This window comes from Synechococcus sp. WH 5701, assembly GCF_000153045.1.
Classification (GTDB): domain Bacteria; phylum Cyanobacteriota; class Cyanobacteriia; order PCC-6307; family Cyanobiaceae; genus Regnicoccus_A; species Regnicoccus_A antarcticus.
This window is the reverse complement of sequence record NZ_CH724159.1, coordinates 1,413,513-1,468,432: the sequence shown is the minus strand read 5'-3', so window position 1 is coordinate 1,468,432 and position 54,920 is coordinate 1,413,513. Positions and strand designations below refer to the sequence as shown.

Annotated in this window: 64 protein-coding genes and 1 pseudogene; 45 read left to right on the top strand and 20 right to left on the bottom strand. The window is 58.9% G+C overall.

Annotated elements, in window-relative coordinates:
- Window positions 1-196 precede the first annotated feature (196 nt).
- Both WH5701_RS08350 and WH5701_RS08345 read right to left on the bottom strand, forming a co-directional pair.
- Entirely contained in the window at window positions 197-409 is a 213-nt protein-coding gene (locus WH5701_RS08350) for a hypothetical protein (RefSeq protein WP_006171762.1), read from the bottom strand.
- A gap of 132 nt (window positions 410-541) precedes the next feature.
- On the bottom strand, window positions 542-2,011 hold the full coding sequence (locus WH5701_RS08345) for a DEAD/DEAH box helicase (protein WP_006171761.1): 1,470 nt from the start codon (window positions 2,009-2,011) through the stop codon (window positions 542-544).
- A 180-nt stretch (window positions 2,012-2,191) separates the two neighbouring features.
- Between WH5701_RS08345 and WH5701_RS18035 the strand changes: the two genes are divergently transcribed.
- From WH5701_RS18035 to WH5701_RS08335, 3 genes are read left to right on the top strand one after another with little or no spacing between them, the layout of a single operon-like run.
- Entirely contained in the window at window positions 2,192-2,368 is a 177-nt protein-coding gene (locus WH5701_RS18035; RefSeq protein WP_006171760.1) for a hypothetical protein, read from the top strand.
- A 5-nt stretch (window positions 2,369-2,373) separates the two neighbouring features.
- Window positions 2,374-3,066 carry an SDR family oxidoreductase gene (locus WH5701_RS08340; RefSeq protein ID WP_198005159.1) on the top strand — a complete coding sequence of 231 codons (693 nt, stop codon included), beginning with the start codon at window positions 2,374-2,376 and terminating at the stop codon, window positions 3,064-3,066.
- Entirely contained in the window at window positions 3,063-4,082 is a 1,020-nt protein-coding gene (locus WH5701_RS08335) for a YheT family hydrolase (RefSeq protein WP_006171758.1), read from the top strand. The genes WH5701_RS08340 and WH5701_RS08335 overlap by 4 nt, the downstream gene beginning before the upstream one ends.
- Here WH5701_RS08335 and WH5701_RS08330 read toward each other — a convergent pair.
- Together WH5701_RS08330 and WH5701_RS08325 are read right to left on the bottom strand one after the other, a co-directional pair.
- The gene (locus WH5701_RS08330) at window positions 4,066-4,398 is read right to left on the bottom strand and encodes a ferredoxin (RefSeq protein WP_006171757.1); all 333 of its coding nucleotides are present in this window, start codon (window positions 4,396-4,398) and stop codon (window positions 4,066-4,068) included. The genes WH5701_RS08335 and WH5701_RS08330 overlap by 17 nt on opposite strands.
- 10 nt (window positions 4,399-4,408) lie before the next feature.
- Window positions 4,409-5,650, bottom strand: coding sequence for a 1-deoxy-D-xylulose-5-phosphate reductoisomerase (locus WH5701_RS08325; protein WP_037979835.1), 1,242 nt, complete (start codon window positions 5,648-5,650; stop codon window positions 4,409-4,411).
- A gap of 93 nt (window positions 5,651-5,743) precedes the next feature.
- Between WH5701_RS08325 and WH5701_RS08320 the strand changes: the two genes are divergently transcribed.
- Window positions 5,744-6,013, top strand: coding sequence for a hypothetical protein (locus tag WH5701_RS08320; RefSeq protein ID WP_006171755.1), 270 nt, complete (start codon window positions 5,744-5,746; stop codon window positions 6,011-6,013).
- 2 nt (window positions 6,014-6,015) lie between these two features.
- Here WH5701_RS08320 and cysS read toward each other — a convergent pair whose 3' ends face one another.
- The 5 genes from cysS to WH5701_RS08295 all read right to left on the bottom strand — a co-directional run bounded on the left by cysS (window position 6,016) and on the right by WH5701_RS08295 (window position 11,022).
- Complete coding sequence (cysS, locus tag WH5701_RS08315; protein WP_006171754.1) at window positions 6,016-7,497, bottom strand: cysteine--tRNA ligase; 1,482 nt, start codon at window positions 7,495-7,497, stop codon at window positions 6,016-6,018.
- Between the two features lie 63 nt (window positions 7,498-7,560).
- The gene (locus WH5701_RS08310) at window positions 7,561-7,818 is read right to left on the bottom strand and encodes a hypothetical protein (protein ID WP_006171753.1); all 258 of its coding nucleotides are present in this window, start codon (window positions 7,816-7,818) and stop codon (window positions 7,561-7,563) included.
- A gap of 90 nt (window positions 7,819-7,908) precedes the next feature.
- Window positions 7,909-8,631 carry a hypothetical protein gene (locus WH5701_RS08305; protein ID WP_037979834.1) on the bottom strand — a complete coding sequence of 241 codons (723 nt, stop codon included), beginning with the start codon at window positions 8,629-8,631 and terminating at the stop codon, window positions 7,909-7,911.
- A 210-nt stretch (window positions 8,632-8,841) separates the two neighbouring features.
- Window positions 8,842-9,513 (bottom strand): hypothetical protein, encoded by a 672-nt coding sequence (locus WH5701_RS08300; protein ID WP_006171751.1) that lies wholly within the window; start codon window positions 9,511-9,513, stop codon window positions 8,842-8,844.
- Window positions 9,514-9,642: 129 nt separating this feature from the next.
- The gene (locus tag WH5701_RS08295) at window positions 9,643-11,022 is read right to left on the bottom strand and encodes a hypothetical protein (protein ID WP_156776611.1); all 1,380 of its coding nucleotides are present in this window, start codon (window positions 11,020-11,022) and stop codon (window positions 9,643-9,645) included.
- A 123-nt stretch (window positions 11,023-11,145) separates the two neighbouring features.
- Here WH5701_RS08295 and WH5701_RS08290 point away from each other — a divergent pair, with 123 nt between their 5' ends.
- The 11 genes from WH5701_RS08290 to WH5701_RS08245 all read left to right on the top strand — a co-directional run bounded on the left by WH5701_RS08290 (window position 11,146) and on the right by WH5701_RS08245 (window position 17,803).
- Window positions 11,146-12,267, top strand: coding sequence for an SLBB domain-containing protein (locus WH5701_RS08290; RefSeq protein WP_006171749.1), 1,122 nt, complete (start codon window positions 11,146-11,148; stop codon window positions 12,265-12,267).
- A 6-nt stretch (window positions 12,268-12,273) separates the two neighbouring features.
- Entirely contained in the window at window positions 12,274-12,753 is a 480-nt protein-coding gene (locus WH5701_RS08285; RefSeq protein WP_006171748.1) for a dual specificity protein phosphatase family protein, read from the top strand.
- Between the two features lie 100 nt (window positions 12,754-12,853).
- The gene (gene gmd, locus WH5701_RS08280) at window positions 12,854-13,948 is read left to right on the top strand and encodes a GDP-mannose 4,6-dehydratase (RefSeq protein ID WP_006171747.1); all 1,095 of its coding nucleotides are present in this window, start codon (window positions 12,854-12,856) and stop codon (window positions 13,946-13,948) included.
- Between the two features lie 10 nt (window positions 13,949-13,958).
- On the top strand, window positions 13,959-14,918 hold the full coding sequence (locus tag WH5701_RS08275) for a GDP-L-fucose synthase (protein WP_006171746.1): 960 nt from the start codon (window positions 13,959-13,961) through the stop codon (window positions 14,916-14,918).
- A 9-nt stretch (window positions 14,919-14,927) separates the two neighbouring features.
- Complete coding sequence (locus WH5701_RS08270) at window positions 14,928-15,299, top strand: nucleotidyltransferase domain-containing protein (protein ID WP_037979827.1); 372 nt, start codon at window positions 14,928-14,930, stop codon at window positions 15,297-15,299.
- A complete protein-coding gene (locus WH5701_RS08265) occupies window positions 15,296-15,694 on the top strand; it encodes a HEPN domain-containing protein (protein WP_006171744.1) in 399 nt (132 codons plus the stop codon). The genes WH5701_RS08270 and WH5701_RS08265 overlap by 4 nt, the downstream gene beginning before the upstream one ends.
- 135 nt (window positions 15,695-15,829) lie before the next feature.
- The gene (locus WH5701_RS17185) at window positions 15,830-15,988 is read left to right on the top strand and encodes a hypothetical protein (protein ID WP_156776610.1); all 159 of its coding nucleotides are present in this window, start codon (window positions 15,830-15,832) and stop codon (window positions 15,986-15,988) included.
- Window positions 15,989-16,043: 55 nt separating this feature from the next.
- Window positions 16,044-16,463: a type II toxin-antitoxin system VapC family toxin gene (locus WH5701_RS08260; RefSeq protein ID WP_037979825.1), complete on the top strand. Its 420-nt coding sequence runs from the start codon at window positions 16,044-16,046 to the stop codon at window positions 16,461-16,463.
- Between the two features lie 178 nt (window positions 16,464-16,641).
- On the top strand, window positions 16,642-16,863 hold the full coding sequence (locus WH5701_RS08255; protein WP_006171741.1) for a ribbon-helix-helix domain-containing protein: 222 nt from the start codon (window positions 16,642-16,644) through the stop codon (window positions 16,861-16,863).
- Complete coding sequence (locus WH5701_RS08250) at window positions 16,863-17,048, top strand: PIN domain-containing protein (protein ID WP_006171740.1); 186 nt, start codon at window positions 16,863-16,865, stop codon at window positions 17,046-17,048. Before WH5701_RS08255 ends, WH5701_RS08250 begins: the two co-directional genes overlap by 1 nt.
- 110 nt (window positions 17,049-17,158) lie before the next feature.
- The gene (locus WH5701_RS08245; RefSeq protein WP_006171739.1) at window positions 17,159-17,803 is read left to right on the top strand and encodes a Uma2 family endonuclease; all 645 of its coding nucleotides are present in this window, start codon (window positions 17,159-17,161) and stop codon (window positions 17,801-17,803) included.
- Window positions 17,804-17,820: 17 nt separating this feature from the next.
- On the opposite strand, the gene WH5701_RS08240 is transcribed toward WH5701_RS08245, so the two are convergent.
- Window positions 17,821-18,165 (bottom strand): nucleotidyltransferase domain-containing protein, encoded by a 345-nt coding sequence (locus WH5701_RS08240; RefSeq protein WP_006171738.1) that lies wholly within the window; start codon window positions 18,163-18,165, stop codon window positions 17,821-17,823.
- Window positions 18,162-18,587: a nucleotidyltransferase substrate binding protein gene (locus WH5701_RS08235; RefSeq protein ID WP_006171737.1), complete on the bottom strand. Its 426-nt coding sequence runs from the start codon at window positions 18,585-18,587 to the stop codon at window positions 18,162-18,164. Before WH5701_RS08235 ends, WH5701_RS08240 begins: the two co-directional genes overlap by 4 nt.
- Before the next feature lie 71 nt (window positions 18,588-18,658).
- Here WH5701_RS08235 and WH5701_RS17670 point away from each other — a divergent pair, with 71 nt between their 5' ends.
- The 21 genes from WH5701_RS17670 (at window position 18,659) to WH5701_RS08160 (ending at window position 35,934) form a co-directional block, all read left to right on the top strand.
- Window positions 18,659-18,820, top strand: a complete 162-nt coding sequence (locus WH5701_RS17670; protein ID WP_156776609.1) for a hypothetical protein — start codon at window positions 18,659-18,661, stop codon at window positions 18,818-18,820.
- Complete coding sequence (locus WH5701_RS08230; protein WP_006171735.1) at window positions 18,817-19,218, top strand: HEPN domain-containing protein; 402 nt, start codon at window positions 18,817-18,819, stop codon at window positions 19,216-19,218. Before WH5701_RS17670 ends, WH5701_RS08230 begins: the two co-directional genes overlap by 4 nt.
- On the top strand, window positions 19,181-19,534 hold the full coding sequence (locus WH5701_RS08225; RefSeq protein WP_232201856.1) for a nucleotidyltransferase domain-containing protein: 354 nt from the start codon (window positions 19,181-19,183) through the stop codon (window positions 19,532-19,534). Before WH5701_RS08230 ends, WH5701_RS08225 begins: the two co-directional genes overlap by 38 nt.
- The gene (locus tag WH5701_RS08220; RefSeq protein ID WP_006171733.1) at window positions 19,512-19,865 is read left to right on the top strand and encodes a hypothetical protein; all 354 of its coding nucleotides are present in this window, start codon (window positions 19,512-19,514) and stop codon (window positions 19,863-19,865) included. The genes WH5701_RS08225 and WH5701_RS08220 overlap by 23 nt, the downstream gene beginning before the upstream one ends.
- Window positions 19,866-19,869: 4 nt before the next feature.
- Complete coding sequence (locus tag WH5701_RS15750; RefSeq protein ID WP_232201809.1) at window positions 19,870-20,124, top strand: type II toxin-antitoxin system Phd/YefM family antitoxin; 255 nt, start codon at window positions 19,870-19,872, stop codon at window positions 20,122-20,124.
- Window positions 20,125-20,144: 20 nt separating this feature from the next.
- The gene (locus WH5701_RS08210) at window positions 20,145-20,585 is read left to right on the top strand and encodes a type II toxin-antitoxin system VapC family toxin (protein ID WP_006171731.1); all 441 of its coding nucleotides are present in this window, start codon (window positions 20,145-20,147) and stop codon (window positions 20,583-20,585) included.
- A 690-nt stretch (window positions 20,586-21,275) separates the two neighbouring features.
- The gene (locus WH5701_RS08205) at window positions 21,276-23,144 is read left to right on the top strand and encodes an ABC transporter ATP-binding protein (RefSeq protein WP_006171729.1); all 1,869 of its coding nucleotides are present in this window, start codon (window positions 21,276-21,278) and stop codon (window positions 23,142-23,144) included.
- Window positions 23,145-23,190: 46 nt separating this feature from the next.
- A complete protein-coding gene (locus WH5701_RS08200; protein ID WP_006171728.1) occupies window positions 23,191-23,427 on the top strand; it encodes a type II toxin-antitoxin system Phd/YefM family antitoxin in 237 nt (78 codons plus the stop codon).
- Window positions 23,427-23,801 (top strand): type II toxin-antitoxin system VapC family toxin, encoded by a 375-nt coding sequence (locus WH5701_RS08195; protein WP_006171727.1) that lies wholly within the window; start codon window positions 23,427-23,429, stop codon window positions 23,799-23,801. The genes WH5701_RS08200 and WH5701_RS08195 overlap by 1 nt, the downstream gene beginning before the upstream one ends.
- On the top strand, window positions 23,768-24,208 hold the full coding sequence (locus tag WH5701_RS08190; protein ID WP_006171726.1) for an ATP-binding cassette domain-containing protein: 441 nt from the start codon (window positions 23,768-23,770) through the stop codon (window positions 24,206-24,208). The genes WH5701_RS08195 and WH5701_RS08190 overlap by 34 nt, the downstream gene beginning before the upstream one ends.
- Before the next feature lie 272 nt (window positions 24,209-24,480).
- Complete coding sequence (locus WH5701_RS17665) at window positions 24,481-25,101, top strand: hypothetical protein (protein ID WP_156776607.1); 621 nt, start codon at window positions 24,481-24,483, stop codon at window positions 25,099-25,101.
- Window positions 25,102-26,136, top strand: a complete 1,035-nt coding sequence (locus tag WH5701_RS08185; protein ID WP_006170455.1) for an IS5 family transposase — start codon at window positions 25,102-25,104, stop codon at window positions 26,134-26,136.
- 76 nt (window positions 26,137-26,212) lie between these two features.
- Window positions 26,213-26,725 (top strand): hypothetical protein, encoded by a 513-nt coding sequence (locus WH5701_RS17660; protein WP_156776606.1) that lies wholly within the window; start codon window positions 26,213-26,215, stop codon window positions 26,723-26,725.
- A gap of 346 nt (window positions 26,726-27,071) precedes the next feature.
- Entirely contained in the window at window positions 27,072-27,503 is a 432-nt protein-coding gene (locus tag WH5701_RS08180; protein WP_006171725.1) for a hypothetical protein, read from the top strand.
- A complete protein-coding gene (locus WH5701_RS08175; protein WP_037979821.1) occupies window positions 27,500-28,246 on the top strand; it encodes a class I SAM-dependent methyltransferase in 747 nt (248 codons plus the stop codon). Before WH5701_RS08180 ends, WH5701_RS08175 begins: the two co-directional genes overlap by 4 nt.
- Window positions 28,243-29,370: a DegT/DnrJ/EryC1/StrS aminotransferase family protein gene (locus WH5701_RS08170; RefSeq protein WP_037979819.1), complete on the top strand. Its 1,128-nt coding sequence runs from the start codon at window positions 28,243-28,245 to the stop codon at window positions 29,368-29,370. Before WH5701_RS08175 ends, WH5701_RS08170 begins: the two co-directional genes overlap by 4 nt.
- Window positions 29,371-29,842: 472 nt before the next feature.
- Entirely contained in the window at window positions 29,843-30,679 is an 837-nt protein-coding gene (locus tag WH5701_RS17655) for a hypothetical protein (protein ID WP_156776605.1), read from the top strand.
- Window positions 30,680-31,207: 528 nt separating this feature from the next.
- Window positions 31,208-32,071 carry a methyltransferase, TIGR04325 family gene (locus WH5701_RS16810; RefSeq protein ID WP_156776604.1) on the top strand — a complete coding sequence of 288 codons (864 nt, stop codon included), beginning with the start codon at window positions 31,208-31,210 and terminating at the stop codon, window positions 32,069-32,071.
- 170 nt (window positions 32,072-32,241) lie between these two features.
- Window positions 32,242-33,369 (top strand): glycosyltransferase, encoded by a 1,128-nt coding sequence (locus WH5701_RS15745; RefSeq protein WP_006171723.1) that lies wholly within the window; start codon window positions 32,242-32,244, stop codon window positions 33,367-33,369.
- A gap of 813 nt (window positions 33,370-34,182) precedes the next feature.
- Window positions 34,183-34,860 (top strand): glycosyltransferase, encoded by a 678-nt coding sequence (locus tag WH5701_RS18030; RefSeq protein WP_232201808.1) that lies wholly within the window; start codon window positions 34,183-34,185, stop codon window positions 34,858-34,860.
- 135 nt (window positions 34,861-34,995) lie between these two features.
- Entirely contained in the window at window positions 34,996-35,934 is a 939-nt protein-coding gene (locus tag WH5701_RS08160) for an IS481 family transposase (RefSeq protein ID WP_006171719.1), read from the top strand.
- A 74-nt stretch (window positions 35,935-36,008) separates the two neighbouring features.
- Here WH5701_RS08160 and WH5701_RS08155 read toward each other — a convergent pair whose 3' ends face one another.
- A complete protein-coding gene (locus tag WH5701_RS08155; RefSeq protein WP_006171718.1) occupies window positions 36,009-36,350 on the bottom strand; it encodes a hypothetical protein in 342 nt (113 codons plus the stop codon).
- A gap of 116 nt (window positions 36,351-36,466) precedes the next feature.
- Here WH5701_RS08155 and WH5701_RS17650 point away from each other — a divergent pair, with 116 nt between their 5' ends.
- From WH5701_RS17650 to WH5701_RS08140, 4 genes are all read left to right on the top strand, one after another.
- Window positions 36,467-36,604, top strand: coding sequence for a hypothetical protein (locus WH5701_RS17650; protein ID WP_006171717.1), 138 nt, complete (start codon window positions 36,467-36,469; stop codon window positions 36,602-36,604).
- A 314-nt stretch (window positions 36,605-36,918) separates the two neighbouring features.
- A complete protein-coding gene (locus tag WH5701_RS08150) occupies window positions 36,919-37,554 on the top strand; it encodes a Uma2 family endonuclease (protein ID WP_037979813.1) in 636 nt (211 codons plus the stop codon).
- A gap of 165 nt (window positions 37,555-37,719) precedes the next feature.
- Window positions 37,720-37,848 (top strand): hypothetical protein, encoded by a 129-nt coding sequence (locus WH5701_RS18610; RefSeq protein WP_255346384.1) that lies wholly within the window; start codon window positions 37,720-37,722, stop codon window positions 37,846-37,848.
- Between the two features lie 82 nt (window positions 37,849-37,930).
- The gene (locus WH5701_RS08140) at window positions 37,931-38,287 is read left to right on the top strand and encodes a type II toxin-antitoxin system VapC family toxin (protein WP_006171713.1); all 357 of its coding nucleotides are present in this window, start codon (window positions 37,931-37,933) and stop codon (window positions 38,285-38,287) included.
- 46 nt (window positions 38,288-38,333) lie between these two features.
- Here the strand turns inward: WH5701_RS08140 and WH5701_RS08135 are convergent, their stop codons facing one another.
- The 4 genes from WH5701_RS08135 to WH5701_RS08125 form a co-directional block, all read right to left on the bottom strand.
- Window positions 38,334-38,882, bottom strand: coding sequence for a nucleotidyl transferase AbiEii/AbiGii toxin family protein (locus WH5701_RS08135; protein ID WP_198005155.1), 549 nt, complete (start codon window positions 38,880-38,882; stop codon window positions 38,334-38,336).
- Window positions 38,825-39,193, bottom strand: a complete 369-nt coding sequence (locus WH5701_RS18605; RefSeq protein WP_006171711.1) for a nucleotidyl transferase AbiEii/AbiGii toxin family protein — start codon at window positions 39,191-39,193, stop codon at window positions 38,825-38,827. The genes WH5701_RS08135 and WH5701_RS18605 overlap by 58 nt, the downstream gene beginning before the upstream one ends.
- Entirely contained in the window at window positions 39,190-39,873 is a 684-nt protein-coding gene (locus tag WH5701_RS08130) for a hypothetical protein (RefSeq protein ID WP_006171710.1), read from the bottom strand. The genes WH5701_RS18605 and WH5701_RS08130 overlap by 4 nt, the downstream gene beginning before the upstream one ends.
- A gap of 180 nt (window positions 39,874-40,053) precedes the next feature.
- Window positions 40,054-40,869 (bottom strand): N-acetylmuramoyl-L-alanine amidase, encoded by an 816-nt coding sequence (locus tag WH5701_RS08125; protein WP_006171708.1) that lies wholly within the window; start codon window positions 40,867-40,869, stop codon window positions 40,054-40,056.
- 551 nt (window positions 40,870-41,420) lie between these two features.
- Here WH5701_RS08125 and WH5701_RS08115 point away from each other — a divergent pair.
- Both WH5701_RS08115 and WH5701_RS17645 read left to right on the top strand, forming a co-directional pair.
- Entirely contained in the window at window positions 41,421-41,675 is a 255-nt protein-coding gene (locus WH5701_RS08115) for a hypothetical protein (protein ID WP_006171706.1), read from the top strand.
- Between the two features lie 314 nt (window positions 41,676-41,989).
- Window positions 41,990-42,427, top strand: a complete 438-nt coding sequence (locus tag WH5701_RS17645) for a hypothetical protein (RefSeq protein ID WP_156776602.1) — start codon at window positions 41,990-41,992, stop codon at window positions 42,425-42,427.
- A gap of 71 nt (window positions 42,428-42,498) precedes the next feature.
- On the opposite strand, the gene WH5701_RS17180 is transcribed toward WH5701_RS17645, so the two are convergent.
- Both WH5701_RS17180 and WH5701_RS08110 read right to left on the bottom strand, forming a co-directional pair.
- Window positions 42,499-43,671, bottom strand: a complete 1,173-nt coding sequence (locus WH5701_RS17180) for a glycosyltransferase family 10 domain-containing protein (protein ID WP_083781849.1) — start codon at window positions 43,669-43,671, stop codon at window positions 42,499-42,501.
- A gap of 761 nt (window positions 43,672-44,432) precedes the next feature.
- Window positions 44,433-46,048, bottom strand: a pseudogene (locus WH5701_RS08110) (IS3 family transposase).
- Between the two features lie 282 nt (window positions 46,049-46,330).
- Here WH5701_RS08110 and WH5701_RS08100 point away from each other — a divergent pair.
- Both WH5701_RS08100 and WH5701_RS17640 read left to right on the top strand, forming a co-directional pair.
- Entirely contained in the window at window positions 46,331-47,338 is a 1,008-nt protein-coding gene (locus WH5701_RS08100) for a glycosyltransferase (protein ID WP_232201807.1), read from the top strand.
- Window positions 47,339-48,164: 826 nt separating this feature from the next.
- A complete protein-coding gene (locus WH5701_RS17640; protein WP_156776601.1) occupies window positions 48,165-50,411 on the top strand; it encodes a polysaccharide biosynthesis tyrosine autokinase in 2,247 nt (748 codons plus the stop codon).
- Window positions 50,412-51,049: 638 nt separating this feature from the next.
- On the opposite strand, the gene WH5701_RS16790 is transcribed toward WH5701_RS17640, so the two are convergent.
- Window positions 51,050-52,150: a glycosyltransferase gene (locus WH5701_RS16790; protein WP_071934234.1), complete on the bottom strand. Its 1,101-nt coding sequence runs from the start codon at window positions 52,148-52,150 to the stop codon at window positions 51,050-51,052.
- A gap of 571 nt (window positions 52,151-52,721) precedes the next feature.
- Here WH5701_RS16790 and WH5701_RS08090 point away from each other — a divergent pair.
- Window positions 52,722-53,657, top strand: coding sequence for a glycosyltransferase family 2 protein (locus tag WH5701_RS08090; protein WP_037980765.1), 936 nt, complete (start codon window positions 52,722-52,724; stop codon window positions 53,655-53,657).
- A gap of 427 nt (window positions 53,658-54,084) precedes the next feature.
- On the opposite strand, the gene WH5701_RS08085 is transcribed toward WH5701_RS08090, so the two are convergent.
- A partial coding sequence (locus WH5701_RS08085) for a glycosyltransferase family 4 protein (RefSeq protein WP_006171695.1) occupies window positions 54,085-54,920 on the bottom strand: 836 nt, incomplete at its 5' end.

Sequence of the window (54,920 nt, the reverse complement as noted above, 5' to 3'; positions counted from 1 at the left end):
AGCTTAGGCCACGGTGCGCGGGCCTGTGGACAGCGCCCCGGCTCTGGCGGCGTCGAGAGCCAGGGACGAAGCCGTACGGACGGGGCTGGCCCGCTCTGCAATGTTGAAGAAAAGAAAAGAGGGTCGACTGAGGCGGCTGACTTCTTAAGGATTCCCTTAGATTTGCCTTCAGCTTCCTCGGCTGCCGTGGCTTCGCTTATTCCGCCATGTCCAGGGTCCCAAGCCCCTGGGGTATCAGAAGGGTCTCGAGCCGCTCAGGTTGGTGGTCGAGGCCGAGGATCCAGTCACGGAACTCTTCGGTGAGCGCAAAGCTCTCCTCGTAGCGCTCCAGATGGTCGAGTTCGGCGATGCGGGCCACAGCCCAGCTGACCAGAGCGGTGAGCTGACGGTGGGGAGAGGCCTTGGTCATGATCCATCTCCAGGTGGGCACCAGGTTGGATGGCCATTAGGCCATCCGTGATGTTGGTTTGCAGATGTTCGTAGTCTCTTCGTTTTTGTGCTGTAACCAGCGCCACTGGATCGGTGGCTGTGGCTCGGGCGTTCAGGAGCTTCGTCTGTCAAGAAACCCTGGCAATTGGGGACCGCGCAGGTGGATCACCTCTCCGGCTCCATCGCGCAGGGCCTCCAGCGGCAGCTGCTGACCCCCCGCTCCAGCTCCTGTTGCTCCCAGCGCCTCCTCCGGCAGGGATCTGGGCCGGATCACGTAGGCCTCCGCCACGGACCAGCTGCGGGCGTAGCCCATCAGCAGTGGATCGGCCGGTGCATACACGTAGGAGGGATGGCGGGGTACGGGCTCAAGGGCCGCCCGGCCGGGATCGACCCGTACGGCCCTGGTGATGGCCTGCAGGAAGCGGCTGCGGGTCACCACGGTGCTCAGGTAGGCCACCACCCGCAGCCGTGGGGCATCGAATCCTTCGGCGCACATGTCGATGCTCACCAGCCAGTCGGCTTCCCCGGTGCGGAAGGCCTGGAGATGGGCGGCCGCCTCGGGATCCTGGGAGTGCACCAGCCGCACCCGGTCCCCCTCCTCCTCCAGCAGGCCACTGAGTCCGCGTGCATGGGCGATGTCGCGGGCAATCACCAGCCCGCCCGCCTGGGGATGGTCGGCGAGGCGCAGCTTGGCGAGGCGCTGGCGGGCATTGAGCAGCACCCGCAGGGCAATGCTGCTGTGGTCGCCCGGACGGATGGCGCGGCGCAGATTGCGGGCCCGCCAGCTCTCGCGGGTTTCCAGCGACAGGGGTGATCGCTCTGCCTCGCTCTCCCGCTCCCCCTCGCTATGGCCATGGTCCACCCAGCCGTCCTGGAAGCGAAACTCCAGCGGCCTGACATCGCCAGCCACGATCAGCTGGCGGGGCTCCACGCTCAGGTCGGGCTCGATCTGCTCCACCAGCACCCCCTCCTGGCGCCGGGGTACGCGCCTGGCGGCACAGAAGGCCAGGTTGTCGGCGCGGAAGGGGGTGCCGCTCAGGCCCAGGCGCAGAGCATGGTCCCGGCTCAGCTCGCTGAAGGCATGGCCCCAGGCCGTGGCTTCCGGTTCCTCCGGATCAAGACCAAGGTGATGCACCTCATCGGCCACCGTGAGGGTGGGCCCGGGCAGGAGGCACGTCAGCTCCTGCTGCAGCCGGTGTCGGTGCCGTGCGGCGCTCTGATAGCTGAGCAGCAGCCCCTGGTCGCGCTCGGGGGCCTGAGCCGGATCCCACTCGCGCAGCTGCAGCCCCAGCTGGCGGGCCGAGTCGCGCCATTGGGCGGCGATCGAACTGCGGTGGCAGAACACCAGCAGATGGGCGAGCCGACCCTCCCGCAGCAGCGACTGGAAGCCCAGCAGGGCCCCGAAGGTCTTGCCGGCGCCGGGTCCGGCGTGGACCAGCACGTCGTTGCCCAGGCTGCCGGGCACCTCCAGGCGCCGGCGCAGCAGGTTGATCAGCTGCGACTGCCACTGGCGCGGGCGCAGCTGCAGGCCAGGGGCGCTGCCAAGGTCAAAGGACGGCCTGCCGCGGGCGTCGGTGTCCATGGCAGCGGCGCCGGCAGGGGTGGCGCCATTGTGCGTGCTGCGGCCTGGAAATGAGTGTTTGTCACCAGGGCAGACGCCGGCAGCCTCCCTAACTTCCAGGCATCGCTCCGAACCTTCCCTGGTCAGACCGCTTCTCCGGTCAAATCGCTTTGCCTGCCTCTGGCCCCGCCTCGATCACCGTTGGACAACCCCCATCCCATCAGCCGCTCCCAGCCTGGTTCCCATGACCACCTGGAGGTCTGCTACAGCCAGCTGTGCGACATCGACCCCATGATCCTGCGGGTGCGTCAGTTGCGCCGTCAGGGGGACTTCCCCCGGGCCCGGTGCCTAGAACAGGAGCTGATGCCGCTCTGCTGAGAACCGTGCCTTCCGAGTCCTCGTCCACGCTGGCTGTGAGCGGAGCCTCCGGCAAGACCGGTTGGCGTGTCGTCCAGGAGGCCCTGGCCCGGGGCTACCGGGTCAAGGCTCTGCTGCGCCCTGGATCTGAGGTTCCCGAGGGGCTGCAGGGGGCCGAGCTGATCCGACTGGAGCTCGGTGATCAAGCCGCCCTGGAGCAGGCCCTGGCGGGGGTCCAGGCCCTGGTGATCGCCACCGGCGCCCGCCCCTCGGTGGATCTGGCGGGCCCCTTGAAGGTGGATGCCCTGGCGATCCGTCAGCAGTGCGCCGCCTGCGCGGCGGCCGGGGTGAAGCGGGTGGTGCTGGTGAGCTCGCTCTGCAGCGGCCGCTGGTTGCATCCCCTCAACCTCTTCGGCCTGATCCTGGTCTGGAAGCGGCTGGGGGAGCGCTGGCTGGAGGCCAGTGGCCTGGATTGGACCGTGGTGCGCCCCGGTGGACTCAAGGAGACGGAGGAGAACCTCGACGCCCAGGGCATCCGCTTCAGCGGGCCTGACCAGCAGGAGAGCAACAGCATTCCCCGCCGGCTGGTCGCCCGGGTGTGCCTGGATGCCCTGGACTCGCCGGCTTCGATCGGGCGGATCATCGAGGTCACCAGCGATGCCGGGGTGGAGCCCCGCTCCCTGGCCGAGTGGCTTGCCGTTCAGCCCCAGCCGGTGTGAGCTCCCAGGCCCTGCTGGAGCGGTTGGGGCTGCAGCCGTTCCGGCCCCGGCCGCCCTGGTGGGGCCCCGACCTGCAGACCCTGCGCGACACGCTCCGGCCGGATGTGCTGCCGCAGCGCGAGAGCACCCCCATTGAATTTCCCCTTGGGCCTTCCAGCCAGGGTGAGGGCGGTTCCCTGCTCGCCTGGCTCGATCCGCCGGCTCCAGAGGCACCAGGTGGCCGACCCAGGGCGCTGGTGCTGCTGTTGCACGGCCTGGGCGGCTCCAGTCAGGCCGAGGGCGTGCGGCGGCTGGGCTGGTGCCTGAACCGGGCCGGCTTCGCGGTGCTGCGCCTGAACATGCGTGGCGCCGGTGAAGGGCGGGCCCTGGCCAGCGGCACCTATGCCGCCCGCTGCAGCACTGATCTGGCGCCGGCCCTGGGGCGGGCCCGGGAGCTGGCGGTTGATGGGCCCCTGCTGGCGGTGGGGCTCTCTCTGGGGGGCACGGTGTTGCTCAATGCCGTGCTGGATGGGGTGGCGCAGCTGGAGGGGCTGGCGCTGGTGAGCAGCCCCCTCGATCTGGCCCACTGCTCCGCCACCATCTCCAGCCCGCGCAACCGCCTCTACGAGCGCTGGCTGCTGGAGCGCCTGCGCCAGCAGACCCTCAATGACGGTCCCAGGCCTGATGAGGTGCTGGTTGAACGCCTGCGGCGGTTGAACAGCATCCGCGGCTTCGATTCCCTGATCACGGCACCGCGCTGGGGCTACGCCAGTGTCGACGCCTATTACCGCCAGGCCAGCCCCCTGCCGCGGCTGCTGCAGCCGGAGCCCGGACAGCCCCCGCTGCCGCCCACTCTGGTCGTGCAGGCCCTCGATGATCCCTGGGTTCCAGCCGCTGGCGCCCTGGCCCTGGGGCCGCCCCTGGAGGTGGTGCTCAGCCCCGGCGGCGGGCACAACGGCTTTCACGCCCCCGGGGGGTGCTGGTCGGATCAGCTGGTGCTGCGCTGGCTGGGCGAGCGGCTCAGCGCCGCAGGCTGAGGCGCCGCACGATCCACTCCTCGATGGGCCGGCCGCCGATCAGGTGCTCCTCCACGATCCGCTCGATCCGCTTGGGGCTGACCCCGCCGTAGGCGATTCCCTCCGGCCAGATCAGCAGGATCGGTCCACCGGCGCAGATGCGCAGGCAGTCGGCCTTGGTGCGCAGCACCACCCCCTCAGGGCGTTCGGGCTGCTCCAGGCCGCGCTCCTTGACCAGCTGCTTGAGCCGGCCCCAGCTGGCGGCCCCAATCTGCGGGTCGCCGCAGAGGGCTTTGGTGGGAGTGGCGCAGAGCAGCAGGTGGTGCTGAACCTTCACGGCAGGATCTTCATGCCGTGAGCAGAGCAGGCGAGGCGGTGGAGGCCAGCTCGCTGGTGGCCAGGCGGGCCCAGGCGTCGATGGCCAGCACGTCATCGAGGCTGGGGTCCTGGCGCAGGTCGGCGCTGTGGCGCTCGCAGACCGCCTCGATCAGGAGGGGAATGTCGAGGAAGGCGATCCTTTCTTCGAGGAACAGGGCCACGGCCTGTTCGTTGGCGGCGTTGAGCACCGCGGGCATGGTGCCGCCGGCGCGGCCGGCGGCGTAGGCCAGGCCCATGCAGGGGTATTTCTGCTCGTCGGGGGCGCGGAAGGTGAGCTGGCCCACCTCGGTGAGATCGAGGCGCCGCCAGGGGGTCTCGAGCCGCTCGGGCCAGCTGAGGCAGTAGAGCAGCGGCAGGCGCATGTCGGGCCAGCCCAGCTGGGCGAGCACCGAGCTGTCGGCCAGCTCCACCATCGAGTGGATGATGCTCTGGGGGTGGATGACGATCTCGATGTGGTCGTAGTCGAGCCCGAAGAGGTAATGGGCTTCGATCACCTCCAGGCCCTTGTTCATCAAGGTGGCGGAATCCACCGTGATCTTGCGGCCCATGCTCCAGTTGGGATGGCTGGTGGCATCGGCCACGGTGGCCTTGGCGAGATCAGAAGCGGGCCAGTCGCGGAAGGCACCGCCGGAGGCGGTGAGCTGGATGCGGCGCAGGCCGGGGGTGGGAACGCCGGTGGAGAGACGGGCGGTGTCGGCCCAGGGGGTCCCCTGCAGGCACTGGAACAGGGCGGAGTGCTCGGAGTCGGCGGGCAGCAGGCGGCTGCCGCTGGCCTTCAGGGCCGGCAGCACCACCGGCCCGGCGGCGATCAGGGTTTCCTTGTTGGCCAGGGCCAGATCCTTGCCGGCCTTGATTGCCGCGAGGGTGGGCAGCAGGCCGGCGCAGCCCACGATGCCCGTCACCACCAACTCGGCGCTGGGCCAGGCGGCGGCGGCGCAGAGCCCTTCGCTTCCCCCCACCAGCTCAGGCTGGCGTGCCGGCTGCTGGGAGGGCTCCAGCGCCTCCAGGCGGCGGCGCAGCTCAGGCAGGGCCTCGGGCTCAGCCAGGGCCACCACCTCGGGGGCATGGCGCCGGATCTGATCGATCAGCAGATCGAGATTGCGGCCCGCCGTGAGCGCCACCACCCGGAAGCGCTCGGGGAACTCCTCCACGATCGCCAGGGTCTGGGTGCCGATCGACCCTGTGGAGCCGAGCACGCTGATCGCTTTCACCAGGCCATCCCTGCGACGGGCGCCAGTCTCCCACCGATCCCAGCGGCTCGTGCACACTGGCTGGGCTGGTGCTCTTCACCCCTGGCGGCCGCGATGCTCTGGCTCAAGCGTTGGAATTTCATCGAGCGGGCGCGGCTGGAGCGGGAGCTCTGGGATGCCTTCGAGGCTGGTGACGACATCGAGGCGATGGTGGAGCAGCTGCGCGGCTCCCTGGCGGAGGCCCCACCAGGCACCCCGGCGGCGGCCGACGGTACCTTCAGGCTGGAGGTGTGGGAGACGACCCGGCTGCGCATCCGCCGGATCGAAACGCTGATGCGCGGTCAGGCGCCGGGGGCTTCAGCGCCGGCCGAGGACTCTCGCTGACGTCAGCGACGGATCCACTCGGTGGTTCCGTCGGGCCGATCGATCAGCTCGATGCCTTCGGAGCGCAGCCGGTCGCGGATGGCATCGGCTTCGGGATAGCGCTTCTGCTGGCGGGCAGCCAGGCGCTCGCTGATCAGGGCCAGGATCTGGGCGGGGGCCGGACCAGCGCCCGCTTCGGCTTCGCTTCTGGAGCTGATCTCAGGCTCCAGGCCCAGGACGCCGCTGAGCTCCTGCAGCAGCAGCCAACGGGCGTGCAAAGCACGATCCTCGCCACTGGCCTCTGCTCCACGCTCGAGCCGCCGGGCCAGGGCCCGCAGAGGACGGGCGAGCTCGAACAGCACCGCCAGCGCGGCGGAGGTGTTGAGATCGTCGTCGAGGGCGTCGATGAATCCCTGACGACTGGTCTCCAGACCCGCGTCGTGGCCAGGGGCGGGTTGGGTCGCAGCGGCCACGTCTGCCCATCCCAGTGCCGCGCTGAAGGTGGTGTTCAGGCCCAGCCCGAGGGCTTCGTTGAGCCCATGCCAGCCAGTGGCGGCTGCGTCGAGGGCTTCACGGCTGAAATCGAGCGGTTTGCGGTAGTGGGCCTGGAGCACGAACAGGCGCAGGGTCATCGCTGAGACACCACTGGCCAGCAAGGCACGGATCGTGGTGAAGTTGCCGAGGGATTTCGACATCTTCTCCCCATCAACATTGACCATGCCGTTATGCAGCCAGTAGCGGGCTAGGGGTTCCCCGTTGGCCGCTTCCGACTGGGCAATTTCATTCTCATGGTGGGGAAAGATCAGGTCTGATCCGCCCAGGTGAATGTCGATGGTGGTGCCCAGTTCCTGCCGCACCATCGCAGAGCATTCGATGTGCCAGCCTGGCCGCCCTGGACCCCAAGGCGAGGGGAAGCTGGGCTCCCCGGGTTTGGCACCTTTCCAGAGGGCGAAGTCGAAGGGATGGCGCTTGCGGGATTCCTCGTCGCTGTTGAGTCTGCCGCTGGCTCCGTCCTGTTGATCGCTGAGACTGCGTCCGCTCAGTTTGCCGTAATCGGGCTGGCCCATCACGGCAAAATAGACATCTCCGTCGGCGGAATAGGCGGCTCCGGAGGCTTCCAGCTCGGCGATCATGGCGCGGATGCCATCGAGGCATCGGGTGGCGCGGGGGACTCTGTCGGGAGGAAGGATGTTCAGGGAATCCATATCATCACGGAAGGCCGTGATGTTGCGTTCGCTCACCACTTCCATCGAGCTGCCCTCTTCGGCGGCACGCCTGAGGATCTTGTCGTCGATGTCGGTGATGTTCTGAACAAAGGTGACCCGGTACCCTCTCCAGATCAGATACCGGCGGAGCACATCCCAGACGATGTAACTGCGGGCATGGCCGAGGTGGCAGAGGTCGTAGACCGTGACCCCGCAGCAATAGATCGAAACCTCGCCGGGCACCCGAGGCTGAAATGGCTCGGTGCGCTTGGTGAGGGTGTTGGTGAGCCGCAGGGTCAAGGCCGGCCATCAGAAGCTGAAGGCACCGTAAGGGGTCAGGGCTCTGACCCTGCGATCAGCTGATCACCAGAGACCGCGCACGGGCACTTCCTGGAACACGGGCTGAGGGCGGGCCACTTGGTAGGTGCAGGCGGGGTCAGAGGTCCGGAACCCCTGGGCAACCAGAGGATCCTTGATCACGCTGGCCTGGGTGATCGTGGCGGTGACGGCGCTGAGGGTGCGGGGCTTCAGGCAGCTGGGCACGTCGGCAAGATCAGCGGCAAAGGCTGGAGCTGCCAGGGCGCTGCAGGCGAGTGCGCCGGTTACGAGAACTCTGACCATGATGGAGGGGTGTGTCGGACTGGATTGAGTGTAATCGGGATGGCCAGAGGCGAAGCAAAAAAGGAACGCGCCGACCATCCTTCGGCTGCATCAACGGGACACGTTGTTGTTGCCTCCGCCACCACCACCACCACCACCACCGTTGAAGCAGCCAGCTGCAGCGCAGATGCCAACCCCAAGGCCCAAGCCGACGGGGATCATCCACCAAGGGAAGGGATTGGAGGTTGAGGGAGGAATGATGAATCCGCAGGGGCTGGTTTTTCTGGACATGCTGGTGGCCGCCTTGGCCAACTGGAAGCAACAGGGCGTTAAGCGCTGAGGCAGGGCATAGGGACCATCGGGCAACAGGGCGCAGAGGGTCTCACCATCGCGCAGTTCGCGGTCGTGCTTGATCGTGAGGGTGAGACGATCCTCGGAAATGGTGACGTTGGGCGAATTCAGGGGGATGGACTCCACTTCCTCGCCATTGGAGCCATCGCTGGCATTGGCGCTGCGCCGGCGGATGGAAATGTTGCCGGTGAGGTTGAGGGGCAGGGGACTGGCGTAGCGGATTTCGAAGTCCTCGTCGCCGGAGAGGAGATAGGTGATATCGCTCTGCTCTTCGTCGTTGGCTCCGGCCTGGCTGAGCAGTTGACCGTCGCTTCCGAGAGAGGGTGGGGCGGCGGCGGGGAGTGGCGACTCAAGACCCGGTAGGGCTCTGACACCATCCGCGCTCACCCTGACGAGGTTGACCGACGCTCCTGGGAAGGCCTGAACAGGGAGGGTACTGACGGTGAAAGCGGAGAGAACAGCCAGGGAAAGTGCCGAGCGCATGGACGCCGTCCAAAACGATGAATCGCCTTGCCATTATGCGTTCTCCAGCAGGGCAAAAACGTGATCATCAAGACACACGTTCAGGATTGCACCTTGGGCTCGGTTCAAGACGTCGCCTCGGCAATCGCTGGTCCACTCGGCAGCACCCATAAAAAAACTGGGCTGACCTTTCGGGGTCAGCCCAGGGAGAGAGAGTTGAAGCTGCTGCGTTCAGCGGGACGAGTTGTTGCGTCCACCGCCACCGCCACCACCGCCATCAAAGCAGCCGGCGATCGCGCAGATGCCAACCCCAAGGCCGAGACCGACGGGAATGATCCACCAAGGGAAGGGATTGCCAGCCGGGGCCACATACGCTGCAGGCGCGGCTGCGGCCACGGTGAAGCAGCAGGGTGTGGTGCGGGTGGGCAAGTTGCCAGGCCCATCGGGGAGCAGAGCACAGAGCACCTCTCTAGGGGCGATGGTGCTTTCGGGATTGATCGTGATCGTGCTGCGATCACTGGAGAAGCTGACGCGATCGGAGTTGAGGAAGATGCGTTCCACCTCATCCCCGGTGGCCTTGTTGCGAAGTGAGATGTATTCAGAGCCCGAGAACTGAGGCAGTGCTCCTCTGTACTGGACTTCCAGATCTTCCGTGCCTGTGGGCAGCACCGTGATGTCGCGGTCAGTCTGGGTGTCACCTGAGGCCTGACTGATCAGCTCGACCGTTCCGGGGGCCGAAGGGGGAACCTGAACCGAAGGGGGCTGAAGGCCAGGAAGGGCAGTGACCCCGTCTCCATTCACCCGCACAAGGTTGACGCTGGCACCGGGGAAGGCCCGAACTGGCAGAGCGCTGACGGAGAACGCTGTGGCCGTGGCCAGAGCCAGAGGAACGGTGAAGCGCATGCGGAAGCTGTTCCAAGGACGATCTAGTTCTGAATGTAATTGCTTCCGCAAAGGCGGGCAGGATCTGGTCATAAACCAGATCAGGAACTGTCTACCGGGGTTGAAGCTGTTGATTCTGCGTTTTTCCGATCAAAACGACATCGTAAGTCGGCCGTAATAACGGGGTTCGCAGGGGTTGGTGGTGCAGAGACCATCCAGGTAGCTGGGAGTGTTACCGAGGAAGTCCGTGGCGTACAGGGAGAAGGTGAGGGGGATGTTCTTGATGGGTCGCACCGACAAGCCTGCACCGATGCCGTAACCGAACCACTCGTAGCCGATCGACACCTGGCTGCCCAGGTGCAGGCTGAGTGCACCGATCGGCCCCCAGAAGCAGTCGGTGCCCTGGGGGTAGTTGAGGCTGCTGACGTTGTTGCCGCTCAGGCAGTTGGTGGAACCCAGCGTGCCGTTGCCGGCGTAGCCGTAGAAGTCGGAACCGATGCCGGCAGTGGCCACGAACAGAATCGGGTTCTCGCCGCGGCTGAGCGGGATGGCCTGGGAGAGGACTAGGTAGAAATTGCGGCCCAGGTCGGTGGTGTCATCGAGCTGGATGATGTGTTCTCCGCCGAAGGCCAGCCCTGTGGTGGGGGTGAGGTTGATGGCCGTGCGGAAGCCGATGCTCTGGCCGGCGAACTGGCCCGTACCCCGGTTGCGGCTGGTGAGACTCTGAATCGTGTACTGGAAACCGAGACTGGCGTACTCCCCCTTGAACGGGGTGATGTCGAGGTAGGCCTCCGAGTCGGCGCAGTCAACCCAGTTCCCCCCAGGGGCCACCCGGCAGGAACGGGTGCGGCTGGTGCCGGTGAGGGTGGTGGAGACGGTGAACTCCTTGTCCTGGGCGAAGCCGTTGGGAACGTTCAGGCCGGTGTCGGGGTAGGGATCACCATTGACGGTGATGCCCCTGGCCAACCCGCGCACCTTCGGCCAGATCGGCGGTGGCGGCTCGGGAAGGTAGGGAGGCTCGGGTCTGACGGTGCCGTTGGCCAGAGCGACGGAGGGCCTCAGAACCTGGTCTTCAGGCACCAGGTACCAGCGCAGGGTGGTCTCCCTGGCCAGCAACTGTCCGAACACTCCCGCTTCGGGGTTGGCTTGGGTGGCAGGAGGCGTGAAGGCGAGACTGCCATCGTCGAAGGGAACCAGCTCCCAGGCCAGAGCGCGCTTCGGCCTCGCGGCAATGGCCGTTTCAGCGATGCCCTGCAAGGGTGGCGGCGGTTGAAGCGGCGGAGGATTCGGGGGAACAGCTTCCCAAGTAAGTGTTCTGGCCTGCTGCGGAGGAGCGGGTTCAGCGGCTCTGGCCCGCAGCGTGGGAACCGGCGGCGGCGGCTGCCTGGGGACCACGACCACAGGAGGTGGCGGGCCCGGCAGCTCCCAGACCAGGGTCTGGGCCTCCGCTGCAGGTCCAGCGATCATGCCGATCGAGGTCAGCAGGCTGAGCCATGGATGGAGGGTGGGTCCAGGCAGCCGGGCGGACACGTCGATAACGGCTGGAGTTCGGGTCGCCTCAATGTATCCGTGATGGCCAGCTGATGACTGGCCGTTTGACGCCACCTTTTCAACCGGTGCATGGCAACATTCGGGCTACTGTCCATTTCCGCGATGACGAGCCTGCGTGTGGAACTGGTGGGAAAGCGCTGTGCACTTCCTCTGCTGCTGCTCAGCCTCTCCAGCCCCCTGGCTCCATTGGTGGCAGCTGAACTGCGGCCTGGAGATCTCGCCCAGGCCGAAATGGCGCCCGGTGGCAGCGAGGGGATGCTTCAGGACGATGCCTACATTCTCGGCGCCGGCGATGGGCTGAGCCTGAAGTTCCTGGCGGTCGAAGACCTCAGCGGTTCACTTGAGATCCTCAACGACGGCACCGCCTCCCTGCCTCTCCTAGGCAGCGTCAGGCTCTCGGGGCTGACCCTCTCCCAGGCCAGCCTCTGGCTGGAATCGCTGTACAGGAAACAACTGCAGCGACCTGATCTGCAGTTGAGCGTCGTTCGTCCCAGGCCCCTGCGCATCGCTGTGGTCGGTGAGGTGGAGCGTCCAGGGATCTACACGCTTACCACCTCGGAAACCTCCACCGCGGAAGCCCCGGTTGTGATCAGTGGCCCTCCCACGCTGGTGGATGCGATCCAGAAGGCCGGTGGCATCACCTCGATGGCCAACCTGCGCCGGGTGGTGGTGCAGCGGCGTCTGCCCGGCGCCGACTCCCGCTTCAAGCGCGCCAGGGTTGACCTGCTGGCCCTGGTGAGGGACGGGGATCAGCTCCAGAATCCACTGCTGTTCGATGGCGACACGATCAAGCTGGAGCGGGTTTCCGAGCAGCTGGCCAGCAATTCCGCCGAGATGGCGGCCACCACCCTGGCTCCCAAGCAGATCACCGTGAATGTGGTGGGAGAGGTGAAAGCTCCAGGCCGGCTCCAGGTTCCGGCCAGCACACCGTTGATGCAGGCGATTCTGGCCGCAGGGGGTGTGGAAACCTGGCGAGCGAAAACCTCAAGGCTGGAACTGGTGCGGATCAACCGCAATGGTTCAGCGATGCGGCGAACCTATCCGCTTGATTTCAACCAAGGGGTGTCGATTGCCAAGAATCCTCCCCTGGTGGATGGCGACACGGTGATCGTGAATCGCAGCCGTTACGCGATCAGTGCCGATGCGATCGGGGCTGTCAGTACACCCCTGAGCGGATTGGTCAATGTGTTGACCCTGTTCCGCCTGCTCGACAGCAACAACTGAGCCTGCATGCGCATCACCTGGTTGTTGAAGGATGAATTGGCGTTGGGAACGGCTCCCTGCAACGGTGAGGATCTCAATCGACTCGATCGACATGGCGTCAGGGGTGTGCTCAGCCTTTGCGAGGCCGAGGAGGCACTGGCGCCCGATGGGATGGCCGAGCGATTCCGCTGGGTTAGGGTCTCCCTTCCAGACCATCGACACCCCTGTACGCTAACGATTGAGCAGATCGAGGTTGTGCTGGCTGAGCTGACGCGGCTGCTCGCCCATGGGCCGGTCTATCTCCACTGTGTCGCTGGCGTCGAGCGCTCGCCCTTGGTGGCGATGGCCTGGTTGATCCACAACCGCCGGATGAGCTGGCAGGACGCCCTCGATTACGTGCAGGAGACCCATCCAGGCACGAGCCCCTTGCCCGAGCAGTTGGCGGTCTTGAAAGGCGTACCGTTGCTGACAACAACAGCGCAAAATCATTGGCCTGCAGTAGCCTGAACTTGGCCTGAACTTGGCCGAGGGACCGAGTCGCTGGAGCCCTGCTCGCGACCGCCCGACCATTACCCAGTCGTGTGTCTGTGCTAACCCAAGCGTCCCCATGACCTCGCCGACGGCCCTGATCACCGGCATCACCGGCCAGGACGGGTCATATCTAGCTGAGCTGCTGCTGGAGAAGGGCTACCGGGTGCATGGCCTCAAGCGCCGGGCCAGCAGCTTCAACACGGCTCGCATCGATCACCTCTACCAGGATCCCCATGAGCGTGATCCCCGACTTACCCTCCATTACGGCGATCTCACCGACAGCAGTAACCTGATCCGGATCATCGGTGAGGTGCGTCCCGATGAGATCTACAACCTCGGTGCCCAGAGCCACGTGGCGGTGAGTTTCGAAGCGCCGGAATACACGGCCAACTGTGATGGCCTCGGCACCCTGCGCATCCTTGAGGCGGTGCGGCTGCTGGGGCTCACCAGCACCACCCGCTTCTACCAGGCCAGCACCAGTGAGCTGTATGGATTGGTGCAGGAGACGCCCCAGCGGGAGACCACCCCATTTCATCCCCGTAGCCCTTATGGCGTGGCCAAGCTGTATGCCTACTGGATCACGGTGAATTACCGCGAGGCCTACGGAATGTATGCCTGCAACGGCATCCTCTTTAATCACGAAAGTCCGCGCCGCGGTGAAACCTTCGTGACCCGCAAGATCACCCGCGGCATGGCGCGGATCGCTGCTGGTCTTGAGCCTTGTCTTTTTCTGGGCAACCTCGATTCCCGGCGTGACTGGGGTCACGCCCGCGACTACGTGGAGATGCAGTGGCGGATGCTGCAGCAGCCCACACCCGAGGACTTCGTAATCGCCACGGGGCGGCAAGAGAGCGTGCGCCGGTTCATCGAACTGTCGGCCATGGCCCTGGGCTGGGGCGGCATCCACTGGCAGGGCCAGGGGCTGGAGGAGTTGGGCCGCCGCGACGACAGCGGGGCCGTGGTGGTGCGAATCGATCCCCGCTATTTCCGCCCGGCGGAGGTGGAGACTTTGCTGGGTGATCCCAGCCACGCCCATGCCCGGCTGGGCTGGGCTCCCACCACCACACTGGAGCAGCTGGTGGAAGAGATGGTGGCGGCTGATGTAGAGGAGGCCGCCAAGGAATCCACCCTGCGCCGGGAGGGTTTCCCGGTGGTGGTCAGCCGCGAATGAGGCTGATCCGATGACCCTGATCACGCCATCGGATCGGATCTTCGTGGCGGGCCATCGCGGCATGGCCGGCAGCGCCATCCTGCGTGCCTTTCGGGCGAAGGGCTACACCAACCTGCTCACGGCAGGCCGCGATCAGCTAGATCTGCGCGACGCAGGCGCGGTGGAGCTGTGGTTCGCCAATCACACCCCGGACGTGGTGGTGCTGGCGGCGGCGAAGGTGGGCGGCATCCTGGCCAACAGCAGCTACCCCGCCGACTTCCTGCTCGACAATCTCAAGATCCAGACCCATGTGATCGAGAACGCCTGGCGCCATGGGGCGCGGCGGCTCTTGTTCCTAGGCAGCAGTTGCATCTACCCGAAATTCGCTGCCCAGCCGATCCGGGAGGAGGCGCTGCTCACCGGCGTGCTGGAGCCCACGAATGAGTGGTACGCGATCGCCAAGATCGCCGGCCTCAAGCTCTGCGAGGCGCTGCGGCTCCAGCACGGCTTCGATGCGATCAGCCTGATGCCCACCAACCTCTACGGCCCCGGCGACAACGATCACCCCAGCCACAGCCATGTGCTGCCGGCGCTGCTCCGGCGCTTTCATGAGGCGAAACTGGACGGCTCCGAGCAGGTGGTGTGCTGGGGCACAGGAACGCCGCGGCGCGAATTCCTGCATGTGGATGATCTGGCGGCGGCTGCACTGTTCTGCCTGGAGCGGTGGCAGCCGACCGGGGAGGAGCCCAAGTTCTTGAATGTGGGTACAGGTGTGGACCTGCCTATCCGCGAACTCGCTGAGCTGGTGGCCCACACCGTGGGTTTCAGTGGAACGATCGCCTGGGATACCAGCAAGCCCGACGGCACCCCCCGCAAGCTGCTGGACGTGAGCAGGCTGGCGGCGCTGGGATGGCGCGCGCGCATTCCCCTGGTCGAAGGGCTGGCCAGCACCTATGCCGACTGGTTGGAGGCAACCTCCCGCCAGCCTTAGCCTGAGCCAATGGGCACCCATCACCCGTCCACGTTCTCTCAGCTTCGTGAGGGTTTGCAGCACCGCTTCGAGGCTGCGCTGCAGCAGCGTGTTCAAGCCACCCTGGCTGCCCATGCTTTGGCTGGTGGTGGCTCTGAGGTGTGGCTGTTCGGCTCCAGGGCCCGTGGCGACTGGGATGGGTTATCGGATACCGATCTGCTGGTGGTCGCTGATGGCCAGGATCAGGCCGATCAAATGGCCGACGCGCTGCTGGATGCTGGCCTGGGGGCCGATGTGATTGCGCTCAGCAGGGTCCGCTGGCAGGCCATGGCCAGCAGTGATTCACCCCATTGGAGATCCATTCATCGGCAGGCCAGGCAACTGCTGAGCTTCGGGCCATGAATGCACGGCCCCAGGCCTGGTCTCGGCAGGCCCTCAACGACCTCGAACTGGCCCGCCTGGCCAGCAACAACGGATTTCAGGCGCAGGCCTGTTTTTTCGCGTCCCAGGCTGCCGAGAAGGCCTTCAAGGGCGCCCTGCTCGAGCTGGGACAGGAGCCCCCACACACCCATGTCCTGAATGATCTCGTGCAAGCCCTGGCGTCTGAGGGGGTGGATGTGGGGGTGATCGAGGCCTTACCCCTGAAGGCCCTCACCCGCATGACCATCACCAGCCGCTACCCGATCGATGGGACGCCGCCATCGGAGCTGTTCGATCGAGCTGATGCGGTTCAGGCGATCGCAACCGCCGAGGCCGCGATCAGCTTCGTGGACCAGCTGGATCGCCCGGCTTCCTGACCCCCCGGCGAATTCGAGCATGCGGCACCTGCCGGGATCGGCGCGCATGAGGCAACAACCTGCACGCGTCGATAGCGATGCTTGAATTGGCCGCGATACTGATAGCGTGATAGCAGATTGGCCTGGGATGGCTTGATGGCGCAGTTGCTGGTTCGCAATCTGGATGTGTCGGTGAAGGAGGCGCTGCGACGTCGGGCTCAGCGTCATGGTCGCAGCATGGAGGAGGAGGCCCGCCTGCCGAAGGTCCAGGGCTGGGGTCACAGATGGCGGCACTGTTTGCCGGCGCAGGGCTGAATGAGCCCATTGGCGAGTGGCAGGGTCAGGAGGCTGCACCGGCAGCAGTGGGCTCGTGATTCTGTTGGACACCAATGTGATCTCGGCGGTGATGCAGAACCAGCCAGACCCTGCGGTGGTGTGCTGGTTGGATGACCAGTCCGCCCAGGAGGTGTGGCTGCCGAGTGTGGTGGTGTTTAAGTTGCGCTATGGAGTGGCAATCCTGCCTGCTGGCCAGCGCCGCCGCTCCCTGCAGCAGGGGCTTGATCAGTTGCTGGAGCAGCTTGTGCAGGATCGAATCGCCCCCCCGGATGGCCTCGCGGCCCATAGGGCCGCGGTATTGGCCGCCGAGCGCAAGGCCAAGGGACGCTCAGTCGATCTGCGTGACACCCTGATTGCTGGCATTGCCTTGGCCCGTGGCGCACAGCTGGCCACCCGCAACACACGCCATTTCAGCGACACCACCATCGGACTGATCAATCCATTCCCCGATTGAGCCATCTGCTGCGGAGGCAGCATGACCCTCGCTGCAACCTCTGCGGTCACCCCAGCAATGGCCAGTTGATCAGAGCGAAGGCTTCTGAGGGATGTCCATCTGCCTGGCCTGGATTTCGACATGGGCCGTGCGATAACGTCATCTGATCACGTCATCACATGGTCGAGCGAGGTCTGGCGTGCGAACGATCGTCGACTTGCCTGAGCCTGAGCGCGAGCAATTGGATGCGCAGTGCCGGCAGCTCGGCATTTCAAGGGCGGCAGCCCTGCGGGAGGCGTTGCGGCTGTGGCTGAAGCAACAACACCCCAGACACGAGAAGGTCTTTGGCCTCTGGAAAGACCGACCTGCTGACGCACTGGTGCTGCAGGAGGCGTTTCGGCAGGAGTGGAGCCATCACTGATGCTCTTGCTCGACACCAACATCCTGATTGATGTACTGCGCGGCGAGAAGGCCAGCCTGGAGTGGCTGGATCAACAGCAGCGACCGGCGATCAGTGAGATCACCTGGATTGAGGTGCTGGTGGGCTGCAATGTTCGGGATTTCCCCTCGACGCTTGAGAACGTGCTTCATCCCTATGCCCTTTGACGGGGGAGATTGATCAGATCCTGTCGGCACTGACCAGCGTGATCTCGATAGCCGTGGACGGTCGCCAGGGCCTGATCCATCTATCGTTGCTTTGATGACGTCAATGCGTCATGACCCTGGTTCACGTTCCACCCCTTGCCGATGAGCTGGCTCCGCTGCTGCTGCCGGAGCAGCTGCAGCTCACGCCAGAGCAGTTCGAGCTGGTGTGTGCTGCCAATCCTGAGGCGGTGCTGGAGCTCGACGCCGACGGCCAGCTGATCAGCATGACCCCCACCGGCGGCGAGACCAGCAGCCGCAACAGTGAGCTGCTGTTCCAGCTGCAACGCTTTGCCAGAAGCGCTGGAGGCTGGAAGGTCTTCGACAGCTCAGGAGGCTTCCGCCTTGCCGACGGCTCCGTGCTCAGCCCGGACGCCTCCCTGGTGCGCCTGGATCGCTGGCAGGCGCTCACCGCCGAGCAACGCCGCGGCTTCCCGCCTCTCTGCCCCGACCTGGTGGTGGAACTGGCCAGCCCCAGCGATCAGGGCCCGCGTGGCGTCAGAGCCCTGAGCCGCAAGATGGCCCTCTACAAGGCCAACGGCGCCGCCCTGGGCTGGTTGTTGCTGCCGGAAGAGCAGGCGGTGGAGATCTGGCCTGGCCGTGAGGCTCAAGGTGTTGATCTGCCGGAACCCCAGCGTCTGGAGGGCGCCACTGAGCTCGATGGCGGCGACGTGCTGCCTGGTTTGAAGCTGGATCTGAGCGAGATCTGGCAGGGCTGAGATGACCTGATGCCATATCAGCTCGCCCCTGGCTGCTCCCACAGCACCACCCCTGCCCTGGCGATGTGCTTCAGCAGGGTGGGGTGGTCGATCAGATGCTGGAGCTGCAGATCGATCCGCCAGGGCAGGAGCAGATCATCAAGCTCGGCGCCGAGCAGCAGCACCTCGCCCAGGTCCAGGGCCGGGGCCTCCAGGCACAGGTCGATGTCGGATCCGGAGCGATACCGGCCCAGCGCCCGCGATCCGTAGAGAGTCACCCGCAGCACCTCTGGATCTCGGCGAATCCTCTCCAGCACCTGGGTCGTGACCTCAGCCGGGAGGCCAGGGATGCCGGTTTTGATCGGTTCTGTGGAGGCTGTCAACGCTGCCTGGCCCGCTCCGCCATCTCATCATGCAGAGCCTGCAGCTCCGGCCCGTACTTCTCCAGGATCAGGCCTGCGATCTCGTGGGCCAGGGAGGGGTTGTAGGTGTGGCTGGTGAGATTGCGGGTGCGGATCATCGCCATCCAGACACCTTCGCTGCCCGGGCTGAGCAGATCCCTCACCACGGCCTCCCGCACGGCATCCCGCGAACCGCTGATCCCACTCACGCCCTGATCCACCAGGAAATCCTTCAACAGCTGCCAGCTCAGTTCATGGGTGAATTCGAAGGCCTGAATCAACCCCTGCTCCTCCAGCTCGCTCAGAGGGCGTGAGCGGGCCGTGGCGATGGCCCTCTGCAGGGTGGCGAGGGCGCGGCCGTAGTTGTCCAGCCGTTGCAGCCAGCGCACATCCGCTTCCGCCATGGCTGCAGCCGTCCTAATCATCCGAGTGAGTCTGGCCGACGCGCCGCCGAACCGATGGCGATGACACGTTGGTGGGGGAGCGGGGCTACCGGCTGGTTCAGCAGGCGATCGAGCAGTTCGAGCGGCAGCACACGGTGCTGGTGATCGCCCACCGGATGAACACGATCGTGAACGCCGATCAGATCCTGGTGCTGGAGCGGCGCCGAGCCAGGACAGTCACACTACTGCCATGAACCGTTCCGCCGACTGGCTGCACCAGGCGCACGCCGATCTCGACCAGGCCATGGTGAGTGCTGGGGCCGGGCACCATGAGTGGGCTTGTTTCGCTTGCCACCAGGCGGTGGAGAAGGCCCTCAAGGCCCTGCACCTCAGCCTCGGCCAGCAGGTGTGGGGGCATGGCCTGGGACGATCGTTCCGCGATCTGCCTGAGGCCGTTGCCGCCCAGCTGGGGGCGACGGTGACGGACCTGGAGGATCGCTTGCGCATCCTCGATGCCCTCTACATCCCCACTCGCTATCCCGATAGCCTGCCGGATGGTGCCCCCACCGACCATTTCGGCCGTCTGCAGAGCGACGACGCCCTTTGCCATGCCCGTGCGCTTGTTGACGCAATCGGTGGTGCGCTGGCCTGAGCCCGAGCAGGTTCTGCGCGAGGTGCGCGACTGGGCGCAGGAGCAGGCCGGCCGCGTTCCGTCCCTGGAGCGGGTGGCGGTGTTCGGCAGCTATGGCCGAGGGAGCGCCGGCGTGGGCAGCGACCTCGACCTGCTGCTGATCGACGCCGCTGCCAGCGGGCCCCAACAGCAGCGGCTGCGGCACTGGCCCCTGGAGCTGCTGCCGCTCAGCTGCGATGCGCTTGTGCTCACCCCCAGCGAGCACGAAGCGCTGATGGCGGCCGGATCCCGCTTCGCCGTTGAGCTGGAGCGTGATGCCCGCTGGCTGTGGCCATGACCATCGCACTGGCACACTCCAGCAGCGCCAGGCGCTCTTGATGGCGGTGCTCGCGCCGATCAGTGGGCTGATGCCGCTGCTGGCCATCGCCGTGATCGCCATCGTGAGCGTGCTGACCTTCGGAACCCGCGCCTCAGGAGTGCTGCCCAGCCTGGTGGTGTTCGTGCTGGCACTGCGGGGGCCACCATGGCGAGCTGCTCGAGCGTGGTGGGCACTATGCGGGGTTGTGGGGGCAACAGGCCAGCCATGGTGCCCCAAGTCAGCAAGCGTCCCTGACCCAGCCTGTCTGATCCTGCTCAGCGGAAAAGCTAAGTTTCTGATGACCAATTGACCTGATGACCATGCGTACGGTTGGATTGGCTGAGGCCAAGGCCCAGCTTTCAGCGCTGCTGGATGCCGTTGAAGCGGGTGATGAGGTGGTCATCACCCGACGCGGCCACGCTGTGGCGCGGCTGGTGCGGGAGGCCCAAGGGCCCCAACCGAAGGCAGCCATCTCCTGGCCGCAGCGGCTGCAGCGCTTCCATGCGGGGCAGTCCGAACTTGCCTGCAGTTCGGTGGCCTTGGTGCGCGAGTTGCGGGAGAAGGGCTGAGCCAAAATGTGTAGCCAGCAGTGAACGATGCTCCGTTCTATGTCGACAGTTGCGTGGTGCTGTCGTTGTTTCTCGGAGACAGCGGTTATGGCGCAGCCGAGCAGTGGCTCTTCAACCAGGGTGATCAGCCCCTCTGGGTGAGCCATTGGGTGTTGCTGGAGTTTGCCGGTGTGGTGGCGCTGTGCCTGCGGCGAAGCGCTCTCACGACCCAGCGTGCCCTGGCCATTCAATCCGAATTCGAGTGTTTCCGGCAGGAACGGCTGAGCTTGCTGGAGCCGCGCGGCGGCGACTATCTCCAGGCACGCCAATGGTTGGAGCAGCAAGAGGGGCCGCCGCTGCGCAGTGGTGATGCCCTGCATCTGGCACTGGCCAAGCGCCACAACCTAGCCATCGCCAGCGCTGACCAAGGTCTGACCCGGGCGGCCGATGCGCTGAATCTTCCCTGCCAGTTGATCCGGTAGGGAGGTCCAGTGCGAGATCATGTTTTTGACATTTTCGTGCTGACATTTTCTTGAAGTCAGCCTCGGTTCAGGCCACGGTTCGTCTGCCCGATTGGGTGCTCGCTGCGGATTAAGCGTTCGATCGATGCATCAGCGCTGCTTCAGCTGTTTCTGGCGATGTGCTCCAGCAGGGTGGGGTGATCGATCAGATGCTGGAGTTGCAGATCGATCCGCAAGGGCAGGAGTAGATCATCCAGCTCGGCGCCGAGCGGCAGCAGCTCGCCCAGGCCCAGGGCCGGGGCCTCCAGTCACAGGTCGATGTCGGATCCGGAGCGATACCGGCCCAGCATCTGGGTCGTGACCTCAGCCGGGAGGCCAGGGATGCCGGTCTCGATCGGGTCTGTGGATGCTGTCAACGCTGCCTGGCCCGCTCCGCCATCTCATCATGCAGAGCCTGCAGCTCCAGCCCATACGTTCAACAGCTGCCAGCTGAGTTCATGGGTGAATTCGATGGCTTGAATCAAGCCCTGCTCCTCCAGCTCGCTCAGAGGGCGCGGCCGTAGTTGTCCAGGCGTTGCAGCCAGCGCACATCCGCTTCCGCCATGCCTTGAGCAGTCCCAATTACCAGAATGAGTCTGGCCCACGCCACTGCAGCGCAACCCCGTCATCACCTCCATCACTGTCACCCCACCTGTTGAGCCGAACCCCAGCGTGATTCCTCGTTTCCCCTCCAAGCTGCTGCAACGGCTGCTCGAGCCGCTGAGGGGGCCGGAGCCCGCGGCGGTGCTGATCCGCTCCACGGCCCGATCCCAGTGGCGGTATCTGGCCCTGAACCTGGGCACGAACCTGCTGCAGGCGATCAGCGAAGGCGGCACCCTGGCGCTGATCTTTCTGGCGGTGGAGGCCCTTGGCAAGGCCGAGGAGAGCAGCTGGCGCACGAACCCGCTGGTGGGCCGGATCCCGGCCCTGGCGGATGCCCTGCCGGGGCCTGTGCTGTTCCTGGTGCTGCTGGGTGGAGCGGTGGCGCTGCAGGTGCTGCAGAGCCTGGCGCAGTATCTCAATGGGCTCAGTGTGGGCTGGTTCGCGGCCCGCTGCCGGGCCCGGATCACCAGCCTGATTCACGGCCAGATCCTCAGCTTCAGCTTTCCCTGTGCGTCGTCGTACCGGGTGGGTGATCTGCTCGATCAGGCGGGCCAGGGGCCGGAGGCGATCCGCATCGGAATCGAAATCCTCAACGGGCTGCTGCTGAATGGGCTGCTGATCGCGGCTTATCTGCTGATCCTGTTGGGCATCTCCCCCTGGCTGCTGCTGGTGGCGGTGGTGATGGCCCTGGCGGTGTCGGGCCTGCAGCGCAGCCTGCTGCCGGCGATTCGCCGCCAGGCACAACTGGTGAACGACTCCATGGTGGCGATCGCGACCCGCTCGACGGAGGACATCCAGGGTCTGCGGCTGCTGCACAGCAGTGGTCAGCTGGATGTGGCCGACCAGGCCTTTCAACGGCGGATGGGGGTGCTGGAGCGCAGCCTGTGCCGCCAGAATCTGTTCAACAATGTGGTGGGACCGGTGAGCGGTCTGCTGCCGGTGCTGGCCCTGGCGGTGGTGGCCGTCTCCGCGGTGCTGCTGTTCGGCGCTCGCAGCACGGGCATCCTGCCCAGCCTGATCACCTTCATGCTAGCGCTGCAGCGCCTGAACTCGCGCCTGGCCGGTTATGCTGACTTGCTCGGGCAACAGGCCGTGAACAATGTGCGCCTGCGGCGCCTGAATGGCCTGTTGAGCCGTGACGACAAAAGCTTCCGGCGGCGGGGTGGGGTCCCCTTCCAGGGCCTCGAGCGGGAGGTGCGCTTCCAGGGGGTGTCGTTGCGGTATGGCCCCGAGGGGGCGGACGCCTTGCGCGGGGTGGACCTGGTGCTGCCCAGGGGAGATACGGTAGCTATAGTGGGGCCCAGCGGGGCGGGCAAGAGTTCGATCGCTGATCTGCTGGTTGGCCTGTACGCCCCCAGCCGTGGGCGGATCCTGGTGGACGGCCGCGACCTGCAGAGCATCGATCTGCCCAGCTGGCAGCAGCGGCTGGGGGTGGTGAGCCAGGATACATTCCTGTTCAACGCCTCCCTGGTGGAGAACATCGCCTTTGGCTGCGGCTGGGCCACGCGGGCGGATGTGGAAGCGGCGGCGGCCCTTGCCCAGGCGGCGGGGTTCATCGAAGATCTGCCGGAGGGCTACGACACGCTGGTGGGGGAGCGGGGCTACCGACTGAGCGGAGGCCAGCGGCAGCGGATCAGCCTGGCGCGGGCGATCCTGCGCAACCCGGAGCTGCTGATCCTCGATGAGGCCACTAGCGCGCTGGATTCCCAGAGCGAGCGGCTGGTGCAGCAGGCGCTCGATCAGTTTGAGCGGCAGCTCACGGTGCTGGTGATCGCCCACCGGCTGAGCACGATCGTGAATGCCGATCGGATCCTGGTGATGGAGCGGGGTCGGATCGTGGAGCAGGGCCCCCACGCCGACCTGCTGGGGCAGGGCTGGGTGTATGCGGGACTGTGGCGGCAGCAGGCGGGCGGGACCGAGGCGGAGCTACGGGGGTGAGGGCCCAGAGTTCTGGCTAAGCTGGCCAGATATTTCCGGGGCTGACATGCAGATCAACATGCTGGAGGCCAAGAGCCAGCTCTCCAGGCTGGTGAAGGCAGCCCTAGCCGGCGAGGAAGTGATCATCGCCAGCCACGGCAAGGCCCAGGTGAAGCTGGTTCCATGCACTCCAGGCGCAGGGTTGCAGTGGCCTGGAGCCCTGGCTGGTCTCTCTTCGGGGGTGGTCGATGCGGCCTTCAGCGAGGCGGCTGACCAGGAGGTGGCCCAGCTGATGGGCGGCTGATGCGCCTCCTGCTCGACACGCAGATCATGCTGTGGTGGCTGCTGGATGATCCTCGTCTGCGGCCCGTTACAAGGGTTCTGATGACCGCAACGCCCTGTGTGGTGTCGGTGGCCAGTATCTGGGAGGTGGCGATCAAGCATCACCTGGGCAAGTTGCCTGTGGCACCGGCACTCTTTCGCGATCAGAGCCTTGCTGCCGGTGCCTCGATCCTGCCTGTGCTGGAGGGGCATGTGATCGAAACCGCTGAGCTTCCGCCGGTTCATGGTGATCCCTTTGATCGGCTGCTGATCGCCCAGGCTCGGCTGGAGGGGCTGATGGCCGTGTCCTCCGATGCCCATTGGTGTGGTTACGACTTGACTCTGCATCGCGTCTGAAGCCACCCTTCACGCCAGCACCACTTCCACCCGATCGCCAGCTGCCGGAGGGCTACGACACGCTGGAGGGCGAGCGGGGCTACCAGCTCAGCGGCGGTCAGCGGCAACGGATCTCCCTGGCGCGGGCCATCTTGCGCAAACCGGAACTGCTGATCCTGGATGAAGCCACCAGTGCCCTCGACAGCCAAAGCGAGCACTTGGTACAGCAGGCGATCGAGCGTTTTGCGCGGAAACACACAGTGCTGGTGATCGCCCACCGGCCCAGCACAGTTGTGCATCCCGACCTGATTTGCGTGATGGACCAGGGACGGATTGTGGAACGGGGCCACCATGGCGAGTTGCTGGCAAGAGACGGCCTCTATGCAGACCTGTGGAAAAAGCAGGTCAGACATGATCATGGGCTCTAGAACTTGTCTTCTGCCTCTTTACCGGCTTGAGGCAAAGTGGGTCAATACTTTTTTCGCCGCTCCACAAGATCAGGTCATGGCTCGGCTGCCCGATAAACTTGGTATCGAGCTGGAAGCGGCGTTGCAGCCCTCATGGATCAAGCGTACCCCTTGCCGAACTCCTTGGCGAACTCAAGCACGAGGCAACAGGCCCGGTTTGTTCCGCAGGATGGCCTTTAGGATCATCGGTGAATGCTCCAGGGCCATTTCGATCAGTGGATAGCTAATTGTGGTTGCACGCCATCATCGCGGTAGGGGGGAATGTTGGTGCTACCGAGAAGGTAACGACGCTGGCCCAAATTCCACGGCAACTTAGGAATGCCCAGAAGGGATGTGTTGCTTTAATCCTTATGAATAATCACAGCAAGAATGTGGTCACAGTCAAGTCATTTCTAAGATCAATCACACCGCCAATTCTTTGGCAGATGGGGCACCATCTTAAGCACCGAACATCCATTCTAAATTCGAAAAGAAATGATCTCAGAGTAGTGAGCTGGGAAGGCCCATTCTCCTCATGGAAAGAAGCAGAGCTGCGCGCAGGTGATGGCTGGAACTCCCCAGCGATTACACAAAAGACACTGGAGTCGGCGCTTCAAATCAGAGATGGGCATACTGGGTTTGAACAAGACGGTGTCGTAAGATCTAGGATTGTTTATTCGAAGACAATACTTGCATTTTTGCTCCTGGCTTTCTCCAATCAAGAAACCCAGCTAAACTTAATTGATTTTGGCGGTGGTTTTGGGACTCATTATTACCAAAATCGCAAATTACTTAAGGGCACCTCGAAAAATCTACGTCGCTCCCTGACAGCCTATGAAATATGCAATAGAATTGGTTCAGTTCAACACAGCTGAATGGGACAGCGTGGATTCTGGGATGAGGAGAAGCGCATCCACAGGCTTCAGCAGAAGAAGCCCACGTTAGCGACCCTGTCCGAGACGATTCCCTGGGATGCCTTCAGGCCACTGCTGGAGCAGGGTTACAGCCATGAACGCAAGAGCAATGCTGGCCGTAAGCGGATTGATCCGATCATCCTCTTCAAGATGCTGGTGCTGCAGCAGCTGTTCAACCTCAGTGATGAGGAGCTGGAATTTCAGGTCAACGACAGACGCTCATTCGAGGAGTTTGTCGGACTGGGAGTGATGAACACCATTCCCGATGCCACCACTATTGCCTTCTTCCGCGAGCGGCTCCGCAAGGCGGGTGTTGTCGATGAGCTTTTTGAACGTTTTGAGGAGCACCTGCGGACCCATGGGCTGGAGGCCCGTGGTGGGCAGATCATCGATGCAACACTTGTCCCAGTTCCCAAACAGCGAAACTCAAGGGAGGAGAACAAGACCATCAAGGATGGAGCCATTCCAGAGAAGTGGTTGGACAAGCCAAACCGCTTGCGCCAGAAGGACACTGACGCTCGCTGGGTCAAGAAGAATGGCGTCAACCACTACGGCTACAAGAACAGCATCTGCATTGATGCCACTCACGGCTTCATTCGCAGATTTGCCATTACCCCAGCTAATATTCACGACAGCCAGATGCTTACGCAGGTGCTAGACCCTGAAAATAGGGATGACTTTGTCTGGGCTGATTCTGGCTATGCAGGTGCTCAGTTTGAGGATCTCCTGGACCTGGGTGGTTTTGAGAGCCGAATTCATGAAAAGGGCTCACGCTGCCATCCCTTGAGCGAGGAGGCCAAGGAACGGAACAAGGTCCGATCAACTGTACGGGCCAGGGTTGAGCATGTCTTTGGTGCAATCACAACCTGCATGCGCGGCAAGCTGACAAGGCGGATTGGACTGGCCAGAACGAAAGCTTGGTGGGGACTGCGTAATCTGACTTACAACTTTCTTCGATACCTGCATTGCAACTCAAAGGCAATGCTGGCTGTCTGATCATTCGGCAACGGGATAATTATCCCGCATTTAAGTCATGAATGTCAGTCATCAGGCGGATCTGCACGTGCAGAGGATGAGCATTTTGCTTCTCAAGGCAGCCTGGGTAGTGGCAATATTTCGAGGTGCCCTTAAGGAGCTGGGAGGAAAACAAATCAAATGGAGGATAGTTGAGAGACCCATCTTTGCAACATTAGGCAATGAACATTTCAAGTCATCAGAACTCTTATTCTACTCTAGCCTTACTGAAGCACGGAACAGCTTCTCTCCCATGCCTTCAGCCATCCTATTCAGTGGCTCGTTGCAATGCATGAGTGATCCATTTGCAGTTCTTGGTGAAGCTGATTTCAGTGAGGCCAAGATTATAGCAATAGATCGATTGATGATTTCGCAAAGTTATCAACATGCGGTCTTCGTTCAGTACCCAGATCCAGAAATTTATTATGACGCAAAGTATCCTCTTTGGTGCCTCTCAAGAGACTCCATAGTTAACTTCCTGAATAACAGGGGATTCGCTCTAATTGAAGAGTTTCCGTCAGAGTCTAAGGGTATATTTCAGTGGATCGGGATGATCTTTATGAGAAACTGAGTAATCGCGCAAAGCCGTTCTGGGTATACAAGGACTCGTTGATGGCGCATTAGATAGTCTAATGAAATGCCGCCTGATGACTCAGCGCCACTGGCAGAGGCCGTGAAAATGATCAGTGATGTCAATATTTCCGCATATGAAGCGAAAGAGTCTGGAATCCAGCTTATCCCAAAGAAAGTCGTGCCGAGGGCCATAGTTTAACCGATGCAAAATAAAAACATATTCTCCAAGGCAAGCCACTTATAATGAAAGTCTTGCCTGCGGAAATTAGCAAGCTCCTGCATCTTGTAGCCTCTATCCTATCAGGAGTGTAATGCCAAATTCAAGTGAATTGCCACTTAGCGAAATGATCCAGGAATTCTACGATGGAAGCACTCTGCTCGCACTTATTCTTCGCGACAGCTATAAGGCCGAAGGGATTAAATTCTTTACGCCTAGTGATTTTTCCCAACAGCTAGGTTACATGAACCGGCCCCAAGGCTATGTCATTCCACCCCACGTCCACAACCCAGTTCCCCGTGAGGTGCAGTACACAAAAGAGGTGCTCTTCATCCGCTCAGGCAGAGTAAGAGTAGACTTTTACACTGATGCTCAAGAATATTTGCAATCCACTATACTAGAAAGTGGTGACATTATTTTGCTTGCCTATGGTGGGCATGGCTTTGAAATGCTTGAAGAAGCCGAGATGATTGAAGTGAAGCAAGGACCGTATGCAGGAGAACAAGACAAGACTCGTTTCCAAGGCATCCTGGCCAGCCAAGTGAGGCTCGAATCATGAGCAGCCCATTCGGCACAATTGGTCGCTATTACGACCTTTTCTACACCGACAAGGACTACGGGGCCGAGGTGGCATATCTCCATAGCCTGCTCCATAAGCATGGTATATCAGGAAAGAAATTGCTTGAGTTTGGCTGTGGCACAGGCCAGCATGCCTGCCTGCTGTCTAAAGAGGGATACGAAGTGCATGGTATTGAAAGAAGTACCAGCATGCTGAGCCGAGTGTCTGCAACACAGGGCTTTACCTATGAACACGGAGACATCACCAGCCTCCAAATAGGCAGGTGTTTTGATGCGGTGCTCTCACTCTTCCACGTCGTGAGCTACCAGATCAGCAACTCAGATGTGAGTGCTGTGTTTACCAATGCAGCTCGTCATCTCTCACCGGGTGGTCTCTTTGTTTTCGATGTCTGGTACAGCCCTGCCGTTGCAATGCAACGACCAACCGTTCGCATCAAACGACTGTCGGCTCATGACCTCTCCATCATCCGGATTGCTGAACCGGACATTCACACTAACGAAAACCGCGTGGATGTAAATTATACGGTGCTCGCTCAGAACATCAGGACAGGGAAACTGGAAACGATTACCGAAGTCCACCCGATGCGTCATTTCTCTCTTCCGGAACTCGACCTCCTTGCAGGATTTACTGGCTTTGAACGGCTCTCCGCGGAAGAATGGCTCACAGGTGCCGAACCATCTGAAGCCACCTGGGGACTTTGCCTTGTGCTTCGAAAAACATGAGCAATTTCATCCCCGTCAACGAACCGATAATTGGCGAACGTGAGAAAGAGCTTGTGCTCCAATGCCTAGAGACGGGCTGGATCTCATCAGAGGGTCCGTTTGTCGCTGAATTTGAAGAGAAGTTCAGCAGGCGAGTTGATCGTTGCCATGGGATCGCCTGTTCCAATGGCAGTGCTGCTCTTGATATCGCAGTAGCTGCTCTCAAGTTGGGACCTGGAGACGAGGTTATCCTGCCCACCTTTACGATTATCTCGTGTGCCGCCGCAGTCGTGCGGGCGGGAGCCACCCCAGTAGTGGTGGATTGTGATCCTCTTACATGGAACATGGTGCCCGATCAGGTGGCAGCCGCGATCACAAACCGAACGGCCGCCATCATGGTGGTACACATTTACGGACTGCCTGTGGATATGGATCCCATCCTGGCATTGGCTGAGCGGTATCAGCTTGCGATCATCGAGGATGCAGCGGAGATGATTGGTCAAACCTACAAGGGTAGGCCCTGCGGTTCGTTTGGGCATCTCAGCACCTTCAGCTTCTACCCAAACAAGCACATTACAACTGGTGAGGGTGGCATGGTCGTTACCAATGACCCAGCGCTTGCCGAACGTTGCCGCAGCTTACGCAATCTATGCTTTCAGAGCGAGCAACGCTTTGTGCATGAGGAGTTGGGATGGAACTATCGCCTTACCAATCTTCAGGCTGCTCTTGGCGTGGCACAGCTTGAGAGCTTGAGTCGAACTATCGAACGAAAGAGAAATGCCGGACTTAAATATGGTTCTCTTCTGAAGGATCTTGACGGAGAGATTCAGCGACCACTCGCGCAAACCGATTATGCAACTAATATCTATTGGGTGTATGGTATTGTACTTTGCGAAGAAAGGCAGTTCAATGCCAAGCAGATGATGACAGCTATTGGCGAAAAAGGCATAGGGACAAGGCCATTCTTTTGGCCATTGCATGAACAGCCAGTCTTCAAAAACATGGGACTATTCAAAGGAATTAGGCTGGGAACTGCCGAACGGATCGCCAGGCAGGGATTCTATATTCCTTCTGGCATATGCGTCACTGATTCTCAACAAGAGCTGGTTTCACGCGCTCTTCATTCTAGTTTAGAATACAGTTAAAGTGACGAGAGCAAAAAGCGTGATCGGTGGTTTTTATTTGAATACAAGATTCTATCTCAACAAGATATCTGAACTAATTCTTGCAAGCAAGGTTTCTTGGCATATCCTAAGGCTGCTTTATCATCGCATTGGAAATAGCAAGAAAGATTACTGCACCACAAGCTGTCAGGCAAGATATTTGGTTTTATGTTCTCGTCCATACAAAGGCGGAAGTGGCCTAATCTCTATGCCATTCGCATTTAACATTATTGCCGAACTGAAGAATGAAGGGTTTGTCGACCTATACATAAGAGAGCTACCTTGCCAAGAATATCAAGCATACGTAGACGAAAGACTAAGCTTGACTTACTTGCCAGACAACGTCATTAGCTCACCTACCAGACTCATGCTTTATTTTTCGAAGAAATTATTCACATCTAAACCCTATGACGCAGTCTTGAGCATGGGGCAAGTTGGCCTGTGCGCGAGCTTGATGGCATCCTTCGTGAATAAATGCAAGAAAATCATATTCAGTGACGAGTATCCTAGTTGTTGGCCAATCAACCAGTGGGCAAGCTACGAACGACAAGCTATAACTGAGGCAGATCTAATCGTGGTCCCCGATTCCAATAGGTTCTATGGACTTGCTAGGGAGGTGCCACTGAATACCTCTCATAAACACGTACAGAGCCTTAATTTAAGTGCTAAGATAAGGAGTGAATGCAATATTCCTCGCGAAAGATGGCACTCTCTGCTTGGAGTCCCCATTGGCGACAAGATTATTCTCTTCTTTGGGGGGATTGGATCTCATAACATGATAGATGAAATCCTAAAGACGTACGATAGCTGGCCGTTGGACTATCACTTGGTTATCCGTGGCAACTCCCCCTTCCAACGACCTTTCCTTGATAAACTTGTTAGTGCTCACTGCCAAAGAAAGCCTATATGCATTACTCATGAAATTGAACCCGAAAGTCTAGACCAACTAATCACTCAATCAAGTTGTACCTTGGCTCTCTATAGAGATACTGGCAAAAACATGACAGAAATGGGTTTGTCATCAGGAAAAATCCTCAGGAGCGTCTACCTGGGAACTCCAGTAATAACATCAGACTTTGATTCACTTAAATATGTTTCTTCTCACGGACTTGGTTTATGCATACCAACAACAGAAAGCTTAGTAGCTTCCATGCACTCCATTATTGGTAGTCAGCATGATTACCAGTACTCATGCCTTGCTTTTGCCAATAAGCATCTAGACATAAGCGGAAGCATCGTTCAGTGCCTGGATGCAGTTAAGAATGCACGACCAAGATGTGGCGGTGTCTGACTGCTTGACTCCAGCCAACTGGTGGATAAAATTCATAATGTTCTAAAAAGTCCAGGTGAATCAGCCTCTATCGCCAAGCGAGGAAAACTAAGCGTTCAGAATATGACCGCACAGAACAATGCCTTAGCCGTATTAGATATTCTTGATGAGTTTAGTCTAGTCGTCAAGTCTTGGCAACGGTGCGATAGCAGGTTTTCCTGAACTGTACTCATAATTAGTAAGGTAATCTATTTCAACGCTAGACTGTCAAGCATCTATTCAGATCGGAATAGCCAACGCATTCTGGATTGAATAATATCCGGCCTACTTCGGCAAAGTCTACGTAGGGAGCCCATTTTCTTATTGGAAAGTTTCTCCTGTCAATTTTGGCCGCGTTCACCACCAAAAGCCGAGGTAGTTCCACACAATCATTGTTGGTATTTGCCAGGGGCGGTGAAGAATCCGCAGCAGCTTGCGTCCCCTGTGTTGGTGTAAATCCATGAGGCAGGGGTTGCTTAAACTTTGATAGACCTCAACAACACTATACGCATGCCAAAAACCAAGGCGTTGTTAAAATCGCTAATCCCTCCAGCCCTTTGGAAGATTGGACATCAAATCAAACGAAGTAGATCCCTCCACAACGCGAATAACAATGACACTAGAACCGTAGCCTTTGAGGGCCCATTCTCATCATGGAAAGAGGCCGCAGCATGCGCAGGAGATGGTTGGGATTCCCAAGAAATAACCCAGAAGACATTAGGTTCTGCCCTCCAAGTACGGGATGGCCGTGGGGCATTTGAACAGGACGGTTTGCTCAGAGAAAAGATAATTTATTCTGAAACGATCTTAGCATTCCTCATATTAACTCTATCTCATCAAAAGGCAACGCTTGATATTATTGACTTTGGTGGTGGTTTTGGGGTCACATACTTTCAAAACCGGAAGCTACTCCGAGAACTAGGCAACATACCCATCCGATGGAACATTGTTGAGCGGCCAATCTTTCAGAGACTTGGCGAAACACACTTTCAAACGTCCGAAGTGCTGTTTTTCTCTAGCATTGAGGACGCCTTGAAAAACATCACGAAGACTGTACCCATAGCTGCACTTTTCAGTGGATCGCTCCAGTACATCGACGATCCATTTGCCCTGCTTAGACGGCTCTTTGTATCACAGCCTTTGATCATAGCTTTTGATCGGATTCTAACCAAGCCCATTGGACAACACGATGCCTTTGTTCAGCATCCAGATCCAGAAGTCTACTACAGAGCATGCTATCCAGTATGGCGCTTTTCCAAGGAAGAACTTGGCAGGTATATGGTTGAAAACGGGTTTGAATTAATTGAAGACTTTGCTTCCAGTCCTGAGAAAGAATTTGATCATTGTGGACTGATCTACATCAAACGCCGATGACTCTGTATTATTTATAGACTTATCATGAAATTCTTCGTTCAAGTCTACGATGCTCACACTATACTCAGGTGTAAAATAATAGGGCTCCTGCAGGAACGTGACTTGCAGTGATGTTAATCTGGGATTTAATTGTCGGATGATTTGCAAATGAGCGAGGGAGGATTCCTGCCGTGGCCACCCAACATCCAAATCCTAACAGAATCGCCATATTTATACCTCTTCGAAATGCTGTCTCTGAGACTTTTATTCGAAATCATGTAGACTATCTTCCTTACACTACAATTCCAAGGCATGGGACAGAGCTGGGGATTACTGATGAGAAAGGAACGCCGATTTGGCGCGGGGCTAATTTGGTGGGCCGGATAATAGCCAGACTTTCGCCTTCGCTCAGAGACCAACTAAGAGACTTCCTTTTGTCGCGTCATTTGCGTAGCCTGGGAGTCACAGCTGTCCTTGCAGAGTATGGCGTAACCGGCTGTTGGCTGATCTCAGCATGTAAGCGAGCTCAGATACCGTTGGTGGTTCATTTTCATGGCTTTGATGCTTACGTAAGAGACGTCATAACCCAGTATCATCAATCGTATCAAGATCTCTTTCGATCCGCCGCTGCCATAATTGTTGTCTCCCATGCCATGAGAGAGAAGCTGATTTCACTTGGCGCAACAGAGGAAAAGCTGTTCTTAAATCCCTATGGTGTCAATGAGTTGTTATTTGAAAGTGCGAGACCAGCCAATCAGCCTGCACGCTTCTTGGCTGTTGGCCGATTTGTTGAAAAGAAAGCTCCATATCTTACCATACTGGCATTTCACTATGTTCTCCAGAATGTTCCAGAGGCATCTCTGATTTTAATTGGAGAGGGTCCCCTTTTAGGTCCATGTAAAAGGTTGGCTCAGTCCCTGGGTCTCTCAGGATCTGTGAAGTTTCCAGGCTCTCGTCCTCCTGAATATGTGGCCGCCCAAATAAAGAAATCGAGGGCATTTGTTCAGCATTCATTGGAAGCAGACAACGGAGATTGTGAGGGCATTCCAGTTGCCGTAATAGAAGCCCAAATGAGTGGGATTCCTGTAATAGCTACCAAGCATGCAGGTATACCTGATGTTGTTGTTGATGGCTCAACGGGATTTCTAGTTGAAGAGTCAGACGTAAAAGGAATGGCTGATGCTATGATACGAATTGCGAAGAATCCTGATCTGGCAGGTAAAATGGGCATAGCTGCACGCCAGCGAGCGCTATCCAATTACTCCCTAGATCGGCATATCAATGAGTTAGCAAAAATTATTGAGCGAGTCAGAGTTTAAGGAATCTGGATGGTCTTTGTGGCCTTTGAATCATGCCCTAAGCTGAGCACCAGCAATAAAAACTAGACGATGTGCTCTTTCTTATTGCCTCTGACGTCTCTCCTTGGTGATTAGTTTTTAATCCACTAAACCAGACAATACCTTATCAGGATGACCGTTAGTATGAGCAGTGTTCTTCATGTTTCTGCATCGGACATACAAGGAGGGGCAGCCCGAGCCGGTTATCGAGTACATCGATCTCTTGTAGATAACTTTGAGCTGCTTGGAGTTCAGTCAAAGCTCCGAGTCATCCAGAAGCTCACAGACGACCCCACAGTCATTGGTGGTCCTCCTGTAGGCCAGAACTTTCTTTGGAGTCGATTGAGCCTACGCTTGGCGCACAGAGTGTGCCGTGGTTTTGGAACCGCTAATACCTCCCTGCATTCCATCGCGTGGCCAGATACGGGCCTCAGTCGCGAACTTCTGCAAGCTCGCCGGCAAGGCATAGACCTTATCCAGCTTCACTGGCTGGGAAACTCCACCCTTTCGATCGAAGAGATTGGCCGTTTGCCGCAGCCCGTTGTTTGGCGGCTCCCAGATCAGTGGGCTTTTTGCGGTGCCGAGCACTATACAAGTCCACCTGCCCCAGGGGAGTCAGAAAGTAGTGATGAGCGCTACATCCTTGGCTATCCATCATGTTCTCGGCCTGCTCACGAAAGCGGCCCTGACCTCAACCGCTTAACTTGGCGACGCAAGCAACGTGCCTGGCGCCAGCCGATGCAGATTGTCTGTACGACAGCCTGGCTAGCTGATTGTGCTCAAAGGAGTGCATTGATGAGGGATTGGCCCATCACGGTGATTCCAAATCCGCTGGATCTTCGAGCATTCGCTCCCATTGATCAAGGCCAGGCAAGAGCTCTTTTGCAGCTTCCGCCTGATCGCCCTTTAGTTCTCTTTGGTGCTATAAATGGCACAGCGGACTTCCGAAAAGGTTCAGACTTGTTGTTCGAAGCCATGGAGCGGCTGCACCAACAAGTTATTGGTACGACCTTAGAAGATATTGAGCTCATTGTATTTGGGCAGGCTGAACCAGTACAGGCGCTTGAGCTTGGTTTCCCTGTCCACTACATGGGACATCTCAACGACGACATCAGCCTTCGGCTGCTCTACGCCGCTGCCGATGTGATGGTGGTGCCTTCCCGCCAGGAAGCCTTCGGCCAAACCGCCTCAGAAGCTCATGCCTGCGGCACGCCCGTGGTTGCTTTCCGCACCGGTGGACTGGTCGATATCGTGAAAGATCGCATCACGGGTGCGCTGGCTGAGCCGTTTGATCAGGCTTCCCTGGCCGATGCCATCCACTGGGTACTGGAGAATCCCCAGCGGCGGCGCCTTCTTGGCGATTCTGCACGACAACGTGCCGAGCAGTTGTGGCATCCGGCCCGCATCGCCGGGATGTATGCCGAGGTGTACCGTCAGGCATTAGACCCCCACAGGCAAACATCGTTACGCTGAATTCTGCAGCTGGCTTGGGGCGTTGTCCTTCATCAGCAGCCTAGATGTGTAGTCCCACCAGGTTGTTCAGCTGACGATTGGGTGTGAGGTCGCCAGGGTCGGGGTGTCACCGCCCGTCCCAAGACCTCACACACCATGCATAGCCACCCCAATGCCCGACTGACGCCGATCAGTCGGGAACGCCTGATCCGCCGCCACCTCAATGAGGGCGAGCCGCTCAAGGCCCTTGCGGCGCAAGCCGGGATCAGCCTGCGCAGTGCTTACAAGTGGCTGGCGCGTTTCCGTGATGGCGGCGTAACGGCACTGGCGGATCGACGGAGTGTTCGCCGCACCCAGCGGCGGACGCTCGATCCGCAGCAACTGCAGCAGGCTGTGGATCTACGGCATCAGCGCTGCACGCTCCGCCGCATCGCCAAGGCTCTCAAGGCGCCCCTCTCGTCCGTTGGTCGGGCGATGAACGCTCTGGGGCTTGGCCGGCTCAGGAATCTGGAGCCCAAGAAGCCAGTGCAGCGCTACCAGTGGGAGCGCCCGGGCGACATGATCCATGTCGACACGAAACAGCTGGCCCGTTTCGAGCGGGTCGGCCATCGGATCACCGGCGACCGCCGTCAAGGCTGCTCACCGGGTGCCGGCTACGAGAAGGTGCACGTCGCCATCGATGACGCCACCCGCCTGGCCTACGTCGAGGTGCTCGCCGACGAGCAGAGAGCGACGACCGTTGGGTTCCTGGCCCGGGCAGTCGGCTGGTTCTCTGAGCAGGGGATCACCTGTCGACGGATCCTCTCGGACAACGGCCCCGCCTATCGCTCCGGTGACTGGCGAAAGGCCTGTCAGGCATTGGATCTGAAACCCATCCGCACCAAGCCCTATACGCCACAAACCAACGGCAAGGCCGAGCGTTTCATCAAAACTCTCCTGGCGGAATGGGCCTACGTCATGGCGTACCAGACCTCCGAGGAGCGGAACCGCTGGCTACCTCGGTATCTGGGGATCTATAATGGCCACAGGTGCCACATGGCTCTCGGTGGCCTCACCCCTCAGCAATCCCTGCAGCGACTGCTGATCGCTGAATGACCTGGTGAGAAATCACACCTAGAACCAGATACTTGGGTTTTTTATGCCTTGGTACCCAAGCCTGTTTGAAAGTATCAGTCCGATTTTGTTCTGGGCTGCCACAGCGCCATCGCCAGCAGTGTCGTGATGTCGTGCATCACTGCCTGTATACCGGCTCGGATCAACTGAAATCTAGTCAGCCTCAGCAGGTTCTGTGTTCCTGTCTTCTGTGTTGTCATTGCGCAAGCACCATTATCCTGATAACCGTGGGCGCTCTCATGCAGCTGGGTGTTGCGAAAAAAGTGCCAGTTCTCTATGCTCCAGCGGTCTCGCACCAGTTGTAGCAAGGTCTTTGGGGTGCTGCTCAAGCTGGTGAGGAATAGGTGCGTGGCTTTGAACGGCTTACAGCCGCGGGTGCCGATCGCTATCTCCTCCACGATCCAGCTCGTGCCGCTCCACGTCTCGCGGAATTGCTCTGGTGCCTGTTTGGCGGGGAGCGTCCAGGTGATGGCACGCCCGTGGCTGATCTCATGATCAGTTGTAAATAGGGGAAGTGGCGTTTCCGCTGGAATTGGCTGCGGATCTGACGGTGCAGTGTCTTTTGGTTGCCTTTCAACATCTGGATGAAGTCCAAGGCTTGGCCGAGTTCCGCCGCCGGCGCCTGGAGCGGCTGGAGGAACTGTTTGTCTAGTTGCTCAGGCTCTGCCAGAAATCCAGCCTGGCACAGATGGGGCATGTGGCGCTGGAAGGCACCACGGTGGAAGCCAAAGACAGCATCCTCAAGGCCATGAGCCTCGGGCGCATGGAGAATAGCGAGCAGCAGCTCAGGCAGGACCGGACTCAGATTGGCGACGCTGGGAGAACAACAGGTCCGAGCCACTTCAGTTCTTACACGGCAGAGGTGTATGGGGATTATTCGTGCAACACCACCCTGGCAATGCCCGGCTCAGTCTCTTCTACGGCCATTGCGGCTAACGTGATTTCAGCCGCCAGGCTTCAACCATCATGTCCCTCGCTACCAACCAAACCGAGGCTGTTGCAGCGTTTGATTCACGTGCACGGCTGTGGCTGCCAGCCGATCTGCGTCTCACCCCAGAGCAGTTTGAGCGGGTGTGTGCAGAGAACCCTGAGGCGGTGCTGGAACTCGCCGCTGATGGGCAGCTGATTGCCATGACTCCGACAGGTGGTGAAACAGGCTCGCGTAATGGTGAATTGATTTTGCAGCTCAAGCTTTTTACTAGGAGCAACCGTGGATGGAAGGTGTTCGACAGCTCCACAGGGTTCCGCCTGCCCGATGGCTCTGTCCTCAGCCCCGACGCCTCGCTGGTGAGTCAGCAGCGCTGGGAGACGCTCAGCACGCAGGAGCGGCGGAGCTTCGTGCCCCTCTGCCCGGACCTGGTGGTGGAACTGGCCAGCCCCAGCGACGAAGGCCCTCGTGGCCTTACCGCCCTGCGCCGCAAGATGGCCGTGTACCAGGCCAACGGCGCCCGCCTCGGCTGGCTGCTGCTGCCCGACGAGTGCGCTGTGGAGGTGTGGCCCGCCAGTGGCGAGCCCCAGCGCCTGGAGCAGCTGGAGTGGCTGGAGGCTGGATCCGAGTTTCCGGGGTTGCGCTTGGAGCTGGCTGAGATCTGGGCGGGGTGAATGCACCACTCGGGCCACTTCTCAAACCAGCGGCTGCTGGTGGGTGATTTCTCGACGTGCTCATCCCGATCGGAGCGCGATGTGGGGTGCCGATGGTCACGAGAGTGCGACAGGCCCGGCGGCAGTGATCTGTCTTACGCTGGTAAGACGTGCTGGAGTTGAACCATGGACGCCATTCTCACCCTCTCCTCGAAGGGGCAGCTGGTGATTCCGGCCCGGCTCTCAGCCTGGAGCCGGATGGTCTGCGCCTCACACCCCAGGGGGCAGGTCAACCCGGCTCTGCCCTCTCCCTGATCGGCTGTTCGGGCTACCACGGACCCACCGTTTCCCTGGAGCAGATGGATCCAGCCTTGTTCGCCAAGCGCCCAGTGCACCCATGAGTCTGCCGCTGGCTCTCGACACCAACGTGCTGGTGCGGTTGCTCACCAACGATGATCCAGAGCAGGCCGAGCGAGCAGCGCATCTTATCGATCGTAGCTCCGCCTGCTTTGTGCCGATCACGGTGACGCTTGAGCTGGAATGGGTGCTGCGCGGTGCGTATCGCTTGTCGCCCGAGGCGGTCATCAGTGCCTTTGAAGGTCTGATGGCCATCCCGCAGGTGCATCTTGAGCATGATGATCAGGTGCTGTATGCCCTGGAGTGGCATCGCCAGGGGCTCGACTTTGCCGACTCCCTGCATCTGGCCCGCTGTGCTGCCGGCCTCGGCATCACACCTTTCGTTGAGGAGCCTTGAGCTGGCCGAGATCTGGGCGGGGTGAAGACGCCCCTCGGGCAACCCCTCACACCAACTGAATGCGTTGCACCAGATCAAGGAAGTAGGCCTGGGTCCAGATCTCCAGCGGCTGCGGGTCGGCGATGAAGCGTTGGATGTCCACGCTGGCGTTCGCCACATCCAGGCGAGTGATGCGGTCGGCCAGCAGGCTTTGGAGGGTTGCTGCCGTGAAGGGCTGATCCACAGTCCAGTGGCCGCTCTGGCGAGCGCGGTCTGCCAGATGATCAAGATGCAAGGGCGTGCCACGACGTACGTACCACTCCAGATCAAACCAATCGCGTCCTTTCACCCGTTGCTGCCACTGGCGAAACAGCACCGCATGCATCTTGCCGGCAAACAGACCCGGCAGGCTGAAGCACTTCACGTAACACGAATAGGGCTGCAGCAGAAGCTGCTCCTCAGTGTTGAACCCGAGCGGCGGGTCGGTGTCGACCTCAAGCTTGATCTTCATCGATCTGGCCCCACCGATCGCCAGCTCCACCATGGTGGTGGTGGGTTTCAGGAAGGCCGAAACAATGGGGGTGTCGACTGTTTTCTTCTTCTCGCGGATCTCCACATCAATCCCCAGCCCAGCCCGGCAAATTCCTCCCCCAGCCCCTGCAGATAGGGCTGCAACGAGAACTCTGGATCCGGCCGCAGCAGCGAGAAATCCAGATCCTCCGAAAGCCGCGGTAGCTGGTTAAAGATGCGCAGGCAGGTGCCGCCAAAGAACGCTGACTTTCCGAAGAAACCACGCCGAACCAGCCCCGCCAGTGCAATCTCCTGCATCACCTCCCGCAGCGCCTGGCTGCGTTCCGCAGCGCTGCCCTGCGGCACACGCAGCAGCATCTGTTCCACAACTCTGTTCACCGGTCCGTCGCTCGTCACACCAGCTCCTGGTGAAGGGTCTCGATCACCGTCAGCAACGTGCCCAGCTGGCGTTGCTTGAAGCCGCTGGCCTGGCACCGACGGATCTCGCTGAGGCTGAGCTGGCTGAGTGAATCGGGATCGAGCCTCAGGTCCTCCAGCAACCACTGACGCATGGTCACCCGTGACAGCAGCGGCAGCTGCCGGCTGAGCACCAGCCGATCACACAGGGCCTTGGTGGGACTGGCGATCAGAAAGCGGAGGCCATCGGGGCCCTCACCCAGCTGCTGGCTGATCGCGTAATAGGGGAGCGGCAGGTGGTGATAGGAAAAACGCCCGAGGCTGTTGGTGAGCCGGCGGCTCGGCTTCGGCGTTACGGAGGTCACCTCCGCCACCCCTTCCGGGATCAAACCGTGAAAGGCCAGGGCAAAGTCGAGCGACACGTAGGAGGGCCCATAGAGATGGTTGGCCAGCAGCGGCAGGCAAGTCGGGCTGGTCCGGAGGGAAGGCCCCGCCAGGTAGAGCCCGCGCCGCAATGGCTGCAGGGCTCCCTCCCGCAGCCATTCGCTCACCTTGTCGTTCGGGCGCCGGTAGCCGCTGAGCACCTCATCCAGCACCTCGCGCGCCAGGGGCAGCGACCCGAAGCGCCCCAGGGGATGCTCCAGCCTCTTGGCTCTGGACTTGTCTGATTTATGAGGCATGATCGGATATTATCCGATCATGCTGCTTTTTCTGGCATCCCTGATGGGTGCCGATGCCCCTGGTTTGCGCCGATCAGCAGGGCCAGCTGAACCCCGTCAGCCGCCGCGGCGGTCCCCCAGAGCAAAGGGTGAGAAGAAGGCGGTGATGCCGAATTCCTCGGCGAATTCCAGCACCCGGCATCAGGCCCGGTTCTCGATCACCAGGCCCCGCAGGATCACCGGCGACTGGCCGCCCAGCAGGGCCATCTCGAACATCGGCTGACCGCTGGTGTCCTGCAACCCATCGTCGCGGTAGGTGGGGGCCACATCGCTGCTGCCGATCAGAAGGCGCCGTTGGCGTGGATCCCATTCGTAGGGAATCTCATAGAGGCCGAGCAGGTCGGCTGCCAGGGCCCAGGAGGTGCCGTTGCGATCGATCTCCACCGCCAGCTGCTCGCCACGGGCCTGCATCGTGGCGGAGCGGCTGAAGACGATGGCGGGGCTGCTGGTTTCTGGGCCGGCACCCTTGGCTCGTGCCATCAGCTGCTCACGGATGCTGCGACGCAACTCCTCACCGCCATCGTTGGCTCCACCCCGGCGCAGCTGCAGGAAATCCCAGCGTTCGCCCGTGCCGCCCCAGATCACCGGGCCGTAGTTGTCGTGCATCACGCGGCCATCGCGATTCGAGGCCGCTTCGGCATGGGTCATAACCCGCTGAATCGTGATGTCGTTCGCCTGCCAGCCCCAGTCGTGGCTGAGGCTGGCCACTTCACGGCACATCGCACTGATCTGCGCCTCGGTGGGAGGCATCGACCAGGGATCCGGCCAACCGCCCATGCAGGCGCAGCAGATCGCCACCGAATTGCTGTTGCGCCTGTAGGTGTGGCTGTAAAGATCAATCGTGTAAGCATGCAGCCGCTGAACCCGCCCATCGCCCGCCACGATCGTGTGATAGGCCCCTGGCCTAAGCCAGTCGTAGGGGGTTGCGCTCCAGTGCAGATAGATTGTGGGGGCCATCGTTTGGCGGTTGGGGGGATGCCTTGGGGGAAGGTAGCGAGGCTTGGTCATCGGAAGTGTTGCCATCCGATCTTTTCGAACGACCAACGCTCATGTGCCTCAGCTGGAATTCATTTGAAGGAATTGGGCTGTGCCTGTGTCCGATATCCGATACCCCCACCTATTATGCTGCCTCCGGCACAATGACCAGCCTCCTCCACATGGGAAATGTACTGATCACTCCAGGCTGCCTCGCCGGCGACTTGGAAGACTTCCGCGAGCTGCGCCCCTGCTGCTCCTCCAACTGGGCGATACGGATGCCCAGGGCTTCCTGCAGTAGCTGATACCAAGCGGGGATACGATTCTTGCCCTGCAACCGTTCATCCCTAATCGGCTTTTGGAAACTAATCAGATCGAGATGAGTTGCAGTAATGCGGATCTTGGGCACAGAGAAGCAGCAAGCCCGCACAGTGAACCCAAAGTCTGTAGTTCGGACCAGTGCGCTTTTGCCATACTTTGAATCAGTCCAGTTCCTCAAGTATATACTGCCTTCCCTCCTGTAATTATTCCTAATGGGCATTCCGCTTCTTGTATCTATCCCGCCTCAGATTCTCGGTGAACCTTTCAATAGTCAGGCTGAGGATTCTTTTCAGGCAAGGATATTGGCCTCATGGTTTGCGGCTGGGTTCGAGCCTGTCTCGATAAACACGCGCCAAGAGTTCGATGCTAATTCTGGCTTCGAGGAGGCGCTGGAGAATGCTGGCGTCACGGTTCTCTCTGTCGAGCCATCAAAGGAGGGTTCCCTGACCATCTTCCGAATCTCTTGAGCCTACTTTGCGCAGCGTCCCAGCGCTTTCCTGACCAGCCCATTGCTATCACAAATGCGGATATCCATATTTCTCTAACGGAGGCTTCGCAGCGAATCCTTCATGAGCTCGATACAAGCCTCTTTCTTCTCGCGCACCGTTGCGATGTGTCCGCAATGAGTGACCTCGTCGCAATTATAGGCCTATCAGACCCAAGACAAGCGTTAGTACCTTATAACTCTGGGATCGACTTCATCGCTTTCCATTCCTCACTTGTGCCACGTGTGCACCCACTCCTCAGCTCAGAACTAACCATTGGACTACTCTGGTGGGACTTGATCCTTCCTCTTGCGCTACAGGCGATTGGCCTGAAGCGCTTGCATCTTGATTCCAGTCAGTTTCTCCATCTCAATCATACGGAGCGATGGAGCTGGGAGTTCATTGATCGAATTGGGAGAAGCTCCACTCAGTATCTCAGTGATGCCATTCAAGCGAATCCCAGAGTTTCTGAACTGGCGCTCAGTTGGTTTGTCAGCTACCGTCAGATGACAGCTCTTCGCTTTGCACTCGGGCCGAAGGATCTTATTCGACGTCTCCTGTTTCGGCACCACCGCCTTACCGGACCTATTGCTCGTCCAATCCTGTTTGCCGTTGCTGCGATTTCCGAATCTTTTGTGATGAATCCTCTGCTCTTGCGCAAGGTGGGTTGCGGTGCAGGGGGGCCTAAAAGTCCTTCAGCGTATTTCTTGGCGGTGCTGAGCCCGGCTATCTAATTGTCGCCGAACAACCAGCCGGATGGTCAGGCGAATCTTGAAACAGTGGCGATTTTTGAAATGGTTCTCGATCAATGGGATTGACGACGAACATTGTTCAAAGGTTTTTCGTTGATGGAGCTGAGAATCAAGTCCGAAAGAAGTGTTGACATTGATTGGGCATATGCACAAGGGGTATGAGAGACGGCAAGTTGAGAAGAAAGAAACTCCTTTCCAGCTTGCAAGTACTTCTGATAAGTATTGGGAGTAATATTTCGGAGCAAGCTAACAAGTTGTGATGCGGAATTATTTTTAACCATTCGCAAATCTATAAATGGAAGGTTTGCGTGTGCTCCGGTAAATGGAAAGACTCTGCTATCAGTGGCTGGTTTATATATTGGAACTGAGCCAGCCCGAATAACATTAAATAACTTTTCTGTAAGATATCCATCGTCGCCTATTAGATTTTCTGTTGCAAAAAAATACTTAAATCCCTGAATTATAGATATTGAATTGCACGATGTAGGGCCTTTTGAGCATGGATTTGCTTTGGGCTTGAGCACGCGATGGTGTGGGGCGAAGGATGAGCCATCCCACTGGCCTCCGAAGACAAGAAAGTCATCGGGAATTAATTTTGCTAGTCTTTTTGAGAAATGTCTGCGGAGTCTCAAGCCATCCTCTTGCCTCAGCCACCTGAATACACCAGCAGAGTCATAGCGATAAGCAGACCGGTGACTTCGCACTCTTCTTGAGATAGTTGCAGTTAGGCGAGAGGGCTTATTAGTGCTCATCATTCCCACGAGTCTGTGACGATCATGAGTATAGTCTTGCCCTTGAACCGACAGATAACTCAAATTAGAAGGAAGTGTATAGTTGTAGTGCTTAATGCTGGATGGCAGAAGGCTAGAGTAATGTATTACGTGGCTCCAATCGCTGAATTCTGATTTACAGAGTAACTCAGGCATGGAATGAGCAGATTCCATGACGATGAGAATTCTTGGCCCACCCGGATTAAGCAACTTGTCACAAGCTCTTTGGATTTCTATCTTGGAGATAGGCAAGTCGACAGAAATCAAAAAGTCCGCTCTCTTGTGCTCGCCAAACTCTTCAATTGGACATAGAAGGATACCATGGCTGATAAGCGCTTGTCGTAGTAGGGCATGGGGTATGGTGTAGTAACTGTGGATTCTGGTTGAATCAGTATCAAATAATATAGAAGATGGATAGTAAGTTGTACTCCATTGCACAAAAATACCACGCTTCATGTTTCTATCAATTTGTGGATCTGCCTACCCTTCGCGTGATGCAATAGCCGAGGCATGAATGCATTGATCTGATCCAAGTGTAAATCGTAGAATGAATTGAAGAGCACTTATTTCGAAGCTGAATCTGTGCTTCATCATTCCAGCATGAATCCAGGCGAATGTTTTGTCAAGTCTCTCGCCTCAAGCGTGTTTTAATGTTCCACAACTATTCTTGTTTTACAGTCTTGCCGATAATGACATCTAAGTGCTAGGATTGGCTTGGAGGTAGCTTTGATGGGCGATCTTCAATGTGGTTTACTTGCGTGCAAGTTTTAGTCAGGACGACCTTTTAGAGAGTCATCCTTATTTTTCCTTTGTTCGTTGCTGATGGCTGCCTTTAGGTCCATTGACCGATACATCTCATTTAAGACTGTCCGCTGAGATAGCAGCACACAGTACATCACGGAGCGGCGACGCTCGCTCAATACCTATGCACCAGAACTGTTTTACGGCATTGCTGCATGCCCTGGTTGGGGATGTAGGGTTCCAGAATATGCAGTGGGAGTAGAGTCCAAGACAGGAGCCAATGGCGAATGCTCAAGACGCTCTGCAGAAGCGATTTCAGCTCGATTCCCATATGGCTCATCAGATCACCTCAATTTTCTGCTGGATCTGGGAATCCACCGAGACTTGGAATTGTTTTCCAGCTTCTGGCTCTCAAGCCACCCCGTCCTACCCATTGCCGGTGACTTTCAGGGAAGGTGTCACTCCTTGGCTGCCATTCAGGCGGCCTCGACTAATGGTAGCGCGAGGATCGGATCTGGTTCCTCTGATGGCTTGTTGATCCACACTTCTTCGGGTTGACGCCAGCAGCGGGTGCTTCTGCTCCAGCGTGCTGGATTGGTCTGGCGGGCCTTCTCGTAGACCTCGGCTCGCTGCTGGCAAATGGCCTTGGCGGCTCCACTGTGACGCTGATGGGGCGTGACGAATTTGTTGCCGCTGTGGCGGTGCCGGTGGTTGTACCAGTCGACAAACGCCGCCACCCACTCGCAGGCCTCATCTTTGCTGTCAAACGGCCGACTGGGGTAGTCGGGCCGGTACTTGACCGTGCGGAACAGGGATTCCGAGTAGGGGTTGTCGTTGCTGACTCGCGGCCGCGAGAACGATCGCAGCACTCCCAGTTCCTCCAGCCGGCTCTCCAACGTGGCCGCTCTCATGGCATTGCCGTTATCGGCATGGAGGATCAGCGGCTGCTGGGGAGACTGGTTGGCGCCGAACCCCTTAGGCCGGCAGTAGCGCTCCCTGAGGCAGGCCCGCTTCACCAGGTCAGCTGCGATGTCGGCCGACTCCATCTCGGCCACGTCCCAGGCCACCACCTTGCGGCTCCAGACGTCGATCACCAGGTAGAGATACAGCCACACACCCCGCACTGTGGTCGGCAGATAGGTGATGTCCCATGACCAGACCGCATTGGGGCGATCCGCCATCAGACGCGGCACGGAGCGCGGTTCCTGCGGCAGCCGGGCCCGCCCTCGGCGGTGGCATTGCCCCGCCTGGTGCAAGACCCGATAGAAGCTGCTCTCGGAGCCGATGTAGAGCCCCTGATCCGCCAGAGCCGGCACGATCTGCCCAGGCGGCAGCGAGGCGTACTCCGGTTGGTTGCAAGTCAGCAGGATCCGCTGACGTTCCTCCTCATTCAATCGGTGAACGACGAGGCGAGAACTGCCTTTACGGCGGTCCACGCCGTCCCCATCACCACCAAAGGCCTTCCGCCAGTGTTGGAGCGTGCGCAGGCTGATCCCGATCTCACGGCAGGCGCTAACCAGGCCAGCACCAGCGGCATTGGCCTCGCCGATCAGCTCGATCACCTTCCGCCGGTGCGCGGCGCTGGTCAGCCTTCCTCGTCCTCCGAGCAGAAGGCATCCCACTTTTTTCGCAGCACCAGCAATGCCGCCGCCTCCGCCAAGGCCTTCTCCTTGCGCTGCAGCTCCTTCTTGAGGGCCTTGATCTCCCGCTGGTCCTGGGCGCGGAGCCTTTCGAGCTCCTTCTGCTCTTTCAAGGTCAGCACTGGCTTTTGGTTGGCATCCTGGGCTGCCTGTCGCCAACGGCTCACCTGCTCAGGGAAGAGCCCTCGCTCGCGACAGTAGGCGCTGAGCTCGGTGGCATTGAGCCCGGCGGTCTCCAGCACCACCGTGAACTTGTCGGCAGCGCTCCAGCCCTCTGGTTCCTTCTCGGATGCCGGCACCACCTCTCCCTGCAACCGCCAGGCCTTCCTCCATTTGTAGAGGGTGATCACATGGATGCCCAGCTCCTCTGAAATCCGGGCCACGCTTTGCCTGTGCGGCGGGCTCATTCGCCTCCTCACATCAGCCTTGACGGCCTCGCTGTAACGACGCATTGATCATGTCCTCAAGCCCCCGGATGGATGGATCAAAGGGGTGACATCTTTCCTGAACCCGGGGGTGCCTGAGACCCATGCTTTTAAAATGGTTCTCAGAAATTTGACGGTCAGTCAGGCCATCCGCACCGCATGGGCACTGATCAATACAGTGGAGTCCATGGACCAGGTGACTTAGTGATTCTTCGTGTGCTGCACGTGTTGCACGGTTTCCATCCAGCCGGCATCGAGAATCTCTGTCTGCAGTTGATTCGCCATGCTCCTGATGGAGCGGAGAGTCACTTGCTCAATCTGGATGTCACGGTTCAGACCCAGCGAGAGGGTTTCGACGACATAGTCGCGAGCCAAAGGCTTTCGATCACGGAGCTCCCTCCTAGCGATGGTGGCCGTCTGCTCTGGCAGTTGTTACCGGTGCTGCGCCGGATTCAACCGGATGTGGTGCTGATTTACCCCTTCAACCGCCTCACGCTCTGGGTGGCCTTTGCGGCACGGCTGGCTCGAGTTTCAAGGATCTTTACCAGCATGGGGAACTTGGCTCCGGAGGACGGGCCCGGACGCCTTGGTTTCCAGCGCCTGATGTTCTGGAGCGCTCGACTCGGCCTGCGGGTGGTGCCCTGCTCAGAGGCGGCGGTGTGCAGTGTTGAGCCGTTGCCCCCCGGGCTTGTGATGGAAGCCGTAATCCCCAACGGCTGCGATGTGGCGGCGATCAGGAAACGCGCAGCCGCCGCCCGCGCCGCCCGGCCGCCGGGTGATCCTCAGAGAGTATTGATGGTGGCCCGCTTCGACACGATGAAGGATCAGCCCACCTTGCTCTGCGCCTTCGCCGCCAGTGGCCTGGCGCGTTTGGGCTGGCAGCTGTGGCTGGTGGGTGATGGTCCCCAGCGGCCAGCCTGTGAGGCCCTGGCCAGTGAACTTGGGCTTGATCCGGCGGATATCTTCATGGGCGTGAGAAACGATATTCCCGAACTCATGGGACAGGTGGATCTATTCGCTTTGAGTACCAGCTCCACCGAGGGCTTTGGCATCGTGCTGATCGAGGCCATGGCAGCAGGCTTGCCGGTGATCGCAAGCGATGTTCCTGCTTGCCGCGAGGTTTTGCAAAGCGGCCAGGCGGGAGAGCTGGTTCCGGCAGGCAATGTCCCAGCCTGGGTTTCGCTGCTCAAGGATCTGGTGTCCTCAGACTCTGACCGTTCTGCCCTGGCTACTCAGGCTCGATCCCATGTCAGCCGTTATGATATCGGCGCGATTGCTAATTACTGGTATAATCTACTGGCTAAGGACTGTGCATGAAATCGAATGTCTGTCCCTTATTCACCTTGAGCCCCATGCTGTAATCGTGATTCAGTATTACGGGGCACAACCTGCTAATAGCACGATCATTGGGTAGCTATGACGATTAAACTCCTTTTGTGCCTGGAGGGCTTGAGCAATATAAATCTATTCGGAAATACCATATTGTCTGATGTTCGTTGTTCCATAGTTGGCAGTACAAGTCCACGCCCCAGCCTGTCAGGAGGGCGAGCGAACCCCGTCGCCTCACACGCTACATAGCTGCCGTGCATTGCTTCAGCGCAAGCATACTCTTGACTTTCATGCAGAATCCAGGAAGCAGGCCTGTGCGAGGCACGTGATGCCGTCGCTGCCGCTTGATCATTGGGGTTGTAACTTAATGACTTCTTGAAATCTATTACTTTAAGCAGCGTAGCGCCAGGGTTTTCATTGGCGTGATATAAACATCCCTGCCTATGACCGGATACTTATGAATTGGTGACCGTGCTGCAGATTTGAGATTTCAGACTGGCCTGACTGCAATTGACTTTAAGTATTCTCCATGGGGTGCTTCAAGCCGATCGTTTCTATTCTATGAGACGCCACGCTTGCTGGATCGGCCAGACTCCTCTATAATCGATCAAGACTGACATTTGGAAGCATGACGATGGTCACTGATAGGAGCTCCTCTCAGCTTCAACAGCGCTCGTCAGGCTCAGTCCCGATTCTTGAAGGGACCAAGATGGCTCCGGAAGAATCCGGAATAACCTTGAGGTTACTTTTTCGAATTGTCAGGCGTCGACGCAAAGCATTCTTGGTCGGGGTAGTCGCTGTCACAGCTGGGACGGTGGCTTGGCTGATCTACCAGCGAATTTATCATCCAGTTTATCAAGGAAGCTTTAACTTACTTATATCTGATCCAATCAGTAATGAGAAGCAGGTTGGAAATGGTTCGCGCCTAGATGAACCTGGCATTGCATCAGTTGCACGAAATATTGGCGGGAGCAATGATATTCCCACCTTGATTGATGTGCTGGAGAGTGAAGAAATAATGAAAACTGTAATTACAAAACTTGAAGAGAAGTTTCCTGGAACTTCTGAAGTTGAATCATTTGAAGTGGAGGTTTCACAGGGTTCAGGAAATGTTAGCAAAAACAAACGAGCCAAGGCAGGTGGCGTACTGCAGGCTACGGTTAGCGGCCGTTCACCCGAGCTAGTACGCGAAGCTCTGCGGCTAACTCAGCAAGCTTATCTTCAATGGTCGCTTGAACAGCGTCGCCAAAAGTTGATCGAGGGAATCAAATTCCTTGATAAACAGGAACCATTGCTAGAATCAAAAACAGTGAAGTTACAGGATTCTCTCGAAAGGTTTCGCAATGAAAATAATGTATTGCTGCCCGAGCAGGAAGCCTCGGCCAACCGTCAGCAAGTTGATGCATTGAGACTAAAGCTTCTAGAGCAGAAATCAGAGCTTAATAGGCTCCAGGAGGTACGCAAGGATGTTTCCAGTGGAAAATTAACTGCAAGTGGTTTTTCCAGTACTGCTGGCGAACCCAGCAATCAATCATCCGTCGCAAGTATTGGTACTAGCCTCAGTCTGGATGTACCAAATCAGCCTCTTCTCCAAGAGTTTAACAAAATCGAGCAGCAGATCGCTGAAGCAAAAGCCATTTATAAATCTGATTCCCCCTTTCTGCAAAATCTGATTGCGGCAAGGGGACAAATTAAACCTGCCTTGCAGAGAAAGGAAATCGAAGCGGTAGATGCAACTATTAGACAGCTTGAAGGCTCAATCTTCGCAACAGTAAGTCAAATTGCTCGTGTTGATCAACGTTTTAGTGCACAGCCTGCTTTGCTACGCCAATACGAGGATATCAAGAATAAGCAAATGATATCTGAGGAAAATCTTGCTAGTTACTTGCGCACTAGAGATCAATTTCAACTGGAAATTGCGCAAAATACTATTCCTTGGAAAGTAATTCAGCCAGCTGCAGTAATTCCAAGTCCGGTACGGCCCAATGTTCGTAATACTCTAAGTCTCGGTCTTTTGTTTGGGCTGTTTGCTGGCACCGGCTTAGCGCTAATTACTGATAAGCTCGACAATGTCTTCCACACATCAAATGAGGTAGTTGAAGACTTAGATTTACCTCTGCTTGGTCATATGCCGTATATCGAACTTTTCAGTAAGTTTGCTGAGGCTGATCAGTTTATTCTACAAGACCTCAACTCTATGTCAACAGAGGAGTTTGGCTCCCAGTTGTTTCGTTACCAAGAGTCGTTGCGCAATCTTTATACAATTATTAAGTTTCTGAATGCAAATCGACCATTAAAGTCGATTGCAATAACAAGCTCTATTCCTGCTGAAGGAAAGAGCCTTGTAATTGTTCTTCTTGCTAAAACTCTGAGCGAACTCGGGCAACGAGTTTTATTAGTTGATGCTGATCTACGAAAACCACAGCTTCACAAGAGAGTTGGTCTCAATAATTTAGAGGGTCTGTCTAATCTCCTTATTGAAGATTCTCCTAATTGGCAAAACTTTGTCCAGCCAGTACCTGGCTTTTCAGGCTGGGATGTGATTACTGCTGGGCGTAGTGTGCCTGATCCACCTCGTCTACTTAGCTCGCTAAAAATGAGCGAACTTGTCCACACCATTGCTGAATCACAGTTATATGATTTAGTATTGTATGATACTCCTCTTACTCTTGGTTTATCTGACGCCGTATTGTTGGCTGCAAATCTAGATGGTATTATGTTACTTGTCAGCTTAGGGAAGGTTGATCGGCAGTTGCCCAGTGAAACAGCAAAGCGAATTCTTGTATCAGGAGCACCTTTGCTTGGGGTTGTGACTAACGGGAGAATGCAGAGATCCAATCGCGGTTTAGGAAGTGGCTATGGCTATGGCTATGGCAAAATGACTTCCTTTTCCCGTAATACTGAAAGCGTACACGATCCATCAATAGCCCATCAGTATTATACTGCTGATAGTACTGCCAATAACAATAAGACACAACTCAGCAAGTCTAGCGCTGGACTTAGTCTTCGCTCCAAGCTGCGGCGACTGGGCAAGAAAATTGGCACATTCTTCTCAGGTTAAACAATCTGACTTTGTCATTCTTGCGCCAATTTGATAGCTTGGTAAGCGTATGTGATTCTTGTTTTTTGCTGACATCATTGCTGCCTACGTCGCCATCCCACTACTTGAGCAGGATTTCCCTGCACGATGGCATTGGCAAGCACAGTACCGCTTGCAACTGCACCGAGAGCTACAACGGCACCAGTGCACACACGTGTGCCCGGAGCGAGAACAGCGCGGGCAGCGACCCAGGCTTCAGATTCAACAGTAATCGGGCCTAAGCGCAGATCAAATCCAGGTGTGCGGAAATCGTGGTTTCCTGTGCAGAGGTAAGCGCCCTGGGATAAACAGACGTTATCTCCTAATGTCACAGGGGCGAGATTGTCAATCCAGAGTTGTTCCCCCAACCAGCAGTGATCTCCTATTACCAGACGCCAGGGAAAGGTGATGTGTAACTGGGGCTTCAATCGGCCGCCTGCGCCGATGCGCGCTCCGAAAAGGCGCAGGAGCCGCTGCCGCCAGGCCGTTCCTGGCAGATGGCTGGCAAGGAGAGGCAAACCTAACAACCTCCACAGAACCCGGCGTCGTAACGATGCACCGGTGTTCCAGCTGGGAGGGGTGCTGTAAAGATCGAGCCGCTGAATCCTGTTAATCACTGGTTATCCTTCCACAAACCCAGGCCGTTCTGCGTAGCCAAGAGCCCAGTCGTAGAGCTGGCGTGTTTGCTCAGCCACGCGGGGCCAGCTGTACCCCCGAGCTACCAAGGCATGGGCAGCAGAACCCATGGCTGCTGACTCGGTTTCGCTCAATTCAAACAAGCGGTGAAGGCTTTTTGCCAAGATCACGTGATCTTCCGGCTCCGCTGGCAACGCTGCTCCAGAGCTGAATGCCTCTGGGATGTTGCAGGCGGTACTTAGCAGGCTTGGTAATTGATAGGCCATGGCTTCGAGTGCCGCCATCGGCAGGCCCTCGGAAAAGCTTGGCAATACGAAGGCGTTTGCCGCCGTGAAGCAAGCGTGCTTCTGCTCATCGAAGCAAGGGCCATGCAGCGAAACGCGTGTCAGCTCCCCCTTCGCCTTGGCAGCGGCAACCTGTTCAGCCAGGACACCCCTATCGCCATAGCCCACCAAGGCCAGCCACCAGCCATGGCGCTCGGCCTCCTCAGCCACAGCTTGCCAAGCTTTGAGTAGGGGAACGAGCCCCTTTTTTGGGTGGAATCGGCCCAGGTACAGCAACACGCTGCTTCCGGTAGGAATGGTGTTTACCCAAGGCGGTGGCCCTGCTGCTGCCGTCGTGGGCATGGACACACCATTGGGTATCACGGCAATGGGCCGACCCAGATCGAGGGCATCTGTATCGGCTGCTTCCGCTGGGGTCAGCACGTGGATGCAGCGGGCTGAGAGCAGGGCCCGACGCTCAAACAGGCTCCAGGCAAGCCGTTTTTTCCAGCGTGAGTGAACGAGTGCCCATGGATCGAGCATTCCGTGAGGAGCTACCACCAAGGAGTGGCTCAAATCTGCCAGGCGCGAGGCGATGCGTGTGGGGCTACGCCAGAGGCCATGAAGATGAAGCAAGGAGGGGTGAGCGACTTTGACTGCCCCAAGCAGCTTCTGATCACGGTGAAACCCCTTGAAGTGATCGCTTGTCAGCCAGTCCACCTCAAGACCGGCAGCCCGCTGTGCAGCGATCAAATCGGTGACTGCGGTAGCAATGCCACCATCGGAAGCATCAGCGGCGTGGGAAAGGTGGAGAACGGTCATGACGTGCTGGCTCAGACGATCGCGAGGGCCTGTGGAGAAGGGTAGGTCGATGAAGCGGACGTGTAGCAGTTGCCAGCTCCATGCTTGAATTGGAGTCAATCAGTATGGCTATGTCGAGCTCAAACTCAATCTTTACTGGGACTTTGATTCAGCTCTACATGGCGCAAGCTTATGAACCAACGGCACAACGCTATATCTATTATTCACTTCCGTTAACTGGATACTCCACTCCTGACTGAAAATGGCGCAGGAATTACGCGGTTGTCGTCGTCTTCGCCATTCGTTCCCAACACGCGCTGACGACGTTCCCGTCCGTGCTCCTGGTCGTCGTTTGCAATCATCCGCTAGGCAACAGCGACATCCCCTTTCATAATGAAGAGCGGCTGTGATTTTCCTCACGATGCCTTTCGAAGTGTCGGTGCTGTACCGAAATCTTCTGCACTGCGAGCCCAGCTGACATCGCCTGGCCAATATGCCATCGCCATTCAAGCCTTTGAAGCCGAAACCTGCCTTTCTCAGCGGCGTCGACCATGGCACGGACAAATCTGCCATAGCACTAATAGTGAACCACATGGCCTTGCGCACAGCTCTCATCATTGCCACCAAGGGCCGGCCTGAGGTCTTGAGCCGGCTTCTGGCCCACCTCGGCGCACAATCGGTGCCCCCAGCCCGCATTGTCGTTTCCGCCACCGGTCCCGAGGACATCGCACCGGAGGACGCGGCTACCACCCGGACCCTTGCAGGGACGCCGGTGGACATCATCTTCGGCGCGGCCGGCTTGTGCGCGCAACGCAACCGCGCCCTAATGGCGATCCGCGAGGATGTCGACATCGTCGCTTTCCTTGACGATGACTTCATCCCCTCGCACTTCTGGATCGAACGTCTGCAGCAGGTGATGGCGGTCCGGTCAGACATTGTCATCGTAAGCGGGCTCGTCCTGGCTGATGGTGCAGGTTTCGGCGGCATCGAATGGGCCGACGGCCTGGCGATGGTCGAGGCGCACGACCGCGTGGCGACATCTGCCGGCTTCGCCGACAGCAAGGTGCGCTCAGGGATCAGCCCCTATGGATGCAACATGATCTTCCGTTCCGCGGCAATCCAGGACACCCTGTTCGACGAGCACCTTGTGCTCTATGGCTGGCTCGAAGACCTCGACTTCTCCCTTCGAACCGCTGGTGCCGGCTCGATCAGCCGGGTCAGATGGACCAGCATGATCTGGACCGACTACCTTTGGGGCGTCCACCTCGGAACGCGGAAGGCACGAGTCTCTGGCTTGCGGTTCGGCTACTCGCAGGTTGCGAACTCCTGGTACCTGATGCTGAAGGGAGTGCTGCCGCCCTACTACGCCGCGTGCAATATCCTTCGCTGCTGCATCGGCAACGCGGTGGGCTTTCTGCGCGGCAGCGACCCCTGGTGCGACCGGCGCGGCCAGCTCGCCGGCAATTTCCTCGCACTCAAGGATGTCCTGCTCGGCCGCAGCCGGCCGGAGCGGGCTGCAGAGTTATGACGCCAGAGGCCCAATTGCAGCCTCTGTGCCGGTAAGCCGCCTTGTGGGGGTTAGTTGTCCATTGGCGGATGTGAGAATGCTGGCCAGCCCGATTACGTATTCTACGTTAGACGCGCATTGCATTATTGCACTTGATTCGGTAGCAAGCTCTGCAAGCACACTTCCGGCACCTAGGCTAGTCCGCATGTACGGATCGGAATTCCTATGGAAATGTATCGGATCTAGTTCAAATCGAGTCTGTCTCTGCCCCAGTTCATGCTTTCCCTTGACAAGGGCGGAACATGTATTCGCTTTCCGGATCAACAATCGACAATGGGGGTGTGCCCAGGCCCACGCCAAAACGTGCAATTGCTTCGCTGATACCAGCGAATATCAGAAGGATAATGCAGATAGACCGTGAACGCTTTTGTCTTGCAATTGATCCGGTTCATTGAAGCCTATGGGAAAGTAGTTGAGCGATGCATCTTGAGCGCCATGAGAATGCTGGATTTGCTGATGCATAAGCAGCAGCATCTTGCAGTGCCTGAGAAAAACTGGCAAGGCTGAAGCTTTCCAGCCGCCGCCTTGCCGCCACAACCATTGTGAGACGCTCCTGGGCTGATTGGGCTTCAATCCGGTGCATCAACTGGGCCAGCGTCCTGGGATCAAGGGGATCAAAGCAGAAGCCGGTGCTGCCGTGGTCGATCAGATCAACAGTGCAGCCACAGGCTGAACTCACCAGTACCGGCAATCCGGCAGCCATGGCCTCATTCACCACCAGGCCCCACGTGTCGGAGATGCTGGCCAGCACGAAGGCGCTGGCCTTGCCATACACATCGGTGAGGGCGTTGAGTTGCCGAAATGGCTCAAGACTCACCCGTTCCGGTTTCGGAAGTTCAGAGACCCCTGCCCGGATCGCCGCTTCCTCTGGCCCTGAACCCACCAGCCGTAGGTTCCAGCGACCGCCAGCCTGCTGATAGAGGCCGTATGCGCGCAGTAGGCCTAGGTGATTTTTCACGGCTATGAAGCGGCTCACGCAAAGGAACTCCTCTGGATCTGACTTTGAGCTTTCTGCTGCTGCTGCGGCGGCGGCACTGGAAAAGAGCTGATTGTCCACGACATCCCAGGGTTGTGTGATTGCTTCTGGAGACAAGCCCAGCTGCTCGAGGTAGGCACGGCTTTCAGTGCCGGCCACAACAGCGGCGGAATAGCCGCGCAGCAGTTGCTGCTTCATCCATTCCTTCACGGCACAGCGAGGCTCAACACGCTCGCGGCTGTCGCTCA

Excerpts from the sequence above, each read along its gene's own strand:
- WH5701_RS18030 (WP_232201808.1), top strand. The coding sequence starts at position 34,183 with ATGAGGGATTGGCCCATCACGGTGATTCCAAATCCGCTGGATCTTCGA.
- WH5701_RS08220 (WP_006171733.1), top strand. The coding sequence starts at position 19,512 with ATGCCCGCTGGCTGTGGCCATGACCATCGCACTGGCACACTCCAGCAG.
- WH5701_RS08140 (WP_006171713.1), top strand. The coding sequence starts at position 37,931 with ATGAGTCTGCCGCTGGCTCTCGACACCAACGTGCTGGTGCGGTTGCTC.
- WH5701_RS08245 (WP_006171739.1), top strand. The coding sequence starts at position 17,159 with ATGACCCTGGTTCACGTTCCACCCCTTGCCGATGAGCTGGCTCCGCTG.
- WH5701_RS18610 (WP_255346384.1), top strand. The coding sequence starts at position 37,720 with ATGGACGCCATTCTCACCCTCTCCTCGAAGGGGCAGCTGGTGATTCCG.
- WH5701_RS08305 (WP_037979834.1), bottom strand. The coding sequence starts at position 8,631 with ATGCGCTCGGCACTTTCCCTGGCTGTTCTCTCCGCTTTCACCGTCAGT.
- WH5701_RS08300 (WP_006171751.1), bottom strand. The coding sequence starts at position 9,513 with ATGCGCTTCACCGTTCCTCTGGCTCTGGCCACGGCCACAGCGTTCTCC.
- WH5701_RS08195 (WP_006171727.1), top strand. The coding sequence starts at position 23,427 with ATGCGCCTCCTGCTCGACACGCAGATCATGCTGTGGTGGCTGCTGGAT.
- WH5701_RS17655 (WP_156776605.1), top strand. The coding sequence starts at position 29,843 with ATGGCATCCTTCGTGAATAAATGCAAGAAAATCATATTCAGTGACGAG.
- WH5701_RS08290 (WP_006171749.1), top strand. The coding sequence starts at position 11,146 with ATGACGAGCCTGCGTGTGGAACTGGTGGGAAAGCGCTGTGCACTTCCT.
- WH5701_RS08170 (WP_037979819.1), top strand. The coding sequence starts at position 28,243 with ATGAGCAATTTCATCCCCGTCAACGAACCGATAATTGGCGAACGTGAG.
- WH5701_RS08235 (WP_006171737.1), bottom strand. The coding sequence starts at position 18,587 with ATGGCGGAAGCGGATGTGCGCTGGCTGCAACGGCTGGACAACTACGGC.
- WH5701_RS08130 (WP_006171710.1), bottom strand. The coding sequence starts at position 39,873 with ATGCCTCATAAATCAGACAAGTCCAGAGCCAAGAGGCTGGAGCATCCC.
- WH5701_RS08345 (WP_006171761.1), bottom strand. The coding sequence starts at position 2,011 with ATGGACACCGACGCCCGCGGCAGGCCGTCCTTTGACCTTGGCAGCGCC.
- WH5701_RS08265 (WP_006171744.1), top strand. The coding sequence starts at position 15,296 with ATGAATGCACGGCCCCAGGCCTGGTCTCGGCAGGCCCTCAACGACCTC.
- WH5701_RS08090 (WP_037980765.1), top strand. The coding sequence starts at position 52,722 with ATGGCCTTGCGCACAGCTCTCATCATTGCCACCAAGGGCCGGCCTGAG.
- WH5701_RS08150 (WP_037979813.1), top strand. The coding sequence starts at position 36,919 with ATGTCCCTCGCTACCAACCAAACCGAGGCTGTTGCAGCGTTTGATTCA.
- WH5701_RS08175 (WP_037979821.1), top strand. The coding sequence starts at position 27,500 with ATGAGCAGCCCATTCGGCACAATTGGTCGCTATTACGACCTTTTCTAC.
- WH5701_RS08270 (WP_037979827.1), top strand. The coding sequence starts at position 14,928 with ATGGGCACCCATCACCCGTCCACGTTCTCTCAGCTTCGTGAGGGTTTG.
- WH5701_RS08285 (WP_006171748.1), top strand. The coding sequence starts at position 12,274 with ATGCGCATCACCTGGTTGTTGAAGGATGAATTGGCGTTGGGAACGGCT.
- WH5701_RS08180 (WP_006171725.1), top strand. The coding sequence starts at position 27,072 with ATGATCCAGGAATTCTACGATGGAAGCACTCTGCTCGCACTTATTCTT.
- WH5701_RS08125 (WP_006171708.1), bottom strand. The coding sequence starts at position 40,869 with ATGGCCCCCACAATCTATCTGCACTGGAGCGCAACCCCCTACGACTGG.
- WH5701_RS17185 (WP_156776610.1), top strand. The coding sequence starts at position 15,830 with ATGGCGCAGTTGCTGGTTCGCAATCTGGATGTGTCGGTGAAGGAGGCG.
- gmd (WP_006171747.1), top strand. The coding sequence starts at position 12,854 with ATGACCTCGCCGACGGCCCTGATCACCGGCATCACCGGCCAGGACGGG.
- WH5701_RS16790 (WP_071934234.1), bottom strand. The coding sequence starts at position 52,150 with ATGACCGTTCTCCACCTTTCCCACGCCGCTGATGCTTCCGATGGTGGC.
- WH5701_RS08275 (WP_006171746.1), top strand. The coding sequence starts at position 13,959 with ATGACCCTGATCACGCCATCGGATCGGATCTTCGTGGCGGGCCATCGC.
- WH5701_RS17660 (WP_156776606.1), top strand. The coding sequence starts at position 26,213 with ATGAGCATTTTGCTTCTCAAGGCAGCCTGGGTAGTGGCAATATTTCGA.
- WH5701_RS08200 (WP_006171728.1), top strand. The coding sequence starts at position 23,191 with ATGCAGATCAACATGCTGGAGGCCAAGAGCCAGCTCTCCAGGCTGGTG.
- WH5701_RS08320 (WP_006171755.1), top strand. The coding sequence starts at position 5,744 with ATGCTCTGGCTCAAGCGTTGGAATTTCATCGAGCGGGCGCGGCTGGAG.
- WH5701_RS15750 (WP_232201809.1), top strand. The coding sequence starts at position 19,870 with ATGACCATGCGTACGGTTGGATTGGCTGAGGCCAAGGCCCAGCTTTCA.
- WH5701_RS08185 (WP_006170455.1), top strand. The coding sequence starts at position 25,102 with ATGGGACAGCGTGGATTCTGGGATGAGGAGAAGCGCATCCACAGGCTT.
- WH5701_RS16810 (WP_156776604.1), top strand. The coding sequence starts at position 31,208 with ATGCCAAAAACCAAGGCGTTGTTAAAATCGCTAATCCCTCCAGCCCTT.
- WH5701_RS08250 (WP_006171740.1), top strand. The coding sequence starts at position 16,863 with ATGCTCTTGCTCGACACCAACATCCTGATTGATGTACTGCGCGGCGAG.
- WH5701_RS17180 (WP_083781849.1), bottom strand. The coding sequence starts at position 43,671 with ATGAAGCGTGGTATTTTTGTGCAATGGAGTACAACTTACTATCCATCT.
- WH5701_RS08310 (WP_006171753.1), bottom strand. The coding sequence starts at position 7,818 with ATGGTCAGAGTTCTCGTAACCGGCGCACTCGCCTGCAGCGCCCTGGCA.
- WH5701_RS08160 (WP_006171719.1), top strand. The coding sequence starts at position 34,996 with ATGCATAGCCACCCCAATGCCCGACTGACGCCGATCAGTCGGGAACGC.
- WH5701_RS08115 (WP_006171706.1), top strand. The coding sequence starts at position 41,421 with ATGGGCATTCCGCTTCTTGTATCTATCCCGCCTCAGATTCTCGGTGAA.
- WH5701_RS08350 (WP_006171762.1), bottom strand. The coding sequence starts at position 409 with ATGACCAAGGCCTCTCCCCACCGTCAGCTCACCGCTCTGGTCAGCTGG.
- WH5701_RS08230 (WP_006171735.1), top strand. The coding sequence starts at position 18,817 with ATGAACCGTTCCGCCGACTGGCTGCACCAGGCGCACGCCGATCTCGAC.